This window comes from Tomitella biformata AHU 1821, from assembly GCF_000524475.1.
Lineage (GTDB): Bacteria > Actinomycetota > Actinomycetes > Mycobacteriales > Mycobacteriaceae > Tomitella > Tomitella biformata.
Map to the genome: position 1 here is coordinate 1 of NZ_BAVQ01000082.1, position 49,876 is coordinate 49,876.

A 49,876-nucleotide genomic window follows, 5' to 3' on the forward strand; every position below is an offset into this window, starting at 1 on the left:
CTCGGATGACGACTTGGGCCTGGCGACGGTGTTGGCGGAGCAGTGGGGCGGCTTCGTGTTCATCAACATGGACCACGAGGCGCAGCCGCTGCTGGAGTACCTGGACCCGATCGTGCGGATCTTCGCGCCATTCCAGCTGCAGAACTTCCGCATCCGCTGGGGCAAGGGCGTGATCGTCCCCTGCAACTGGAAGACCGCACTCGACGGCTTCCTCGAGGCCTACCACACTGCGGCGGTCCACCCGCAACTATTCCGTCTCGACCGGAGCAATGACAAGCTCGCGTCGCTTCAAGAACTGGACAGGCGGCTGTGGGCGCCGACGACGCTGTACGAGCGGCACTCGCATTATTCGGCGCTCGGCCCGAAGAAGTCGGCGACCGGCACCAAGGGTAAGGATCCGTCGGTGCGCAGCTCCGACGCATCCTCCGATGAGCGGTTGAACCTGGCGAACTCGGTGCAGTACCTGCACGAGGACATGCGGGGCCTGGAAAATGAGCGCAGCTGGCGCGCGGCGGAGACGCTGAAAACGGCGGAGTTGCCGGAGGGCATGTCCGCTGGCGAGTACTTCCTGCAGCTCTACCGCGAGTTGTCGGTAAACGAGGGCTTCGACTGGCCGCAGATCACGCCGGAGCAGTGGTCGGAGGCCGGCAGCTCGTGGAGTGTGTTCCCGAACTCCATCATCCTGCCCGGTCAGGGCTCGGCGTTCTGGTATCGGGCGCGGCCGGTGGACAACGATCCCGATAAGGCCCTGTTCGAGGTGTTCAGTCTGGATCAGATCCCGGTGGCGGACTACGACCTCAAGCGCGAGTTCACGCCGGAGTACTTCGACGATTGGCGCGACGCCGACATGGGCCAGGTGATCTCCCAGGACCTGGCCAACACCAGCGAGTTGACGGCGGGTATGCACTCGCCCAGCTTCGACGGGCACCGCTTGAGCGAGGAGCAGGAGATGACGATCTGGAACCACCACCGGGTCGCCGACCGCTACATCTTCGGCGACTAAGCCGACACCGGCCATACCTACGCATTTCCCCGGTTTTTCTAGCTATGAGGAGCACATGATGGGCAGAGTTGAAGGCAAGGTCGCATTCATTACTGGCGCGGCACGCGGGCAGGGCCGCAGCCATGCGGTCCGCCTCGCGGAGGAGGGCGCGGACATCATCGCGGTGGACCTGTGTCGCGATATCGAGACCAATAAGTACCCCCTCGCTCGTCCGGAGGACCTGAAGGAGACGGCTCGTCTGGTCGAGGCGACGGGCCGGCGGATCGTCACGGCCGAGGCCGATGTGCGGGAGATCGCGCAGATGTCCGCGGCCATCGATCAGGGCCTGGAGGCGTTCGGCAAGCTCGACATCGTCGTCGCGAACGCCGGGATCATGCCGATCCTGGGCGGCCCGAACATGCAGGGCTGGCTCGATGTGATTGGCGTGAACCTGATGGGCGCGCAGAACGCGATCCACGCGGCGCTGCCGCACCTGACCGCGGGGGCATCGATCATCGCGACGGGCTCGACGGCGGCGTTCATGCAGAACGACATTGTGGAGAACCCGGGCGCGGATCCCGGCGGCGCCGGCTACACGGTTGCGAAGATGATGATCTCGCAGTACATCCACGAGCTCGCCCGGGTGCTCTCGGCGCAGATGATCCGGGCGAATGTGGTGCATCCGACGAACTGCAACACCGCGATGCTGCAGTCCGACTCGATGTACCAGATTTTCCGGCCGGATCTGGAGAACCCGACGCTCGAGGACGCGAAGGGTGCGTTCGGTGTGCAGCAGGCGATGCCGATTCCGTGGGTGGAGCCGGTCGATGTCAGCAACGCGGTGTTGTACCTGGCCTCGGATGAGGCGCGGTATGTGACGGGTACGCAGATGCGGGTGGACGCGGGCGGCTACCTGAAGATGCAGTCCTTCCACGTCTAACCCTCCGCGGGTTCGACAGAGCAGCGGACACCAAGGGCCGCCTTCGAGAAGAAATTCTCGAAGGCGGCCCTTCGCGTTGTGCCTGGCCGCCCCCTCGCCACGGGGGATTTTGGGGCGGACCCAATAGTGGGGGTTGACATACAGCTCGATCAGTGTGACTCTCACTACATCGATAAAGGATACTTATTAGGCGTCAATCGGGCAGATCTGGCCAGTATCCTCGAAAATCAGCCCAAATAGGTCCCTATTAGGACTCTCCACCGAAAGGTGCCAGCCGTGACCGCGAGCCTGACCCACCGCACGTTCGATCTGCACATGGACACCGTCGATAGCCCACTGGACGGCGCATTGGACGATTTCGCGACATCGCTGGCCAACCAGCAGAGCGCCGAGGCCCGCCGCAAGCCGGAGCGCACTGTCATGGGCCGGGTCTCGTCCATCATGGATGCGTTCGACGGCAACCAACAGGTGCTCACACTCAGCGACCTCAACGAGTGCACGGGTCTGCCGAAGTCGACTCTCCACCGCCTAGCCGAGCAGCTCTGCCAGGTGGGCTGGATCCAGCGGGTGCCCGACGGCTACCGGATCGGCCTGCGCATGTTCGAGCTCGGGAGCCTGGCAATCGAGGGCAACCAACTCCATAAAGCCGCGTTCCCGCATCTGCAGGCTCTCGCGTCCCGGACCGGGATGTCCACGCAACTCGGCATCCTCGACGCGGCCGAGGTCGTCTACCTCGAACGCATCGCGGTTGGCCCTGTACGGCTCCCGATCCGGCGCGGCGGCCGCAACCCCGCCTATTGCACCGCGCTCGGCAAGGCCTTGGCCGCCTTCGACGATGCGGCCACCCGCACCGTCCTCTCCGCGCCAACACCTCGGAAGACGGCGAACACCATCACCACGTCCTCCGCGCTCCTGGCCGAGCTGAACAATGTGCGTCGGGCCGGCACCGCGTTCGACCGCGGCGAGGCGTACGACGATCTGGTGTGCGTGGCAGCGCCCATCCGCGGCGCCGGGCACACCATCGGGGCGGTCTCCGTCACCGGCCCAGCCAACCGGATGCGGTGGGGCTTGGCCACCGAGGCCGTGCGCAGCACCGCAACCGCCATTTGGAACGCGACCCACCGACTCGGCGGACCCCGGATCTGACCGCCGGGGCGATCAGTCCCACCGCACGGCGAGTTCCTGCAGATGGCGCCGCATGCGATGCTGGGCGAGGCCGTCATCGCCAGCCAAGACGGCCTCGAGGATATTGCCGTGGGCCTGCCGGACCTCAGCATCGGCCGCAATGGTCGACAAGTCCTTAGTCCGGCAATGCCGTGCCCACAGCTCCATGATGATCCGCAGGAACAAGGCCAGCACAGGGTTGTCCGCGACGGCGGCGAGCTCCGTGTGGAAGTTCGAGGCCGCACCAGCCCCGGTGCCGGAACCCAGCGACGCGCGCAGCCTCGCCGCCGCTTCGGGGTCCTGCGCGGCGGCACCGGTGGCGGCCTGGACGCAGCCCAATTCGATGGACTCGCGAACCACATGCAGATGGACAGGGCTCATCTCCTCGAAGTCGAGATAGAGCGCGATGGCACGGATACTCGCCGACGGATCGGGGGCCAGCACCACGAGTCCCCCACCCGCGCCCCGGCGCATCCGGGCCACGCTGTGGTGCTCGAGGATGCGGATGGATTCACGCAGGACCGCCCGACTAACCCCGTAGCGCGCCAACAGGTCTGGCTCCGAGCCGAACACCTCCCCGATCTGCCAGCCATCGCCGGTGATGTCGTTGTGGATGCGGCCCGCGATCACCTCGGCGAGCTTCCTCCCCACGCTTGTGTCGGGGGTGGGGTCGGTGGGCCGGGTGCGCATCCGCCCAGACCGCCGCCGGTCCGGGCTCGAGAGCATCCAGGCCCGCACCTCGTCGAGGTGTCGGCTCAACCTGATCTCCGCGGCGGCGGTGTCACCGGTGATGACGGCGTCCGCGATCTCCGCATGCCGGGTGGTGGCCGCCGACTGGGCCGGCGCGAGCACCGCCATCTCCGGGTAGTCCTCCGAGCGGACGTTACGGGCGGTCAACAAGGCGACGACCTCGATGAACAACTGCAGCACCGCGTTCCCCGACATCCGCCCCAGCGCCACGTGGAGATCGTCCTCAACCGCATTGGGCCCGCCGACCCACTCCTGCCCCAGCTCCTGGGCCTGTTCCTTACGCACGATCTCCCGCAGTGCGTCAATACCCTCCTCCGTGACCGCGCCAGCGGCCAACCGGGCGGCGAGGGGCTCGAGGAGGACCCGTGCCTGCAACAGATCGTCGGTGCTGATGCCGATGTACTGCAGATAGATCACGAGCGCGCGCGAGGACGACGACGCGCTCGGCGCGCACACCACGAGCCCGCCGCCCGGCCCGCTGCGCATTCTCGCCACCCCGAGATGCTCCAGCAGCCGGATCGCCTCTCGCAGCACAGACCGCGACACCCCGAACTGCTCCAGCAGCTCAGTTTCCGAGCCCAACACTTCGCCCACCGGCCAACGCCGGTCGATGATCTGGTCTTCGATTTTCCGGGCCACCTGCGACGCGAGCTTCTCCGATCCTGCCGACAACGGCCCTCTGCCTTCACGCTCATCAGCTCCCCAGCCGGCGATCCCCAGAAGTGGAGTTCCCTCGCGGCTGAGACGCATATTCGTCCTTCGCCCTACCGAGGCTCAGTCCTCGGCAAGACGCTTCCCTAACGTGGAGCTAAGTCCAACACACCGTGCGGCCGAGCGCCCCTCGCCGACAGCGCACGCCGCCCGCTCCGGCTCGAATCACCGCGACATTCTCGCCTCGATCCACTCCCCCACCTGCAGCAAGTAGTCCTGGTACCCGGCTGTCACCGCCGATACCACCGCGCCGACCTCAGCCGGATCTGTGTCCATGTACAACTGCACCTGCACGTGGTGCGGGCCGTCCACCGGCGCGAGCGCGGCCGCCAGTCTCACGTCGATCAGCCCCGCACGCCCCGCTGCGCCGAACGACTCGGCGAACGTGCGCGGAGCCTCCCCCGACACGACTCCCGCCACATGACTGTTGACGTCGAAGGCCAACTCCACCAGTAGGGCCAGCATCCTCTCGATGACAAGGCCCGCGGCCGGGTTGCTGTCCAACTGCTCCCGGCCGAGGTCGCCGAAGCCAACTAGTTGCGCGATCATTTTCTGCATCGTGATGACCCGGTGCTCTAGCGCCGCCAGATCCGGCCCGGACTCGCCCACCCGGCCGCCTCCGATGCGCGACGTCAGTTGGCCTCCGTTGGGATCCGCGCGGCGCGCGGGCGCGGCCATCGTGCGTGTCGATCCCTCATACTGGCTGGTCATTTCCCAATCATTCCACACACACAGGCTCATCCATAGCGCCTAAATTAATCTTACCCCGCATTCCGTTTGATGAAATGGACCGTTGACAGGCACCCCTGTTCATGTGGGAAGTTGTACCAAAATGAGTTCGTTGACCATACGCGAGAAAATTGCCTAAGGCACATTTCGCCGAACCACGGAGAATAAAATGCATTCCCTTAGCGACCTCTTCCGAAACTTCATGCAGGTGGGGTATGTGGCCGATGATATCGATGCTGCAGCACAATTCCTCGAGACCCGACTGGGGACCGTGTCCTGCGCCAAGCACTACAAGTCCTCGCTGGGCGGCGGCCGGCCGCAGGCCGGGCTCGACGGCCCCGCGACCTCTTTCGTCGTGGTGAACGGCGCGCTGGCCGACGAATGGGTCATCGACGTCGCGCTGGTCAACGCCGGCCCAACCAACCTCGAGATCATCCGGCCGGTCAGCGGCTCGGTGGACCTGTACCGGAACGCGATCCGGCCAGGTATCCCCGCCACACTGCATCACCTGGGCTTCCGGGTCGACGACTTCGACGCGGCGACCGCGGTCGTCAAGGCCAGCGGCCGGGAGTGGGCGCAGTTCGGCGTGAGCGGCGGCGTCCGGTTCGGCTACCTGGACATGACGGCCGAGATGGGGCATTTCGTCGAGGTGATGGAGCTCGACGAGGCGGGAGCCGAGGGCTTCGTCCGCCTCGAGGCCGCGTCGAACATCGCCCGCGCATAGGCACCCTCGACAGTCTCGATGCGGCATCCCCCAATCATCTGAGATGATTCACGCCGGGTGATCAATGCTGTCAGAAACCTGAGATATCCGCCTTTACAATAATTGAGAAAGTTGCAGAATTTAAAATGCCAGACGACCTCGGCGCGGGCGGATTGCGATTCGAACGGGAGGGCAGTATCGGCTGGTGCATCATTGACCGTCCGGCCGCCCGCAACGCCCTCACCGCGGCAATGTACTTCGGCATCAAACGGGCCGTCCGACTCGTCAACACCGATCCCGACCTGGCCGCGTTGATCATCACCGGGGTCGACGATGTGTTCGCCCCGGGTGGGGACCTCGGCAGACGGAAGGAGCCGGGCGACAGCCCGCTCGACGGACTGTCCAGCGTCGATATCGTGCCCTTTATGGCCGTCCGTGACAGCCGCGCCCCGGTGATCTCCGCAGTGAACGGCATCTGCCAGGCCGGCGGGCTGTTGATCGCGATGATGTCCGATATCGCCGTGGTCAGCGACCGTGCCACCTTCCGCGTGCCCGAGCTGCTGCGCGGTATCCCCGACGCCACGTTCGCCGCCACCCTCCCGGCCCATGTCGGCGTGGCGGTGGCCCGCGACCTCATGTTCTCCGGCCGTGTCTTCGACGCGGCGGAGGCCCTCCGCCTCGGCGTCATCTCCCGGGTGGTGCCGCACGAGCAGCTCCGGACCGCCGCGCTGGCGGCGGCCGGCCAAGTCCTGCACTCCGCGCCGCTGGCCCGTGCGCAGGTCAAGCGCATGCTCAACGAGCGCTATGGGCTGTTCGACTACGAGACCATGTGGGGCGCGCTCGACACGTCCCCGGAACCGCGCGAGGGGATGCTCGCGTTCATGGAGAAGCGCCCCCCAAACTGGGTGCCGTCGGACCTCCCAGTCTAATTTCCTCGAACACGAGATCCCTGCCGCTCAGCGTGACGCTGAGCGGCAGGGATCTCGTCTTCCGGTAGGGGCCAGCCGGATTACACCGTCGCCCGCTTCCCCGTGACCGGTTCCGCGAGCCCCTCCTCGTCGACGATCTGCTGCGCCCGCTCGATCGTCTCCTCCAAACTGGCGCCCAGCCGCTTTCCGGGCGTGAACGTGGCGGGCAGGCTAACCAGCCCGTTGATGATCGCGATGGACTCGTAGTGGACGGCGGTCTCCGGATCGCAGTAGAAATCGGGCAGGCGCTCGAGCACCGCGGCCATCATCCGCTTGTAGATCACTCGGGCGACATTCGAGCCGATGCACCGGTGGATGCCCAGGCCGAAGGACGTGTGCCGGTTCCCGTGGCGGTCGAAATCGATGGTGTCCGGATCGGGGAACACGCTCGGCGAGCGGTTGGCCATGGCCCACGAGAGCCAGAGCCGCTCGCCCTCCTTGAACTGCACGCCGTTGATCTCGACGTCCTTACTGAAGGTGCGGCCATCGCCCTGGGCCGGCGTGAAGTACCGGAGGAACTCCTCGGTCGCCGGGTCCAGGAGGGTGTCGATCTCATCGCACAGCCGGGCCCGCTGCGCCGGATTCTCAGACAGCCACAGCAGTGACTGGGCTGTGAGCGCCGTGGTGGTGTCGAAGCCACCGCCGACCAATAACGCCGCGGTGGCCCTGATCGAGTCGTCGTTCAGAGGCTGCCCGTTGACGGGCGACTGGATCAGCGCGTTCAGCAGGCCGGGGCGCGGATCCTTCCGGATCTCCTGCGCCGAGGCCATCAGGGCCATGGTGCTCTCCTGCATCAGCTTCCGGACCCGCTGGAAGTCGGGCGAGTGCGGCGGTGTGTAGACATAGGCGTGCGCCGGCTCGTTGTGGATCACCCAGTCCGCCAGCGGCAGACCAAGCAGTCCCATGGTGACGACGGCGGGCACGATGTTCGCCAAATCGTGGACGAAGTCGATCGAGCCGCTCTCGATCTTCTCGTCGATGCAGGCCCGCACCAGGTCGTCGATCACCGGGAACCACCGGGCCACGGCCGCGGGCGAGAGGTACGGGTTGAGGATCTTCCGGTAGTCCGTCTGCTCCGGCGGGTCCAACTCCAAGAAGGACGGGGCGGTGAAGGGCCCGGCCATCGGGATGTGCGGGATGCTGATGCCCTTGTATCCGTTCACGGAGCCATCGTGGTCCCGGAAGCTGGTGACGGCGTCGGACCGGCGGGCGATGGCGAAAAGCTCGTCGATGCCGCTGGCCACCCAGTGCCCGTCATAGGAGTCGCTCCAGGCCACCGGGCACTTGGCGTGGAGTTCGTGGGTCTTCTCCAGGAATTCGTCGCGAAAACCGGGACTGTGCCGCTCAAAGTTGATCGGGCACTTCTTCAAGTCTTCGACGTTGTAGGCATCGTCTTGGGTCATGATTTTCTCCGAGGTGCGTTGGGCGGCCGCTCTTGGGCGGTGCCAGCGGACAGGGTGGCAACGTCAAGCCGGGGCGTCGGCGCTCTCGCGGACTTCCACGATCGCGCGTTCCGGGCAGGATCCCAGCGCCTCGCGGGCCGAGGCCTCGAGCTCGGCGGGCACGTCGCCGCCGTTCATCGCGAAAGCGTGGCCGTCCTCGTCTCGCAATTCGAATACGCCCGGCGCGACCATCGAGCAGATGGTGTGGCCCTGGCACAGGCTCTGATCGACATGGACCTTCATCGTGTTATCTCCTTCACAGTGCCGCGAGCCGTCGTGCGGGCCGCGCGATGGTCTTGACCTCGAGGAACTCCTCGAGCCCCTCGACCCCCCACTCGCGGCCGATGCCGCTCTGCTTATAGCCGCCGAACGGCGCGGTCTGGTGGTTCCAGGTGGTGCCGTTGACGCCGATGGCCCCCGCCCGCATGCCGCGCACGATGCGCATTGCGCGGTCGAGGTCCGGGCTCCACACCCCGCCAGACAGGCCGTAGATGGTGCTGTTGGAGATCCGCACCGCCTCGGCGTCGTCCTCGAACGGCAGGATCGTCAGGAGCGGCCCGAAGATCTCCTCTTGCGGGATCGTGGACAGCGGGTCCACGTCCGTGAGCACGGTGGGCTCGACCCAATACCCCTTCTCGAATCGGTCACTCGCGTTGCCGCCGGTCACCACGCGGCCGGTCTGCTTGGCGATCTCGTAGTAGAGAAGCACCGACTCGTACTGGCGCTTGTTCGCCACCGGCCCCATGTAGTTCGCGGGGTCGTTGGGATCGCCCCACGGCAGATTCTCGGCCGCGCCGACCGCGATCTCCACCGCCTCGGCGAGGCGGGAGCGCGGGACCAGCAGCCGCGACGAGACCCCGCAGCCCTGGCCGGCGTGGCTGCAAGTCCCTGCGGTGACTCGAGGAATGATCGAGGCGAAATCGGCGTCCTCGAGCAAGATCGTGGCGGACTTGCCGCCGAGCTCCAAGCCGAGGCGTTTCACCGTCGGCGCGGCGGCCGCCATGATCCGCCGGCCGGTGACCGTGGAGCCGGTGAAGGTGATCGCATCGACCTCCGGGTGGGAGGTCAACAGCGCCGCGACGTCGTTGTCGTCGGTGGTGACGATGTTGACGACACCGGCCGGAATGTCGGTGTGGTCGAAAATCGCCCGGCCGATCTCCAGGGTGTTCCAGGGGGTGTCCGGCGCGGGCTTGAGCACCACGGTGCACCCCGCCGCGAGCGCCGCGGCGAGCTTGCCCAGCGCCAGGTAGAAGGGGTAGTTCCAGGGGGTGATCGCGGCGACGACGCCGGCCGCCTCCCGGCGAATGATTCGGTGCGCGCCCTCGTCCCCGGCGATCGGGGTGATGACGCTCTCGAACTCATAGGTCTCGAGCAGATCGATGTAGTGACTGACCATATCGATCGCACGGTCCAGCATCACGTCGTAGGTGAGGGCGATCGGCGAGCCCGCCTCGGCGATGAGCATCGGTCGGAGCACCTCCGAGTTTTTGCGCAGCGCGGTCTGCAGCTGGATCAGGCACCGGCGGCGCAGCTCCGTGTCGACGGACCACGAGGTGGTGTCGAACGCCCTGCGGGCCGCGCGGATCGCCTGCTCGACATCCGCCCGAGTCGCTCGAGGGACGACGCCGATGACCTGCTCGTTGGCGGGGTTGATGTTGTCATAGACGCCGCCGTCTCCAGCGGGGACGAGAGCTCCGTCGATCAGCATGCGGTGTTCAGAGTTGCTCATATGCGATTTCCCTTGAAGATTGGTTGTCTGCCACTGCTCTGCCCTCGCGCCCCACCGCAGAGCGCACTTGGACTGGGGTTCGTGACCGCGTCTGCGATGCCACGGATCTCCGCCGTAGGGCGACCGTGGCATCGCAGAGCGCAGTCCTGCTGGTGGGTTAGGCCCCGACGATGATCTGGGGACGCTTATGCGCGGTCGCCACCACACTGGTGTCCCAGTTGGGATCGCGGGCGCGGAGCGCGCCCACCGTCGCCTGTTCGCGCGAGATATGCGCGAACGGATCGTACTTGAAGTGCTTCATCGCGTTCAGGTGCGTGACCTTGTTGATCTGCTCGTCCGAGAGCTGCTTCATATAACGCATGACGCCCTCGGGGGACTCTGGCCACATCGTGTCGGAGTGCGGGTAATCGCACTCCCACGTGACGTTGTCGATATTGAGGCGGTGGAGGTTGTCGATACCGACCTCGTCGTCGATGAAGCAGGTGATGACGTTCGAGTTGAAGAGCTCGGACGGCAGGCGCCCCTGCAGGTCCATGCCCGACCAGTGCTGCGTGTGCTGGTACAGGTAGTCGAGGCGCTCCAGGAAGTACGGCACCCAGCCGATGCCACCCTCGGACAGTGCGACCTTGAGGTTGGGGAACTTCAGGAAGAGCCGGCTCCACACCAGGTCCGCCGCGGCCTCGAAGGAGCCGATCGGAGACAGCGAGTAGATCAGCTCCACCGGCGCGTCGGGCGAGGTCGTCGGCGCCTTCGAGTTGGAGCCGATGTGCATGCAGACAACGGTGCCCTCCTCCTCGCAGGCCCGCCAGAACGGATCCCAGTGCTCCTGGTAGATGCTGGGCAGGCCCAGGTCGTAGGGGTTGGAGGTGAAGGTGACCGCGTGGCAGCCCTTCCGCGCCATCCGGCGGATCTCCTCGGCGGCCAGTTCCGGATCCCACAGGATGGGGATCGCGAGCGGGATGAAGCGGCCCGGGTAGGTGCCGGCCCACTCGTCGACGTGCCAGTCGTTGTACGCGCGGACCATCGCCGCCGACTGGTCGCGGTCGCCGTTCTCCAGGAAGAGGGCTCCCGAGAAACGCACGAACGACGGGAAGCACATCGAGCCCAGCATGCCGTTGACGTCCATGTCCTTGACGCGCGAGTGGATGTCGTAGACGCCGGGTCGCATCTCCTCCCGGCAGACCGGGTCCATGCCCCACTCCGACTTGGGGCGGCCCACGACGGCCTGCACGGCCGGGTTAAGCACGACGGCGTCGCCGTATACCCACGCCATAGTGCCGTCATCCCGGGTGACGAAGCGCGGCGCCGCGTCAACGTATTTCTTGGGCAGTCGCCCCTCGAACAAGTGGGTCGGCTCGATCACGTGATCGTCCGTGCTCACCAGAATCAGGTCTTCAGTCCTCATCGGATACCTCTCCGTAGGCCAATTTCGGATGACTCGCATGAATTGGGAGTTAAGCAGCGCTTTCAAAGTCTCTTACCTCGATGCCACAGTAACTACCAGGCGATACGTCACAAATTAATCACTTCAGCTCACTTTGTCAATGGCTTGACGCGAACTGCTGCGAGAGGCCCTGGCCGAGCCGGGACGCCGCGGGCGCATTCCACAACCAACTCCCCCACCTCATGAAAATCACTGGAGCGCAAGGAAGTTGGTGACGCGCGGCCGCCGTCGGCCCTCGACACCGCCGCTGGCCCCGGCACCAGACATGCCTCTAGCCGGCCATGGCGGCGAGGCAGACTATCTCCTCAACACCATGACCGGCTGCGTCGCGGCCGCGCGACTACTTGACGGGGGGACCGCTCCGCTTGAGTTGGCTCGGCGTCTTCCGCTCGCCCAGCGAGGCCTTGATCGCCTCGGTCGCCGGCCCGATCGGCGCCACCAAGCCCGCGGTGTAGAACTGCACCATGTCCTCGAGCAGGATCTCGATCGGCAACGGCAATTTCTCGCCGGAGGCCAACACCGCCTGGTAGCGGGCCAGGGTGTGCACCGTGCCCGTGAGCATCTGCATGCAGCGCTCCTCCAAGATCTCGTCGGAGAGATCGGCCAGCAACCGCCTCAGCAGGCCCAGCACGGTGCTGGCGCTGGCAGAGGGGATGATGATGCTGCTACTCGGGTTCAGCCGCGAATAGCCGCCGTTCTCGAGGATGTAGTGGGACATGAAGGCCAGGTAATGATTGCCCTCCTCCAGGTGGCTCGCCAGCGGGGAGACGAAAAGGCGCACCAGGTCCGAGATGCTCGGCTGGCCACGCATCAGCAGGTCCGCCAGCATCTCGACGCGGCATTCCTCGCTGGCCTCGGCGCGATACGCGATGATCTCGTCGACGAGGGTCTCCCTGTCGCCGAAGTGGTACTGCACCACCGCGTGGTTCTTCTGGCCGGCGGCGATACCGATGTCCCGAAGCGCGACGGCGGCGATGCCGCGATGGGCGAACAACTCCTCGGCGGTGCTCATCAGGAGCAGTCGGGTGGCGTCGCCGCGGGTGTTCACCCGCTCCTTGCCTGCGGCCGACCGCCTGCCGCCATTGCCACTCGAGGTCGTCCTGTCAGCTGGTGTCACTGGCATATTTCACCTGAGGACAACGTCACTATGGAAAATTGTCCCCGCCTCCCTATCGTCCGAATTAGTCGATATCACCTGAGAAACCAACGGGCACAGAGAATTTCCCAGGGCCTCCTCGCGAACCCACCACCCGGTGCAACCCAACTCGACCGCCGTTGACGATACCGTAATTTCGCCAGACGAGCTTAATCACCGGGTGGTGGCCCGCCCCTAGGCCTGGGAATGTGTCATTCGGTGGGCTCCTCCCCGACCAGCGTGCAGCGGATCATCTCCCGCGCCGAGCCCTCCTCATAGGGCTGCACGCAGTGCAGCATGCCGGGGTTGTCCCAGATGACGGTGTCGCCCACCGACCACTCATGGCTGTACACGCGATCCGGGGTGGTCGCCCGCGCGACGAGGTCGTCCAGATACGCCCGCCCCTCCGCGACGTCCATCCCGGGGATGTGGTCCGTGGTGCCGCCGATGATCAGGGACGGCCGGCCCTCACGGTGTCGCCACACCAGCGGATGCTCGCGGCTCTGCATCTGCGCCCATGACGCCTCCTGCTCCGGCGTCGGGTTGGTGAAGACCCGGCGGCGCGACCCGGCGACCGAGTGCACCACCCGCAGCGCCGAGAGCCTCGCCTGCTCGTCCGCGTCGAGGCCTGCGAAGAACGCGCGGGTGCTGGCGAACGCCGTCTGGCCGCCGGTCTCCGACTTGACGGCGCAGGTCAGGATCGTCGCGGGCGAGGGGTTCAGGTGGATTGGCAGGGTGCAGCCGTCCATGTGCCAGTTGAAGGTGCCCGCGACGGTCTCTTGGCCGCCGTTCTTCTTCGGATCCATCGACACCCGCTGCACGCCGGGCTCGTTATACATCTCGCCGTTCGTGCGGTCCAGGGTGCCGAGGCGCTCGCTGAACTGGGTTTGGGTCTCCGGGGTGAACCCGACGCCGCGGAACAACAGCACGCCGTGCTCGCGCAGCGCCGCCCAGATCTGGGCGGGCACTGACTCGTCGCCCAGCAGCCGGTCGAGATCGACCCCGGTGATCTCCGCGCCCATCGACTCGGTGAGCCTGGTGGTGGTCAAGGTACTCATGAAACGCTTCCTCCCTAACGAGATGAACCGGGCACTGCGCCGGGCGCGGGCCCGAACTGGGCAGGCCATCCTCGGCCGGCCCAGTCCTAGAAATCTGGGTTGCGCTGGTGGGCCGGGGCGGACCCCGGCCCACCAGCGGTCATGCTAGTTCAGCCACACCTTCTCGAAGTCCCAGGCGGCGCCCGAGCCGGTGGACACGATGTGGACACCGTGGACGCTGGTGTCCGCGGTCAGGTAGGAGCCGATGTACTGCCAGTTCCGGACCGGCGCGTCACGGGAGACCTCGAAGTTGGCCACCTCGTAGGCGGCGTCGACCTCGGCCTTGTCATTCGAGGAGCGGGTCAGCTCAAGTGCCTCGTCCACCTTCGGGTTGGAGTAACCGGTGGCGTTCTGCGGACCATCCGTGTGGAACAGGTCATACATCAGGTCCCGTGACGGGGACATGTAGGTGGTGGTCAGCAACTGGTACTCCCCCTGGCGCTGCTTGCCCAGGAGCACGGGGGCGTCCAGCGGCTCGATCTTGACGGTCAGGCCCTTGATCTTCTGCAACTGCGCCTGGAGCATCTGCGAGGTCTGCTCCATGACCGGGAAGCCGGCATACGTCGTCAGGGTCAGGTTCTCGCTCGTCTTGCCCGAGCGGGTGAGGTAGTCGTCGAACTTCTTCTGCGCCTCGGTCAGGTCCAGCTTCGGGTACGCGGCTGCGGTGTCTGTGGGCAGGTACGCCTTGGCGGTCGTGGTCTGGGTGCCCAGCGCCGCCACCATCTGGTCGGCGTCGATCGCGGCCAGGAGCGCGCTCCGCAGTCCCTCGTCCTGCAGGCTCGCGTCCTTGTAGTTGAAGATCACGCCACTACCGCCGATGACCTCGGACTCATAGGAGTTGAATCCGTTGTCCTCCATCTTCTGGATGTCCAGGGCACTCGAGAGGGGCGTCATCAGGACCTCCCCGCTGATCACCGCGTTCATCTTCTGCTCCTCAGAGCTGATGAGCTTGACGGTGAGCGCGTCGAGATAGGGCAGGTTCTCCTCGAAGTAGGTGGGGTTGCGCACCAGCTGCATCTCGGAGTTGCGCACCCACTCCTTCATGATGAACGGGCCGGCGCCCACGGGCTTGCTGCCCACCTCGGCGCCCGCCGCCGCGATCGCGGTGGGCGAGCCGATGGCGCCCATCCCCCGCACCAGCTGCCAGGGCAGCTGGAAGTTGGCCTGCTCGACGGTCATGTTCACGGTCAGCGGGTCCACCGCCTCCCACGTCATGCCCTGGGTGACGCTCGCGACGGGCGAGAGCGTGGCGGGGTCCTTGATGCGGTCCCAGTTGAAGACCACGGCATCCGCGTCGAACGGGGTGCCATCGCTGAACTCCACGCCCGGACGCAGCTTCAGCGTCCAGTTCTTGCCATCCGAGCTCTCGAAGGACTCCGCCATATAGGGCGTGAACTTCCCGGCCTCGGCGTCATAGCGCATCAGCGTGCCGAAGACGGGCGCGCAGCGGTGATAGGCGACGAGGCCACAGTTCGCGGGGTCCATCGACTGCGTCTCGCCGGTCATCCCGTAGGCCAGCGTGCCGCCGGACTGGGGCTCGCCGCCCGACTCCCCGCCGGTGGCGCCGGACGACGAGCAACTCGCCAGGGTCACACCCGCCACGATCACTGCCGCGAGGGATCCCAGGACCCGTCGCGATCTCGTACCTGTTTTCTTGTGCAAGTCGAACTCCTTCATCGGTGTCGCCCGTGCCGTCCGTTCACACGGGCCGGAGCAGGTCGTTGGGAATAGTGCGCGCCGCAGGGTGTCCGGGCACTTCGCCGGCTGCGGAAGTGGTGCGCCCGCTACACGAGCGCGGGCTCATCGATCGGAAAGTGGCAGGCCACAAACCGGCCCGGCCGCACCTCGCGGATCGCCGGCTCCTCCGCGGCGCAGCGATCCTGCGCCATCGGGCATCGGGTGCGAAAACGGCAGCCGCTGGGCGGGTTCAGCGGCGAGGGCAGATCGCCGGTCAGGGCCGCCTTGAGGATCGGGGCCTCCGGGTCCGGCTCGGGGATCGATTGGGCCAGGGCCCGCGTGTAGGGGTGGGCCGGTGCGGAGAACAGCCCGTCCGACGTGCCGATCTCGCAGATCTTGCCCAGGTACATCACGACGATCCGGTCGCTGAGGTTCTTGACCACCGCCAGGTCGTGGGCGATGAAGACCATCGTGATCTGATAGCGCTCCTTCATATCGTGCAGGAGGTTCATGATCTGGGCCTGCACCGAGACGTCGAGCGCCGACACCGGCTCGTCGCAGACGATCACCTCCGGGTCCAGCACCATGGCGCGCGCGATCGAGATGCGCTGGCACTGCCCGCCCGAGAACTCGTGCGGGCGGCGGTCCGGCGCGGTGTGGGGGTCCAGGCCGACCCGCTCGATCATCTCCTGCGTCCGCGCCGCCACCTCCTCCTTGCTCCGCCCGTCGTGGATGCGAAGCCCCTCGGCGATGATGTCCTTGACTTTGCGCAGCGGGTTCAGCGAGGAGATCGGGTCCTGGAAGATCATCTGCATCTTGCGCCGCTGCCGGCGTAACGCCTTGCCCTTGAGGCCGACGACGTTGACGCCCTCGAACTCGACGCTGCCGGAGGTCGGCGCGGGCAGCTGCATGATGGCCTTGGCCACGCTGGACTTGCCGCAGCCCGACTCGCCGACCAGTCCGATCGTCTCCCCGCGCACGGCGTCGAAGCTGACGTCCGAGACCGCGTAGACGCGCTGGCCGGCCGGGCCGGGGTATTCCACCACCAGGTTGCGCACGGACAGGACCACGTTCTCGTCGTGGTCGCGAAGGTGCGCCGTTCCGCTACCCGCCATCAGACCATCACCTCATCCTCAACCGGAGTGCCCGCCGCGGTGACTCCGGCGGCGATATTTCGGGACCGGGCCGCGTCGCCGTCGGCGGTGCCCAGCGGGAAGAAGCACGCCACCGCGTGCTCCGTGTCGAAGGAGTCTGCGCGCAGCATCGGGGTCTCCTCCAGGCAGCGCGGCTGCGCCGAGGCGCAGCGCGCGGCGAACGCGCAGGCGTCGGGCGGGTCGATAACGGTGGGCGGCCGCCCCGGGATCGACGGGAGCCGAGTGTGACTCGCGTGCGAGACCTTGGGGATCGCGTCGATCAGCGCCTTGGTGTACGGATGCCGCATATTGGCGAACAATTCCCTGGTGGGCGCGTTCTCCACGACTCGGCCCGCATACATCACCGCGATGTTGTCGGCCCGGCCGGCGACCACGCCCAGGTCGTGCGTGATGAGGATCATCGCCATGCCGGACTCCTCCTGCAGCTCCTGCAGGAGGTTCAGGATCTGGTGTTGGACCGTCACGTCCAGGGCGGTGGTGGGCTCGTCCGCGATCAGCAGCTTGGGCGAGCAGGCGATGGCCAGCGCGATGGTCACCCGCTGGCGCATGCCACCGGACAGGTTGTGCGGGTACTGCAAGAACCGCTTCTCCGGCTCCGGGATGCCGACAATCTTCAGCAGCCGGATCGCTTCCTCCTTGGCCTCCTTCTTGTCGAGGCCGAGGTGGAACCGCAGCGTCTCCGTGAGCTGCTTCCCGATCGTGTTGACCGGCGTGAGGGAGGTCATCGGGTCCTGAAACACCATGGAGAGGTCCACGCCCCACAGGTGTGGGTTGTCCTTGCCGGTCACCGTCGCCAGATCCACGCCGTTGAGCAGGATCTCGCTGCCCGGCAGCACGTGGGCGTTCGGGGCCAGGATCTTCATGATGGCGCGGGAGAGCACCGACTTGCCGGAGCCCGACTCGCCCACGATCCCCAGCGTCTTTCCGCGGCGCAGGCCCAGGCTCACGCCCTCCACGGCCCGGACCAGGCCATGCGGTGTCTGGAACCAAACCCGCAGGTCCTGGACTCGCAGCACCTCGTCCGAGTCGACCTCCCGCGACGGTGCCGCGGGGGTGGCCGTCTTGATCGCCTGACTCATATCGCCGATTCCTTTCCGACGCGGCCACTGGCCCAGTCGCCAATCCTGTTGAAGGAGAAGACCGTCACGAAGAAGAACACCGCGGGGATCAACACCAGCTGCGGATGCCGGCTCATCTGCTCACGCCCGGCGGCGAGCATCCCGCCCCAGCTGGGCGTGGGCGGCGGCACGCCCACGCCGAGGAAGCTCAGGGAGCCCTCGGCGATGACCAGCGTCGCCATCACCACCAGCGCGAGGGACAGGATGGGGAGCATGACGTTCGCCAGCAGTTCTCGGAGCAGGATCCGCCAGGGTGATGCGCCCAAAGATTTTGCGGCCGTGACGAACTCCCGCTCGGAGAACGCCAGTGTGTTGGCCCGCGCGACGCGCGCGAAGTTGGAGATGCCCATGAAGGCCAGCGCCAGCACCAGCGTGGTCAGGCTCGGCTCGAGCACCGCCACCAAGGCGATGAGGAAGATCAGGGGAGGGAAGGACAGCGAGAAGTTGATGAACATCGAGATCACCCTGTCGACGAACCCGCCGAAATAGCCCGCGAGCATGCCCAGTGCGACGCCCAGCACCAGCGCGATGGTCGTGGCCCCGATGGCCACCGCCATCGAGACCCGGGCGCCGTAGACCAGCCTCGAGAAGACGTCGCGGCCAAGCGAGTCCGTCCCCAGCAGGTGACCGTCGGCCCCCGGCATCGCGTTGAAGACGGAGGAGACGTCGTCCGGATCCGGCAGCGGCAACAGGCCCGCGAAGAGCGCCGCGAGACCGACCGCCGCGATCCAGACGACCCCGATGAACGCCCCGATGTCCCGCTTCCGGCGAATCGGCTTGATGACCACATCGGGCAACCGGTCCTGCTCCACCCGGCCTGCCAGTGCGACCGAGCCGGTGACTTCCAATACCGCTTCAGTTTCCAATGCTGCCTCAGTCATGATGCCTTTACCTTCCTGACCCTCGGGTCCAGCAACGGATAGGAGAGGTCGACCAGCGCGTTGACGAATATGTATCCGACGGCGCAGACCATCACTACCGCCTGCACCACGAGATAGTCGCGGGAATAGATGCCGTTGATCGCCATGGTCCCGAGCCCCGGCAGCGAGAAGATCGATTCGATCAGGACTGTGCCGCCGATGAGCCGGCCGATCACGATGCCGGACACGGTCACCAGAGAAAAGGAGGATTGCTTCAAGGAGTGGAACGACAGGATCCGCCAGGTCGGCAATCCGCGGGCGCGGGCCGACAGCACATGGTCCTGCTGCAGGGTCGTCATCATGTCGCCCTTGAGGATCCGCATGAACAGCACGACCTCGCCCGCCGCGAGGGTGATCACGGGGAGGATGATCCGCTCGATGTGCTTGCCGGGGTCTTCCGAGAATGGCACCCAGCCCATCGGCGGCACGAGCTTCAGCGTCATCGCGAAGACCACGACCAAGATGAGCCCCAGGACGAAGGATGGGGTGGCCAGCATCGCCGATCCGATGATGTTCGCCACCCGGTCGATCACGCCGCCCGGACGGTACGCGGACCAGATCGCCACCGGGATGGCGATGAGAAGCGCCAGGAGCACCGATAGCAACGCGATCTCAGCCGTGACCGGGAATCGCTTCCAGATCATCTCCCCCACGGGCTCACCCGTCTGGTACGAGTTGCCGAAATCGCCCTGGAGCACACCGCCGAGCCAGCTGAAGTACCGCTGGAACAATGGATCGTCGAGCCCGTAGGCCGAGCGCGCCGCCGCGATCTGTTCCGGGGTGGCGTCGGGCGGGAGAAGCGCGTCCACTGGCCCGCCGGGCACCAGCTCCATCAGCAAGAACACCGCGACCGAGACCAGGAACAACAGCAGCAGAAACTGGAATAGCGAACCCGCTCGTCGTTTCAACTCCCACGATCTCACTTCCTCACCATCCCTTTTCGTCCGAACCTCTCAAACTGCACGGGCCATCCTTTTTGAGAATCGATCGCGAGCCCCTCCGAATCGAGCGGGGTGAATCACCGCGATATCAGATCTAATGCTCACGCTGGGGGAAGTACACCAAGCTCCCATTTAGGTGCGCAGACGAATTACGTGCTGCCGGCCTGGCCTCGTATCGACGAGCCAAGATGAAGAACCGCGAGACTGAGCCGACTCCGAAATAGAAATCATTGTTCTCACCTGCTGTCTGGTCTGGACCTCGCATAGGAGCCGTATTCACGCCTGCGCCCTAGGTGCCGTTCCAGACTGCGGAACAGTTGTTCCGTGGTCCGACTAAGCTTGGCAGCTGAAGTCACTTGCCGTCAAGGGGTTTAGCCAGGCATCTTTTTTCGAGTCGCGGTAAGCACTCATCGCGATGCCCAATTTTCCCCATGGGAGCACACGCCACCGCACTGCGAGGCACCGACCCACCCGCGCCGGGCCGGCCCGCGGCCCATGGTGCCAGCTCCGTGTCGGCGGCGTCCGCGTAATCGCGAATGTCCCCTCACCACGGTCGAAAACTCGGCGCTTGCGGCCGGATAACCGCGCGTCCGCGCCCATCCCCGACACCCCGGGAAAGCGAGCTGCGGGAGAGACGACTCCACTGGACCTGCACTTACCTCCAGAAGTCCTACGGCGGCAGGACCCCGCGCGCCGCGCGGCCGCAGGACCCCCGCAGCCGCGGCGGCCCGCCCCGCCAAGGCTAGGAGGACACCCCCGTGCCGGCGCGGCAAACGCCACGCACCCCGACCCGACGCGCCACCCGATTGCGCGAAACCGGCCTCCGTCTCGCGCAATCCGGCTTGCACCGGAGGCCGCCCCGACGCCCGGCCGCGCCGAATGCCCGCGCCCACGGGCCCAGGCCCCGCCCGGATATCGACCCCATTTATCAGTAAGTCGGCTTAACCCCGACCAGACTGTCGGTGAGGATCTGGGCCGAGCGCATGACCTGCTCCGCCAGCACCGCCTCCGCCTCCTCGTCGAACCGGCTCTCGGGGATCGTCAGGCCCACGTCGCCGTACACCCGCCCCTCGGGCGCGAAGACCGGCGCGGCCACGGCGACCGCTCCGACGATGCGCTCCGACCGTGAGCTGGCGTAGCCCCGGCGGCGGATCTGCGCCAGCCGGTCGGTGAGCTGACCTGCGTCGACCATCGTGTGCTGGGTCAACACGGCCAGGCTGCCCTGCAGCACATCCCGCCGGTCCGCCGCCGGCAGGAACGCGAGGATGGCCAGGCCGCTCGCACCGGAGTGGACCGGCAGCCATCGATTCAGCTGCAGCACATAGCGGAGCGGGGTGGGAGGACTCCACCGACATCGAGAACATCATCTGCTGGCGTTAGCTGCTGTAGACACCGAGGAACGAGGTCTCCCCGCTCGCCTGGGTCAACTCACTGAGCACGTCATTTGCCTTGTGCTGCAACGGGAACTGGGCCGACGCAGTGCGCGCGACGCGGAGGAACTCCAACCCCACGCGGTATGAGCCGCGAGGTGTCCGGTCCACCATGCCGAGCTGCTCGAGCTCTGTCAGCAGCCGATGCGCAGTGCTCGCGCTGAGGCCCAACCGCGCGCCCAAATCTCGCACGCCATAGGCGTCCTTGCCGCTGTCGACCATGTGGACCAGCACTTGGATCGCCCGCCCCAGGGGGTCGCGTCGGCGTTGTGCGCCGGCCTGGGCGGCAGGCCCGTCTGGGCTCTCAATCATCAGGTTCATCTCCTCTGATCAGCCCGCCCGCCTCCGCAGGCCGACCAGCCGCCTGCCCCACGTTCGACGAGCGTCCGCGTGCGCGCAGGATTCAAAAAAATGCCGGCGAGCCCCGTCTTCACACGCTGATCTTTAAGTCAGCATTGCGATTGCGACGCGCCGACGATGCTCAAGCCGAATGCTAGCGCCCTTCCAGTTCCCGCATGACAGCCCTCGCCACATGCGCGAATACCGGAATCGTCCGGACCAGGTTCCCGCCGCCCCACGCGCCCAAGCCAATGGTTGACACAATCAAAGCTAATGTGCTTAATTATCACCACCCGGTTGGCGCAACCTTTAGCTGACCGGCCCCTGATCTGATCCCGAGTTGAGCATGGCACCCGAGCTCGCACGGGAGCACCGCGATGGCCGCCGCGGGTCCCTCCGGCAAGCCCTGGCAGCTGTCTCAAACGTTGGCGACCAACCACCTCCGCTCGTGCACACCGATAGCCACCGCACCACCGCGTAGAGCACGTCGTCGCCTCGACCCGACCGGAGGAGCACACATCCCGCCGGGTCCCGGACCCCACTCCTCATCGCCCCACAGAGTAGGAAAACCATGAATTCTCAGAGAACCGACTCGAACAAGCCCGACGTCGACGTGTTGGTCATCGGCGCTGGCGTGATGGGCATCTATCAGCTCTACCGTGCCCGCGAGGCCGGGTTCGACGCCACACTGGTCGAGGCCGGCGCGGACGTCGGCGGGGTCTGGTTCTGGAACCGCTACCCGCAGGCCCGCTTCGACTCCGAGAGCTACACCTACGGCTACATTTTCTCCGAGGAGCTGTTCAAGGACTGGAAATGGTCCGAGCACTTCGCCGGCCAGCCCGAGATCGAGGCCTACCTCAACCACACTGTGGACCGCTTCGACCTACGCAAGGACATGCAGTTCAACACGAGGATCACGTCGGCCGTCTATGACGAGGTGAACGGCTCCTGGGTCGTAGGCACCGCGGCCGGCGGCCAGATCCGGGCGCGGGTGGTCATCGCTGCGACGGGCGGGCTCTCCGTGCCCCACTTCCCCGAGATCCCCGGCCTCGAGGACTTCCGCGGCCAGAGTCACCACACCGGGCTGTGGCCGAGCGAGCCCGTCGACTTCAAGGGCAAAAAGGTCGCCGTGGTCGGCAGCGGCCCGAGCGGCATCCAAATCTTCCCCATCATCGCCCAGGAGGCCGCGGAGCTGACCCTCTTCCAACGGACCGCGAACTGGGCCACCCCCCTGAACAACCGGCCGATCACCGACGCGGAGTGGGCCGAGCTGCAGGCGAGTTTCCCGTCGATCCAGGAGACCCTGCTCAACTCGCCGCACGGCTTCCTGCACGAGCTGAACCTGACCGTGTCCACCGACTTCACCAAGGACGAGCGGGCGGCCTTCTTCGAACAGATGTGGAACAGCCCCGGATTCTCGAAGCTCACGTGCAACTACATGGACATGACCACCAACAAGGACGTGAACCGCGAGTGGTGCGAGTTCATCGCCGAGAAGATCCGCAGCATCGTCGAGGATCCTGCGACCGCCGACAACCTGATCCCGAAGGACCACCTCTACGGCGGCAAGCGCGCGCCGTTCGAGAATGGCTTCTACGAGACCATGAACCAGCCGCACGTGTCCCTCGTGAACCTGAAGAAGACGCCGATGACGCGTCTGACCGAGACTGGCATCGAGACCACCGCGGGCTCGCTCGACGTCGACATCATCGTCTGGGCCACCGGATTCGACTTCGGCACCGGCGCCCTGAGCCGGATGAACGTCGTGGGCCGCGACGGCCTGCGACTCGAGGAGCACTGGGACGCCGGGCCCACCACGTACCTCGGCTTCACCGTGCACGGTTTCCCGAACCTGTTCTTCCCCGGCGGCCCGCACGGCGCCGGCGGCGGCAACTACCCACGCTATGGCAGCGACCAGGTCGACTTCATCACCGACTCACTTGTGCACCTGCGTGACTCCGGTGAGACCGTCTTCGAGGCGCCGCTCGAGGCGGAGGCGCAGTGGATGGACATGGTAAACACCCTGGCCCCGCACAGCATGTTCTCGAAGGACCACAGTCACTACTACGGCGCGAACATCCCCGGCAAGCCCCGCCGCTTCCTCCTCAACCCCGGTGGCCGCGGCAAGCTCCACGAGATGATGGCCGCGGTCGTCGACAGCGACTACCGGGGCTTCCTCTCCACCCCCGCCAACAGCCTCGAGCCCGCGACCGCCGGGTAACTGGCCCGCCCCAACTCGCAGAGGGTTTGGCAATCACATCAGAGAGGACGACGATGCCCGAACGCTCCATCCATGCCGCGGCCCAGCTCGACAAGCGCGATTTCCGTGTGCTGATGATGCACCGACCCATCATCCACGTCGTCGATCTCGACGAGGCCGCGGACTTCTACGCCCGAGTCTTCGGCCGGCCCAGCACTCCCCTCGCCTCGGTGCGCAAACCGCCGCGGCCGAACCACGCCATCGACTATTCGACGTTCACCGCGGTCAGCGACGTGCTCATCGATAACCTCGCCCCCCACAAATATGTCGTCGATGGGGTCCAACGCCTGCCGTCCGTCGAGCAGGGTCACCCGCGCGCCCTCGGTTGGCAGGTCGAGGGCATGCCCGGGCTCTACCGCGAGCTCAAGCGGCGGGGCAGCCGTGTCACCGACAGCCAGGGCCTCGTGGCGGCGGGCGACGAGGCGCCGATGGCGGGTCCCGTCCACCACTTCAAGGCTCTGCCGGCCGACGCGGGCCTGAGCTACAGCTTCTTCCCGCCGCTGCCGTTCGGGCCCGACCCACGGCGGGCGCCCGGCTGGTCCATCCCGCCGGTGACCGCGGACGACCCACTCGGCATCGAGCGCTGCTCGCACCACACGGTGTTGACCAGCGACATCGAGCGGGCACGGGCCCTCGTCGTCGACGTGCTCGGCGGATCCGTCGTCCACCGCGGCCACGACCCGGCCAGGTCCGTGACCGGAGACCACTTCCACCTGGCCGATGCGGTGGTGCAGTACGCGACGCCGACGGCCGGCTCGGCGGCGGCCGCCGATCTCACGGCGAATGGACCCGACGACGTCTACCACGCGATCACGTGGAAGGTCGTCGACCTCGAACGTGTGGAGCGCCATCTGACCGCCGAGGGCGTCCGCGTCCAGACCCGCACCGACGACACCATCATCACCGACCCCACCTCGAGCCTCGGGGTCCCCTGGGGTTTCACCACCGCGCGCATCCCCGGCGATCCGCGTTGAGCTCAGGAGGACAGCCCATGAGTAGACACCGCTTCGACGATCGCGTGGCGATCGTGACGGGCGCGGGCCGCGGAATCGGCCGGGCCCACGCGTCTCTGCTGGCAGAACTCGGCGCGAAGGTGGTTGTCAACGACCTCGGCGGCAGCAAGGAGGGCTTCGGGGCAGACTCGACGCCGGCGCAGGAGGCCGTGGAGGAGATCCGCGCGGCCGGCGGCGTCGCGGTGGCCGACTTCAACAACGTCGGTACCCCGGAAGGCTGCCAGGCGCTCGTCCAGACCGCCATCGAGGAGTTCGGCCGGATCGATATCGTCGTTAACAACGCCGGCATCTCCGAGTTCAAGGGCCCCCTCGACGCCGACGCCGCCAACCTCGATCGCACCCTGGCGGTGCACATCGGCGGGTCCTACTTCACCACCCTGGCCGCCTGGCCGCACATGGTGGCGCAGGGCTACGGACGCATCGTGATGACCGCCTCCCACGGCATGCTCGGGTTGGCCGACAACCTCGCCTATGCCACGGCTAAGGGCGGAATCGTGGGGATGGCCCGCAGCCTTACCGTCGCCGCGGCGGACCAGGACATCAAGATCAACGTCCTCGCGCCGGCCGCGTCCACCCGACGGGGAGAGGGCAAAGCGAGCATCGAGGCCCTGGGCCAGCAGACCTCGGGTCCACTCGACAGCGAACTCGTCGGGCCGATGATGGCCTACCTCGCGCATGAGGATTGTCCCGTTCGCGGCGGAATCTTCGGCGCCGGCGCCGGCCGGTTCACCCGCCTGTTCATCGCCGAGACCCCCGGCTACCTGCACACGGGCGACGCCCGGCCCACCGTCGAGGACGTCGCCGCGAATTGGGACCAGATCAACGATGAGGCGGGCTATATCGTGCCGACCTCGCTGGTCGACTGGTCCGCCCACTTCATGGCGCACCTGCGCACGAACCCACAGCAATCCCAAGATGGAGGTGTCCGATGAGCATCCAACCCCCGGCGATTCCGTTCGCCGACCTCGCCCCCGGCCGGGAGGTCATAGCTTCCGCGCCGGACGGCACGGCCCGGCTGATCGGCGCACGGTGCGCCAAGTGCGACACCGCGTGGTTCCCGCGCAGCGAGGTGTGCCCCGCCTGCGCGACCGCGGAGCCGGCGCGCCACCCGATCGGCCCCGGCGGGACCCTCTACTCGTACAGCACGGTGCACGTCTCGTCCGCCCGAGAGACCCCCTACACAATCGGCTTCGTCGACTTCGACGAGGGCGTGCGAGTCCTCGGCACGATCGACGTGACAGCCGGCCTGCCCGAGCTCGACACCCGCTGCGAGCTGCGGGTCGACGCTGACAATCACTGGTGGTTCACTCCGGAGGAGAAGAAATGAGCGGCAACGCACATGTGATCGGCGCCGGGATGATCGCCTTCGGGCGCTACCCCGAGTCGTCCTATTCCGGCCTCGCGGTCCCCGCGGTCCTGGCCGCACTGAAGCAGGCGGGCATCGCCCCCGGCGAAATCAACGCCATGTGGGCCGGCCACGCGTTCGGCGGCATGCTCACCGGGCAGCGGATCGCCAAGGAGATCGGGATCAACGGCGTGCCGGTGATCAACGTCGACAACGCCTGCTCCGGCGGCGCCACCGCGCTCCATGAGGCGCAGCGCGCGATCCGGGACGGGCACTGCGATATCGCGCTCGTGGTCGGCGTCGACAAGCTCACCCAGTTCGGCGGCGGCACCCTCCCCCTGGTGGCGGAGGACTGGGAGGTCCAGCAGGGCATGGTCATGCCGGCCATGTACGCGATGCGCGCACGGCGCTACCTCCATGACCGCGGGGCCACCACCTCGGACCTCGCCGAGGTCACCATCAAGGCCCGCAAGCACGCGGCGGACAACCCCTACGCGCAGTACCGCAAGCCCGTGACGGTCGAGGAGGTGCTGGCGTCCCGGATGATCGCGGACCCCCTCACCATGCTCCAGTGCTGCCCCACCGGGGACGGCGCGGCGGCGGTCGTCGTGGTGTCCGACGCGGTCCTGCGGCGGATGGGCGTCCCGGCGATGACCGTCCGGGCCTCCGTGGTGCACTCGGGGACCTACGCGCCCGGGCACCGGGACATGCTGCGCCCGGAGATCACCTACGACTCGGCCCGCGACGCGTACGCAGAGGCGGGCATTGGGCCCCAAAACCTCGACGTCATCGAACTGCACGACGCCTTCTCGGTGGCCGAGCTGGTGTACTACGAGGCCCTCGGGCTCTGCGAGCCCGGCGAGGGCGTGCAGATGCTCCGCGCCGGGGAGACCACCTACGGCGGCGCGGTCGTCGTGAACCCCAGCGGCGGCCTGCTCTGCAAGGGCCATCCGGTGGGCGCCAGCGGGGTCGCGCAGGTCGCCGAGGTGTTCTGGCAGCTCACCGGGTCCGCCGGCGATCGCCAGGTCGAGAATCCCGTGCACGCCATGACCCACGTGACGGGCGGCGGCATCTCCGGTCTGGACCACGGCGCCTGCGCAATCCACATTTTCGAGCGGAAAATGCCATGACCGCCACTCGCTCCGGCGCCTTCGCGGGCCTCCGCGTCGTCGACCTGACCACCTTCCTCTCTGGGCCGTTCTGCACGCAGATGCTCGCGGACCTCGGCGCCGAGGTGGTCAAGGTCGAGCATCCTGGCGGAGACAGCAGCCGCGCCATCCCCCCGCACTTCGTCGGGGCCGACAGCGCCTATTTCCTGTCCACCAACCGCAATAAGCGCAGCATCGCCGTGGACATGAAGTCCCCGCGCGGCATCGACGTCGTGCGCCGGCTCATCGCGTCCGCGGACGTCGTGGTGGAGAACTTCCGCCCCGGCGTGTGCGCCCGGCTGGGGATCGACCCCGCCGAGATCCGCGCGGCGCAGCCGGACCTCGTGTGGGCGTCGATCACCGGGTTCGGGCACGAGGGCCCGTGGCGTGACCGCGGCGCCTACGACATGATCGTGCAGGCCGCATCCGGGGTGATGAGCCTGACCGGTGAGCCCGAGGGCCCGCCGGTACGCCTCGGCATCCCGGCGGGTGATCTGGTCGCGGGCCTCTACGCAGGGGTCGGCATCGGGGCCGCGCTCCACGAGCGCGCGCGGACCGGACTGGGCCAGATGGTCGACGTCGCCATGTTCGACAGCCAGCTGGCGATGCTCTCCTACCAATCCGCCTACGCGCTGATCGCGGGCGTGACCCCGCCCCCGCAGGGCAGTGCCCACGACTCCATTCCGACCTATCGGACCTTCACCGCCGGTGATGATCGGATGATCGCGATCACGGCGAACACCGACGGGATGTGGCGCGGCGCGTGCGAGGTGCTCGGGCTGCCGGACCTCCCCGCCGACCCGCGTTTCCTGGACCCCGGGGCCCGGCTGGAGAATCGGCACGCGCTGTGGCGGCTCTGGGAGACGGCCTTCGCCACCCGGCCCGCCGCCGAATGGGCCGAGCTGATGACCGCGCGCGGGGTCCCCGCCGCGACGATCCGCTCAGTCCCCGAAGCCCTCGAGGAGTCGGAGGCCGCGGGTCGGCAGATGGTCCTCGACCTGGACGGGGCGGACGAGTCCATCCGGGTGGTCGGCAACCCCATGCGGATGAGTGGATCCACAGGCGGGACGCACCAATACCCACCCAGCCTCGGAGCCGACACCGACCAGATCCTCCTCGAGGAACTCGGTCTGAGCAGCGGCGAGATCTCGGCCCTGCGCGCGGACAAGGTCGTCCTTTAGGCCGGCCCCGGCCCGCACCCAGCCTCGACCCGCCCACCTCAATCAGCGCTAGGAGCCCCATGAGCATGTCCCATCTGACGCAGACCGACGTCACCGTCGGCGTCCAGGCCACCCAGGCCGCGTACACCCAGGCCCTCGACGCGGGCCGCGTCGACGAGGTCCTCGCCACCTTCCGTGACGACGCGACCTTTGAGATCCCGCAGTTCGAGGTGTCAGCCCAGGGCCACGCCGCACTACGCGACTACTACACCGCCTCCACTGCGGAGCTCAACCTGCGCCACGTCCTGGCCAACACCATGGTCTCGAAGCCGGCCGCCGACACTGTCGAGTCCAGCAGCGACGTCTTGGTCCTGATGAACGGCGAGTCTGGTTGGGCCCTGAAGATGGTCGGCAAGTATCGGGACGCGCTGCGACTGGTGGACGGCGAGTGGCTCTTCGAGCGTCGGACCCTGTCCTTCGCCATGTGAGGCCCTCTCGTGCCGCGCCGGGCCGGGGACAATCCCACTCCATCCCATTTCCGCCCCGGCGCGGCCCGGGCTCCGCGCGAATGCACAAGTATCGATCCAGTGGAGCCACAGAGCCCAGTGAATGTGAAAGGTAGAAAATGATGAGCATTCCCCATTCCACCTCGAATCGGGCGGCGACGGCGCGCGTGGCCGTCGTCACCGGCGGCGGCTCCGGGATCGGCAGCGCGATCTCCCAGCGTCTCGGCGCGGACGGCTACACAGTGGCCGTGCTCGACCTCAACGGCGAGGGCGCGGAGCAGACCGTGAAGGAGATCGTCGCGGCCGGCGGCCAGGCGAAGGCCTATCAACTCGACGTGAGCGATCGAGCGCAGGTCGACCAGGCGATTGCCGCGGTGCGGGCCGACGCGGGCCCGGTGGGCTTCCTCGTCACCAGCGCCGCCGTCGCGATCCAGGAGCCTTTCGCCGAGATCAGCGTGGAGTCCTGGAATCGCATCCTGGCGATCAACCTGACGGGCACCTTCCACTGCGCGCAGGCGGTGCTGCCCGACATGGTCGAGGCGGGCACAGGGCGGGTGGTGTTCATCTCCTCCTCGAGCGCGCAGCGCGGCGGTCCGAGGATGGCGCATTACGCCGCGTCCAAGGGCGGGGTGATCGCACTGACGAAGACCCTGGCGCTGGAGTACTCGCCGCTGGGCATCACCGTCAACAACATCGCCCCCTCCTCGATCGACACCCCCAGCGTCCGGAAGAAGCAGGAGGCCGGCATCGTCCCGTCGAGCGAGCAGATGGGCAAGTTCATCCCCGCCGGCCGCATGGGCACCGGGGACGACATCGCCGGCGCCTGCGCGTACCTGTGCTCGGCCGACGCGAGCTTCGTCACGGGGCAGACCCTCAGCGTCAACGGCGGCTCCTACCTCGGCTGATCCATCCACCACACCCCACGGAGTTGACGACATGAACGCACCACGAATCGCCCCCCGACCGCCAGCAGACTGGGATGCCGCAGTGCTGGACGCGCTGTCCGTGCTCAACCCGGGCAAGGCCAGCGGCGCCACCCCGCCGCCGCCGAAGACGGTGCCGAACGTCATCGCCATCTACGCCTGGCATCCCGAGCTGACCCGCAGCTGGCTGACGTTCTCCAACCACCTCCGCGACTCGACCCTGGCGGCGCGCGAACGCGAACTCCTGACTCTGCGGACAGCCTGGCTGCGCCGCGGCGAGTACGAGTGGGCCCAGCACACGGGCATGGGCCTCGCCGCAGGTCTGACCGACGACCACATCGAGGCGATCAAGGAGGGCTCCACGGCCGCCATCTGGGAGGCGACGGACGCCGCCCTCCTCCGCGCGGTCGAGGAGGTGTGCCAGGACCGGTACATCTCTGACGGCACGTGGGCGGAGCTGTCCACGCATTTCGACCGCAAACAGATGATGGACGTGGTCTTCCTCATCGGCGCCTACGACATGCACTGCATGGTCTTCAACACGTTCGGCCTGCAACTGGAGGCGGGTATGCGGGGGTTCTAGGACTCGCGATCCCGCCGACCACTCTGGTCGGCGGGACCCTGGCCGGAGGCGCATCGCCGCCGAGTACCTATCTGAGCAGCTTTGCCCCTAGTGCCGCAATCGTCTGGGGGCTTTGGCCGAGACCTGCCTTCAGGTAGTCCCGCTCCGCCATGTTGGCCGGCCGGAAGATCTCGGCTATCGCCGGCGGGTAGGAGGCCAAGGTCGCTTCCCGATTTTCACGCGAGTACTCATTGGTCAGCAGATAGTCGGCGTAGATTGTCTCCCGGTCGATACCGGCGAGGGATAGCAGCATCGCCGCAGTCGAGGCCCCCGGTCCTTGCCCTGGGTGCAGTAGAACAGTTGCGGTCCGTCGGTGGCCGCGAACTCAGTGAACATCGCGCCGAACTCGGCCCGGATAGCTGAGTGGGTGACGAATGCCCGGTTGGTGTCCCCCATGGCCGCATACCACCCGCGTTATTTCTCCAGTTGCAACTCTGATTTTCCTGAGCAGATCGACTCCTCCCCTCTACGAGTGTTACTAATATTACTTAGTGCACCTATATTTAGTTGTACGCTTCGCCCAAGGCCGCACTCACGCCTATTGGGACGCAAGGGAGGTCCAGAATGCATCAGCTAAGAATCGGATTCATCGGCGCGGGCAGGATGGGCGCGCCGATCATCGAGCGCCTGGTCGCCGCCGGCCACGACGTCACCGTCCTGACCCGACGCCCCGAGGCCCGCGCCGCCGCAGAGGCAAAGGGATGGCACACCGCCGACACCGTCGGGCAGACGGTCCGGTCCGCGGAGCTGGTCATCAGCATCGTGCTCGACGACGCGCAGGTGCGCGCGGCGCTCCTGGGCCCGGACGGCGTGATCGCGGCCATGCCGCCCGGCGCCGTCCTGGTGCAGCACACCACATGCGATCCGGACACCGCGGTCGCGGTGGCGGATGCCGGGGCCACGCGGGGCGTGCGCGTGCTCGACGCCGCCGTCTCCGGCAATCCGCGGGACACCGCGGCCGGCGCACTCACAATCTGGGTCGGAGGCGATGAGGCCGTCCTCGACACCGTCCGCCTGGCGCTCGAGTCCTATGGCTCCTCAGTGCTGCACGTCGGGCCGATTGGCCACGGCCAGCGCGTCAAGCTGGTCAACAACGCCCTCTTCGTCGCGCAGGTCGGGCTCGCGGTCGACGCCGTCCGGCTCGCCGAGTCCATCGGCATCGGTGAGGCCGAGATCCTCGCCGCGGTCCAGCACGGCAGCGGCGACAGCCGGGCCCTGGGCAGCGTCGCATGGATCGGGGTGGACGCCGTCGGCATTCGCCTCGCGGAGCTCATGCTCAAGGACGTGGTGGTGGTCCGCGAGATCGCGGAGCGCGCCGGCGCAGACCTGGGGCTCCTCGGCGACGTCCTCTCCTCCGAGCTGGTTGAGAAGAGGGTGCTGTGCTCAGGTGCCCCGCCGGACCGCGCGCTCATCGAGCGCACACCGCTGACACCAGGCTCGATGAAGCACACTGTCTCGGAAGGATCCTCATGACCGAACTAGGTATCGAGTACCAGACCGTGCTCGGCCTGCCGCCAGTGGAATTCGTCCACCTCGCGGCCGATCTTGACTGCCACCACATCTCCATGAAGGTCGCCGGCGGCGGCGGGCCGTACAACCCGTACGACCACCCGGTCTACTCCATGCTCGACGACGTGGCTCTCCGCGCGCGGTTCATCGCCGCGCTGCGGGATCGCGACGTGTCGATCTCCCTCGGCGAGGGCTTCGTCGTCCAGCCCGCCCATGACCTGCGCGACGAGGCCGCGAACCTGGACGTCATGGCCGAGATGGGGGTCACCCGGGTCAACGCCGTGACGATGGACCCCGACCTCCCGCGCAGCTTCGACCAGTTGGCCACGTTCGCGGAGATGGCGGCCAGCCGCGGCATGACCACGACGATGGAGTTCGCGAAATCCCTCACCGTGGCTGACCTGCCAACCGCGCTGCAGGCCGTCGGACACGTTGACCGCCCGGACTTCAGCCTGCTCGTCGACACGATGCACGCCGCCCGCGCCGGCCACGGTCCGGAGGACCTGATAATGCTCGACCCCGAGTTCGTCGGCTATATCCAGCTCAGCGACCACTCGCTCGCACAGCGCAACCCGGTCTATCGGGACGACTCGAGCGACCGCCGCGTCCCCGGCGAGGGCGAGCTTCCGCTGGTTCAGATGCTCGCCGCGCTGCCGCCCGTCCCCGTCGTCGGGGTGGAGTCGCCGATGCGGTCCCTGGCCGAGGCGGGCACTACGCCGAGCGAGTGTGCCCGCCGTGCCGTCGCCGGCGCGCGGGCGGTCGTCGAGGCCGCCGACGAGATCCGGCGCGTGCGCGCCCTCGGCTGCCACACCTGAGTACCGATCCCCGTTCCACGAGCCGGGCCCGCCCGGCGACCACTGGAGGTAACGAGAGTGAACCCGAACCTAGCTGACAACGCCGTCGCGGCGACTCCGGCACACCCGCGTGTGGCGGTGAGCGGCCTGTGCTTCCCCACGCTGTCCGCGGTGGACGCCATCGCGACCATCGGCGGGCTAGGCGTCGCGGGCACGTCGATGACGTCGACGAAGATCCGCGAGTCCGGGGCCGACGCCGTCGCCCAGGCCTGCCGCCAGCACGGCGTCGGAATGGCCACGACCACCGCGCTACTGCGCTTCGAACTCGCGCCCGGCGCCGATATCGAGGAGCAGCTCGCCCTGGCGCGCGCGGACATCGACCAGGCGGAGACCGTCGGCGCCCGCTCCGTCTATACCCTGACGGGGCGCCGGCACTTCCCCGATTGGGAGGCCAACGCCTCCCGCTACGCCCAGATCACCGCCGGCCTCGTCGAGTACGCCGCCGGCAAGGGCATCGCGGTGGCGGTGGAGCCGACCAACTGGCTCTACGCCGACCTCAACTTCGTGCACAGCCTGCACGACGCGCTCCTGCTGGGCGCTCGCACCGGCATGGGCACGTGCCTCGACCTCTTCCACGTGTGGACCGAGGCCGAGCTGCTCGACGACATCCGCAAGAACATCGAGCTGATCTCCCACGTCCAGCTCAGCGACATGACCCCCGGGATGCGGTCCCTGCCCTGCCGGGATGTCCTGGGTGCCGGCGACGTCCCCAGTCGGCACCTGATCGAGGAGTTGCTGGCCGCCGGTTATACCGGCGTCTTCGACCTCGAGCTCAGCGGCCCTGCCATCGACGATCGTGGCCACCACGCGGCGGCTGCCGAGTCGGTCGCCTGGCTCAGCGAGTTGCTGACCGAGCTGGGAGCCTAACCGGCAGAGCCCGGACAAATAGAGCGGGGCCGGTGCACTTTGCACCGGCCCCCGCTCTACTTCATCTTCTGGTGAGCGTTGCTACTTCTGGATCCACAGCGTTTCCGCCAGCACCGAGCCCATGCCGTACTGCTTGATCCCGCCCACCTCGGGGCTAGCGATGATGCCCGCCGCGGGGCGCGTGTAGAAGATCGTCGGGTTAAGCTCGGCGATGCGCTTCTGCACCACCTCGTATGCCGCATCGCGCTCCGCGAAGTCCTCGGAGATACGTCCCTTCTCCAGGGCCGCGTCGAGCTCCGGATCGGCGATGCCGCTGTAGTTGCCGATCGAGGTGCTGTGCAGTCCGATCAACAGCCGCGGCTCCGGCTCCCCGAACATGATCGCGTTGATGACAACCTCATAGTCCTTCTGGCCCATAATCCGGCCGAACTCGGCGATGTCGATGAGCTTGATGTTGGTCTCGACATTGTTGAATACGCTGAGCTGGGTCTGCACCGCCTCGCCCACATCCTTGATGTTCGCGAACAGCGACATCGTGAAGTCCAACGGCTTGCCCTCGGCAGCCAACTCGTCGAGCAACTCCTGCGCCCGCACCGGGTCGTGTTTGCCCAGCGGAATGTCCTTGTAGAACGGCGAGGACTCGTCGAAGAGCGTCAGCGGTACCTCACCCGTCCCCTCATAGAGCGAGGTGTTGATCGCCTCGACGTCCAAAGCCAGTGCCAGCGCCTCACGCGCACGCGGATCATCGAACGGCGCCTTGGTCATGTTCAGCACCAGACCCGTACCACCGTTAAAGGAGAGTTCCGGGCTCTGCAGGCCGGCCGTGGCGGCTCGGTCCAGGTTCTGCCAGCGGTTCTCGGTGGCCAAGTCCGCGCCGCCGCTCAGGACGGTGTTGTAGCGCTGGTCGGGATCCGCGATAGTGCGAATTTCTAGCTTGTCCAGGTATGGCCGCGGCGCGTCGTAGTAGTTGTCGTTCTTCGTCAGCACGATCACGTCCTGACGCGACCACCGCTCGAGCGTGAACGGCCCGGCGCCAATCGGATTGGAGTCCATCACCGACTGGTCTGCCGCCAGCGTCGCCGGCGAGGCGATCCAGTTCAGTGACGTCTGCAGCACCGCCTGGGCGAAGCCCGGCACCGGCTCGACCAGGGTAACCGTCAAAGTCCGAGCATCCACCACCTCCGTGGATTCCAGCATTGCCGCCTGCGCAAGGTCCGCTACGACGACACCCGGGTCCTTCATCCGGTCCCAGGCAAACTTCACCGCCGATGCGTCCAACGGGGTGCCGTCCGAGAACTCCACGCCGTCGCGCAGCACCAACGTGAACGTCTTGCCGCCGTCCGCGGTCGAGAGGTCCTCCGCGATCTTGTACTCGATCTCCCCCGTCTCCACGTTCTCCACCCACAGCGTTCCGTACAGGGCGTTGAACAACAGCGGTGAGTTCGACCAGGCATTTTGTACGGCCACCGGATCCAACGTCCGCGGCTCCGCGAGCTGGATTGCCGTGGCCGTACCCCCGAACACCGCCTCCCCCGATGGGCCGGAGACTCCCCCGACCTGAGCGGAATCACCACCGCCGCTGCCGCAGGCCCCGGCGAAGAGCACCGCGGCAACTCCCAGCGCCACCAACACACGCTTCTTGATGGTCATCTACACACCTTTCCTCGGTTAGTTTGGCCGATCAATGACCTTGTGACGGCAGGAGGCCGTGGCGGGGTTGAACCCCGGCACGGCCTCCTGCTCACACAGTCCGCCTATCAGTTATCGATGCGGAGACGCTCCAGACGCAGCAACTGGACTCGCCAGTCCCCGTCGTGGCGTTCGTAACGCTCCACGTAATGCCCGTACCCGGTCATCACCGTGGGCCCCTGGGCAGAGGCGCGCTCGAGGCTGTCCGACATCGCCCAGATACCCGTCGCCGAGTCTGGGCCGGTGATCGTAATCTCCGGCGCGTGCAGGTGATGCACGCTCCGCACACCGTCCATGCCGGCGCTGACTAGTTTCACGATTTCCGTCCGACTCACGCACCGCAGGCCCGCCTCGGGCGCTTCCAGCACCGCGTCGGCCGTGAAGCGGTCGCCGAACTCCTCCCACCGCTTCGTGTCCAGGAGCCGCGAAACGCTGGCGCGCATTCGCTTGATGGACTCGACGTCCCATAGCTCCTGCAGCTGAGCCTCAGCGTTCATCGGATCCGCACTCACTTAGCCGGAACAGACTGTCGCGCACCAGTTTCCGCCGCACGCTCAATGGCGTCGAGCAGCAGGTGCCGCTGGCGAGCGTGTGCGAAGTCCGGTGCCTGCGCTGCGTCCCCGGTGAGGTCTTCCCGGATGCGGTCGTAGGCGTGGGCCATGGCGTGCGCGGGCGAACCGGTCAGGTCGGCGTGGCTGTCATAGCTGGCCGGCACCGGCATCTCGCTCATCGCGTCGTCCCCACGTGCACCCTGGATCTTCATCGGGTTGGCCAACGTGGCCCCGCTCCCGTCGATGCGCAGATGCCCCTGGGTGCCGTTGATCTCCCAGACCATCTTGCTGGAGTGCGCGTTCGCGCCCCGGAGGTGGAGGGAGGCAATCGCGCCGCTGGCGAGGGTGCCGGTCACGGCGATATCGTCCTCCGCCGTGGCGGGCACGAGCTCACCGGAATCGGTGTTGAGCACCATCGGGTTGCGCACCGCCGTGGTGGCGTTCACCTCAACCAGATCACCGACGATGTAGCTGAAGGCGTCCACGAGATGGCCAAAGATGATGGTCATCATGGTGGCACCATGGGTCTTGTCCAGCAGGTATTCCGTGCGGTTGCCCACCGGGCCGCCCCACGGGCCGCCGGTCGCGATCAGACTGGTCGAGGTCACCTCGCCGACGAAACCGTCGGCGATCAGGTCCCGCAGGTAACGCACGGCGGGTGCCGCGGTGCTCTGGAAACCCACGTAGACGCGCTTACCCTCGGCGGCACTGGCCAATTCTTCTGCCTCGGCGACGCCGTTGGCGAGGGGCCACTCGCACAGCACCGGCTTGTCCGCCGCCAGGGCCTTGAGGACGATCTCTCGATGGTCGGGCACCTTGACGGCCACCACCACGAGGTCCACCTCCTCGGAGCGAGCCAGCTCCTCGACGCTCGAGAATGCCAGCGGCACCCCGTATGCCTCGGCCGCGGCCTTCGCCGACTCGGGGGAACTTGTCGCCAACGCGCGGACCTCGAAGCCCTCCGCGGCTCGCAATGCGGGCAGGTGCGCAAACGACGCCCAACTTCCGCCCGCACTCAACCCGACAACGCCTACTCGTACTGTCATGTTTCCTCTACCCACCTGTTCACTGAAGTTGGAAAGAACTATTCGAAGACGCCGATCATGTGCGCGGACTCGCCGCCCACGTGGAAGCGTCCGCCGTCGACGCGAAGCATGGTGCCGTTGACCCAGCGCGCATGCGGGCCGAGCAGATAGAGCACCGCGCTCGCGATATCTGCGGGCAAGCCGAGTCGCTGCATTGGAACCAGCCGGGTCTCCGCGGCCCCACGCTCGCCGTTCCAGATGGTTCCGGCCATATCGGTCCGGATGATGCCGGGCTCGATGGCGTTGACCGTGACTCCCCGCGGCCCGAGCTCGCGCGACAACGTAAAGGTGAGGCTCTCCAGCGCCAACTTTCCCGCGGTATAGACGCCGGCCAACTCGTGGACGCGCCGCGCCCCGGCCGAGGAGATGTTGACGATGGCGGAACCTTCCGCCAGTCCAGCCGCCGCAGCCGCTTGGGTGATTGCCACCGCCGGCCACGAGTTGGCCAGGATTGTGTCGCGGAAGGCGTCCGGACCACAATCTAGGACCCGCCCCGAATGGGAGGAGGCCGCAGCGTTGTTGACCAGGAAGTCGATCCTTCCGAACTCCTCCTGGCAGGCACCGACCACCCGATCGGGAAACTCCGGGTCAAGGAAATCGCCCTGGACGCCGATTGCCGAGCCGCCCGCGTCCCGAAGCTCCTGCACGGCGAGATCCAGCACCGCCTGGTCCCGCCCATTGAGCACCACCGACGCGCCCCGCACCGCGAGTTCGCCAGCCACCGCGCGCCCAATCCCGCGAGATCCACCGGTGACAATCGCGGCCTTACCGCTGAACCAGTCGTCAGTGTCTTTGTTTGCCTGTCCCATCAGCCCTGCCCATCTGTGTTTTTTGTGCCCGGATGTGCCAGCCGCCGCAACGCGGCACTACCTGTTGGTGCGTCCCAAGTCCACGGGAAGTTGAATGCCCGTGACATGCCGAGCCTCATCTGAGGCGATCCAGGCCACCGCGGCCGCGATATCGTCGGAGGTGCTGACCGGGGTGGGCAGGCTGCCCATGTACAGGGGTCCCAGTTCCGGGCGATGCTCCAGCTGCGGAAACAGCTCGGGCGTTGTCAGGTCCGTGGACACGCCATGCGGATGCACCGTGTTGACGCGAATCCGGTATTCCGCCAGCTCATTGGCCAGGGTCTTGGCCAGCCCGACCACCCCGTGCTTCGCCGCGGCGTAGTCGGCCAGGAGCGGCAGCCCGCGCAGGCCGGCCACGGAGCTGATGAACACGATGGCGCCGCCCGTGCCCTGTGCCAGGAGCACCGGCACCGTGGCCTTGGCCGTCAAGAACGCGCCCGTGAGGTTGATACCGATGGTCGCCTCCCAGTGCTCCTCGTCGATCTCCCACGTCGGCGCCGCGGTCGTCATTCCGGCGTTCGCGATGACGACGTCCAGCCGGCCCAGCTGCGCGACCCCGTCGTCGACCGCCGCCTTCAGCGCCGCGAAGTCGCGGACGTCCACCTCTCGGGCGATGATGCGGCGGCCTTTCTCCTCCACCAGCCGCACCGTCTCGCGGAGATCCTCCGGGGTCGCCCCGGGGTACTGGGTGGTCGGCAGGTCCTGGCAGATGTCGAGGGCGATGATGTCCGCGCCCTCCGCGGCGAGGCGCACCGCCTCGGCGCGGCCCTGGCCGCGGGCGGCACCGGTGATCAACGCGACCTTGCCGACAAACCTCTGCGCAATCGGGTCGTGCGGGGCGGAGGGCTCTGGGACCGCGTCTCCAGCTTGGAAATCAACCATTGTTCACTCCTTCTCACGCGCGCGAGGCGCGTCTGTTGTTCTTGACGGGCACTACACTTTTGGGTCAGTTCTCGGGCGGCTCAGGCCAGCGGGAAGTGGCAGGCCGCGAACTGGCCCGGCCGGACCTCCCGCATCACCGGCTCCTCGGCGGCGCACTGGCCTTGCGCCTGCGGGCAGCGACTCCGGAACCGGCAGCCCGCGGGCGGGCTCAGCGGGGAGGGGATATCGCCCTTGAGCGCCGGGCCCGCGAACCCCCTCTCGGGGTCGGTGAGGGGGACGGAGTCGAGCAGGGCCCGGGTGTAGGGGTGCGCCGGCCTGTCGTAGACCTCGACCGAGTCCCCGAACTCGCAGACCTTGCCGAGGTACATCACCAGCACGTTGTCGCTGACCGCGCGCACCACCCCCAGGTCGTGCGCGATGAACACGATCGTCAGCCCGAATTCCCGCTTGAGCTCCTCGAGAAGGTTCAGGATCTGCGCCTGCACCGACACGTCCAGGGCCGAGACCGGCTCGTCGCAGATCAGCAGCCGGGGATTGAGCGCAATGGCGCGGCCGATCGCCACGCGCTGCGCTTGCCCGCCCGAGAGTTGACGCGGCGACATCTCCGCAAAGCGGTCACCGGGCAGCCCCACCTGCTCGAGCACCTTGCGCGAGGCGCTCTTTTGCTCCGCCTCGGCGACCCCGTCAATCGCGAGGCCCTCGACAACGATCTCCTTGACCTGGCGGCGGGGGTTCAGGGACCCGACGGGGTCCTGGAAGATCATCTGCATCTCGCGACGCAACTGGCGCATCCGCTTCTCAGGCACCCGCTCGATCCACTCGTCCCCATACCGGATCTGCCCGCCCGCGATCGGGTCCAGCCGCAGCACGGCCCGCCCGGTCGTGGACTTCCCACAGCCGGACTCGCCAACGATCCCGAGCGTCTCGCCCTGCCGGACATCGAAGCTGATGCCCGCGACCGCCTTGAACTTCCCGCCCTTCACGCGATACTCGACCTCTAGGTCTCGCACACTGAGGAGCGTGTCATCACCGCGCAGATGCGCGGTCCCGCTACCGGCCAACGAGCTCACCTCCAACGACATCGTCCGCGCCCACGGGGACGCTGTTAATACACGCGACCGCGTGGTCGGGGCCGACCAGTTCCATCACTGGGCCCGGATCCGTGCAGGCGGCCTCCACGAAGCCGCACCGCGGCGCGAAGCGGCATCCCGGAGGGGGATCGGTCGGCGTTGGCAGCGAGCCCGCGATCAGGTTCAGGGGCGTGTGCCGCTCGTGATCAAGGGTGGGCGTCGCGCCCAGCAGCGCGTGCGTATAACGATGCCGGGGCGCGTCGAATACCGCCCTCGTTGCGCCGATCTCCGCCAACTTGCCGGAGTACATCACCGCCACTCGGTCCGTCCGCCCCGCCACCACCGCCAGGTCATGGCTGATCAGCATCAGGGCCATGCCGCGCTTGCGTTGCACGTCCCGCAGCAGATCGAGGATCTGCCGCTGGATGGTCACATCGAGCGCGGTCGTCGGCTCGTCAGCGATGAGCAGATCCGGCTCGCAGGCCAGCGCGATGGCCAGCATGACCCGCTGGCGCATGCCGCCCGACAGCTCGTGGGGGTAGTTGCGCAGCCTGCGCTCCGGATCCGGCACGCCGACTTCTTCGAGTAGGCTCAACGCGCGGGCCCGCGCCTCCGAGGATGAGACGCCGAGATGGCGCCTCATCCCCTCGGTCAACTGCCGCTCCACGCGGACCACGGGGTTGAGCGATCGCCCCGGGTCCTGGAACACCATCGCGATCTGCTTGCCCCAGATCGCCTCGCGCTCTTTCTGTTTCAGCGCGAGGAGGTCCCGCCCCTGGAAGTAAACCTCCCCGGTCTGCGCCGAATGCGCCGGCATCAAGCCCATGATCGCCCGGGCCATCACCGACTTTCCGGATCCGGACTCGCCCACCACGCCCAGCGCCGCCGACGACGCCAGCTTGAATGACACGTCGTCCACAGCGCGGACCACGCCCCGGTCGGAGCCGATGTAGGCGTGCAGGTTCCGAACATGGAGGAGAGGGGTATCGGTCATGGCTACTTCTGGATCCACAACGAGTCGGGCAGCATCGACCCGATGCCGTACTGCTGGACCCCGCCGACGTTCGCACCGGCAATCACGCCCGGTGCCGCCCGGGTGTAGAAGACCGTCGGGTTGAGCTCCGACACCCGCTCCTGCACCACCTGGTACGCGGCATCGCGCTCGGCGAAGTCCTCCGAGAGGCGCCCCTTCTCCAGTGCCGCGTCGAGCTCCGGATCGGCGATGCCACTGAAGTTTCCACTCGAGGTGCTGTGCAGCCCGATCCAGATGCGCGGCTCCGGCTCCCCGAAGATCACCGCGTTGGAGACGACGTCATAGTCCCGTGCACCCATGATGCCGTTGTATTCACTGAAGTCGATGATCTTGACGTGTGCCTCGACGTTGTTGAACACGCTGAGCTGGGTCTGCACAGCCTCGCCCACGTCCTTGATGTTCGCGAACAGGGACATCGTGAAGTCCAGCGGCTTGCCCTCTGCGGCTAGCTCGTCGAAGAGCTCCTGCGCCCGCACCGGGTCGTGCTCACTCAGCGGAATGTCCTTGAAGAACGGCGAGGACTCGTCGAAGAACGTCTCCGGGACCACGCCCGTGCCCTCGTAGAGCGCGGTGTCGATCGTGTCCACGTCCAAAGCCAGCGACAGCGCCTCACGCGCACGCGGGTCATCGAACGGGGCCCTGGTCATGTTCAGCACCAGGCCTACGCCACCGTTGAGCGGAATCACTGAGCTCTGCAGACCGGCCGTCGCGGCCCGGTCCAGGTTCTGCCAGCGGTTCTCGGCCGCGAGGTCCGCGCCGCCGCTCAGGACGGTGTTGTAGCGCTGGTCCGGATCACCCATCGTGCGGACCTCCAGCGTGTCCAGGTATGGCCGCGGGGCGTCGTAGTAGTTCTCGTTCTTCGTCAGCACGATCACGTCCTGACGCGACCATCGCTCGAGCGTGAACGGCCCGGCCCCAATCGGATTGGAGTCGACCACCGACTGGTCCGCCGCCAGGGTCGCCGGCGAGGCGATCCAGTTCATCGAGCTCTGCAGCACCGCCTGCGGGAAGGCCGGCAGGGGCTCGACGAGCGTGACCTTCAGGGTCTGCGCGTCCACCACCTCGGTGCCCTCGAGCATCGAGGCCTGGGGCAGGTCAACCGATGCGACCGCGGGGTCCCTCATGCGGTCCCACGCGATCTTCACCGCCGCCGCATCCAGCGGGGTGCCGTCGGAGAACTCCACGCCGTCGCGCAGCACCAGCGTGAAGGTCTTGCCACCGTCCGTGGTCGACATGTCCTCGGCGATCCTGTACTCGACCTCGCCGGTCACCTCATTGTTGATCATCAACGTGCCGTAGAGGGCGTTGAACACTAGCGGCGAGTTCGACCAGAAATTCAGGTTGGCCGCCGGATCCAGGGTCCGGGGCTCCGCGAGTTGGAGCGCGCGGCCGACGCCACCGGCAACCGCCTCGCCCGACGGGCCGGCCACACCCTCCACGATCGTGGAGTCGCTACTGCCACTGCCGCCACCACTGCCGCAGGCACCGACAAAGAGCACCGCGGCGGCAGCGCCCAGTGCCACCAGCGCCCGTTTCTTGATGGACATGTCCACACCTTTCATGGTTTCTACTTTGCCGATCAGTCCTGCAGAGCACGGTCGAACCGCGCGCGGAGGTGATCGCCGATCTGATTAAGCGCGAAAACGGTAAGGAAGATAGTGGTCGCCGGCACGAGCACCATGTGCGGCGACGTGGCGATAGCGGATTTGCCGTCGCTGATCATCCCGCCCCAACTCGGTTGCGGCGGAGGTATACCCAGGCCGAGGAAGCTCAGGGAGCCCTCTGCGACGATGAGCATCGCGATGACGATCGGGAAGAACGCGCCGAGGGTGGGCACGACATTCGGGAAGATCTCCTTCACCAGGATGCGTCTGTGCCCGGCTCCGAGATTCTTCGCGGCGCGGACAAACTCGCGAGAGGACCACGCCATGGTGTTCGCGCGGGCCAACCGCATAAAGGCGGGCACCGTGACCAGAGCAAGCCCGATGAGGATCGTGGTGACGCTCGGCGTCAGGATCGAGGTCAGCGCAAGTAGCAGGATCAGGGGCGGGAAGGCCAGCATGGCGTCCGTCAAGACGGACAGGACCCAGTCGACGCGCCCGCCGAAGTACCCCGCGGTCATCCCCAGGAGGGTGCCGACGGTCAGGCCCGCCACCCCGGCGACCACCCCGACCAGGAGCGAGACCCGCGCGCCATAGACGCACCGGGACAGGATCGAGCGGCCGAAGCTGTCCGTCCCGAGCAGCAGGTCGATCGAGCCCCACTGCGGGCCCAACCGCGCGCCTCCAACGGGCACAGCGTAGTTCGCCAATGGCAGGAGGTTCGCGAAGATCGCTAAGAGGATGACGGCCCCGATGAAGAGGTAGCACCCGCGGACGATGATCGAGCGTCGCCTCTTTCGCGGCGGCACCACCGGCACCTGCACCGAGGGGCCTTCGTCCTGGAGCTTCTTATCTGCGCTGGTGATCGTCATACGGAGACCGCCTTCCGAATTCGCGGGTCAAGCAAGCCATAGCTTGTGTCCACGACCATGTTGATCACCACGTAGACCAGCGCAATGAAGACGACGATGCCCTGCACGGTCACCACATCGCGGAGGGTGATGGAGGAGGAGACGAGCTGGCCCAGGCCGGGCAACCCGAACAGCACCTCGACCACCACCGTGCCGCCGATCAGCCGGCCGAGGCTGATGCCGGCCAGGGTGATCATCGACAGCGATGAGGGCCGCAGAGCATGCCGGAACAGCACATAGGCGCGCGGCATTCCCTTAGCACGGGCAGCCGCCACGTAATCCTCTCGCAGGGTGCTGACCAGGTCTGTGCGGAGTAGCCGCTGGAAAGTCGCGACTTCAACCAGCGCGATGGCGACGACCGGCAAGAAGGCGTGCTTGAGGTTCTCGCCGATCCCATCACTCATCCGCGACCAGCCGGAGACCGGGAATAGGCCCAGCTTGACCGAGAGAAAGTAGATCAGGACCGGGCCTGCGATGAACGCCGGCACCGCCAAGAAGGCCGAGGACAACGCGCTGATGCCTCGGTCCAGGGCCGAGTCCTCGGTTGCCGCGGCCACGACCGCCAACACCACTGCCAACACCAGGGCCAGCAGCAGCCCCATGACCGCCAACTGGATGGTCACCGGCAGACGATCCAAGATTGCCTGGGTGACGTCCTGGCCGGTCAACGGCGAGCGGCCCAGGTCGCCGTGCAGCGCGCCGCCGAGCCAGTCGAGATACTGGCGCCACAGTGGCTGATCGAGGCCCATCTCCGCGTTCATCTTGGCAACAGCCTCGGGCGACGCGTTCTCGCCGAGGACGACGTCGGCGGCAGAGCCCGGGGCGAGGCTGAGCAGCCCCACCACCGCAAGTGTCACCAGGAAAAGCACGAGCAGGCTCCGGCCTATCCGCTTCGAGAATGTGAGCACCATAGTGTCCGCCGTCGACCCTTTCCCTCGTGGAGTGTTGTCCACACCACCTGCCGGGGCGACTCCATACGATCCGCCGCCCGAACTCCACACCCGCGATCTCTATGATCTACATCACCGTTAACCTAGCTCACTAAGTGAGTGTGCTGCAAGCTGCGTCACATAGTCGCGACTGCACCCCCGATAAAGCGCCGCTCAAGCCGAGGTCGATCGTCCGTCAGGAACCCTTCGAGGACTCCGCGCCCTCGAGGGCGTCCCGCAGTCCGTCGCCAAATGTGGAGAAGGCCAACACCGTCAGCACGATCATGATCGCCGGCGCAGCGATAAGCCCCGGTGCCGAGTGGACGTTGTCGAAGGCCTCACGGACCATCGACCCCCAGGAGGTCTCCGGGGCCTGGACGCCGAGACCCAGGAAGCTCAGGCTCGCCTCCGCGACGATCGCGACGCCCGCTGAGAAGGACAGCTGTACGAGCAGCGGCGACGCCGCGTTAGGCAGCACGTGGCTCCACAGCAGTCGGCCCTTGCCGCAGCCCAGAGCCCGGGCGGCCTCAATATAGGTCTCTGTGGCCACCGACTCCGCGGCCCCACGCGCCAACCGGAATAGTGCCGGTGCCATGACCAAGCCGATGGCCAGCATCGCGTTGGTAAGTCCGGGGCCGAAGATCGCAATGATCGCGATGGCCAGGATGAGCGGGGGCAGCGACTGCAAGGCATCCGAGAAGCGGCTAATCAGACCCCCCAGACGGCCCCCGACCAGGCCCGCGAACAGACCGGTGGGGATGCCGAGCACGGCCGCCACACCCACCGCCTGGAAGACGGCGAGCATCGTGACGCTGGCGGATGTGAGCAGTCGGCTAAACACATCGCGGCCATAGATGTCCGTGCCCAGCCAGTGCTCGCCCGAGGCGCCGGCCAGGCTGTTATTCAGGTTCTGCGCATGAGGCGGGTGGGGCCCGAGCGCCGACCCGAACACCGCCAGCAGGACCACCAGGACCAAGAATCCCAGCGCAATCATTGCCGGAATATTCTTGCGCAGCAAGCGAAGCGGGCGGGAAGTCTGCAGTTTATGCAGCAGCTGCCCACGTCGAGGCCGCTGCGGAGCCTTGCGATCATCGGCCGGCTTCGCGGCGGTGATGTCCGGGGTGGCCGGGGTCTCACTCATAGGAAGTCCTCTCGAGGGCATTCGGGTCAAGCCCGGACTCGGGGGTGGAAGTATCCATAGGCCATATCGACGATCAGATTGATCAGCACAATCGCTACCGCCATCACCATCACGATGCCGAGGATCACGGGGATGTCGCGGCTGAACACGGAGTTCACGGCCAACGTGCCGAGGCCGGGCAGCGCGAAGACAAACTCCACGGTGACCGCGCCTGCGAAGATCCGGCTGATCTGCAAGCCGAGCACAGTGACAATCGGGACGCCCGCCACCTTCAGCGCGTGCTTCGTCACGATCGTCCGGGTCCGCAGGCCCTTCGCCCGCGTGGTCCGGATGAAGTCCTTGGCCAGGGTGTCGACCATCGCGGCGCGCGTCTGACGCGCCACCTCCGCGGTGGAGATGGCCGCGATCGCCAGCGCCGGGAGAATCAGGTGCTGCAGCCACAGTCCGAAGCCATCGCTGAGCGGGGCATACCCCGTCGCCGGGAAGATTGGGGACGAGATCGCCAGCGTGATCACCAGGACCAGGCCGATGATGAACGGCGGCACTGCCATCGCGACCGACGACACCGTGGTCAAGGCCCTGTCGAGCAGCGAGTTGGCGCGCATCGCGGCGATGATCCCGAGCGGTACGCCGACGAGGATCACGATCACCATTGTCACCACGGTCAGGGACAGCGTTGTCGGAATCCGGTCCGCCAGAATCTGGCTGACGGATTGCGAGCTGTATAGCGAGGTTCCGAAATCACCCGTCAGCACGTTCCCCAGCCATTCGACGTAACGCACGAATAGCGGCCGGTCCAGGCCCATCTGCGTTTGCACCGCGGCGATCTCGGCCGCCGTCGCATTGTCACCGGCGAGGCCCGCCGCGGCGTCACCCGGCATGAAGTCGACCAGGACGTAGACGAAGAAGCTCAGGAACAGCAGCAGCGGGATCGCCGACAGCAAGCGCTTAGCGAGCAAAGTGGCCATCATGCCTCCAACGGGGGTTGAGTCAGATTGCGGCGCCGGGCCCGCGGGTCCGGGACAGCGGAAAGCAACGACTTGGTGTAGGCATGCTGCGGATTCTCGAACAGCTCCTCGGTGGGTCCGGTCTCCACCACTTCCCCGTCGTACATCACCATGACCCGATGCGCGAGGAAGCGCACGAGCGATAGATCGTGCGAGATGAACACGTACGACAGCCCGCGCTCGGCCTGCAGATCCAGCAGGAGATTCAGGACCTGCGCCTGGATCGAAACGTCCAGCGCGGCAACGGGCTCATCGCACACGATGAAGTCCGGGTCGAGCGTGAGGGCCCGCGCGATGGCGATGCGCTGTAGCTGGCCGCCGGAGAACTCGCGCGGATACTTGTCGAGTTGGTCCGCGCGCATCCCGACCCGCTCCAGGATCTCCACCACCCGGCGATCGCGCTCCGCCCCGGAGAGGCCGAAGTGGATCGCCAGCGGCTCCCCCACCGCGTTTCGGATCGTCATGTGTGGGTCGAGGGAGCTGAACGGGTCTTGGAAGATCATCTGTGCGCGCCGCCTGAAGGCCAGCAACTCTTTGCCGCGCAGCTTCCGCACGTCTTGCCCATCGAAGCGGATCTCGCCGGCGTCCGGCTCGATCAGCCGGAGGATCTGGCGACCGATCGTCGACTTCCCCGCCCCGGACTCCCCGACGATGCCGAGGGTCTCGCCACGATCGACCGTGAAGCTCACGTCGTTGGTCACCAGGCTCCGCTCGGTGACGCGCCCGAGGAGATTCCTCTTGGCCGGGAACGACTTGGATAGCCCGGCCACCTCCAGCAGATGGCTCATGCGCCCAGTCCCCTCAGCTCGAGCTCGCCGTCCCGGACACAGCGCACCGCCCGCCCTGCGGCGAGGCGCTCGAGCCCCACCGGACCGGCGTCGCAGACGCCTGCCACCGCGTGCCGGCAGCGCTCTTGGAAGCGGCAGGTCTCCGGCCAATCCCACGGGGCGGGCACGGCGCCGGGGATCGAGGACAATCGCGTCCCACGGGCCCTGGGGTCCGGGATCGCGGCGAGCAGGCCCTCGGAGTAGGGATGCCGCGGATCGTCGAAGAGATCGTCGATCCGCGTGGACTCGACGATCTGTCCCGCGTACATCACCGCCACGCTGTCGCACATCTCGGCGACGACGCCCAGATCGTGCGTGATGAACAGGATCGACACGTCGTACTCGGCCTGCAGATCCTTCATCAGCCGCAGCATCTCCCGCTGCACCGTCACGTCCAGAGCCGTGGTGGGTTCGTCCGCGATCAATAACTTGGGCCGGCAGACCATGGCGATCGCCAGCATCACGCGCTGGCACATGCCGCCCGAGAACTCGTGGGGATAGGCCTGCGACCGACGCGCAGCGTCCGGGATACCCACCGCATCGAGCATCTCAATTGCCCGGGCCACCGAGCTCTTCTTGGACGCCCCCTCATGCCGACGGACCACCTCGGCGATCTGGTCGCCAACGGTGAACGCCGGGGACAGGCTGCGCCGCGGCTCCTGGAAGACCATCGACACGTCCGTGCCGCGGATATCAGACATCTCCCGCTCCGACAGGCCAACGGTCTCGCGGCCGGCGATGCGGATGGACCCGCTCACCCGCGAACCACGCGGGGGCAGCAAGCCCATCGCCGCCAGCGAGGTCACAGTCTTCCCCGACCCCGACTCCCCCACCAGCCCCACCGCGGAACCCGCCGGGACCCGCAAGGAGACGTCGTCGACGACCTGCGTCCAACCCCGCTCTGTCGGGAACTCGACCGAGAGGTTCTCGATCCTCAACACGTCAGTAGTCATGAAACAAGATCTCCTCAGACCGCGTCCTGGACGGCGGCGGCGATGGGGCCACGAGCTACTTCGTGACGCCCAGGTAGCGCACATCCATCACGCCGGTGTAGTGCGAGACGCCCATGTTGGCCGAACCAATCACGTTGTCCGAGAAGGCAACCTGAGTGCTGAGCCCGCAGATGAAGACGTCAAACGCCTGGTCCACCGCGACCGCCGCCGTCGCCTCCACCGCAGCGGTGCGATCAGCCTCCGACATATTGGGATCGAAGGCGGGAGCCAGCGACTCGCGGAACTCCACGGGCAGCGTGCCGGGGAACAGCCGCGGAACGGTGTAGTTGCGGTTGAGGAACTGCGCGGCGCTCGGATCGCCCACCCGCACGTTGACCAGTGCCGGCTCCGTCTTGGCCGCGAACTGCGCGGTCATATCGACTAGGTCGACCGGCTTGATGTTCATCTCCACCCCGACGTCGGCAAACTGCGCCTGCAGTGCGGCAGCGATCTCATCCTGCGGCGATAGACCCGCGCCCACGAGGGACGTGAACGTCAGGTTCTCGGCTCCGGCCTCCGCGAGCAGCGCCCGCGCGTGCTCGGGGTCGAAGGAGTAGTCGATCGCCGGCTCGGCGAGGTGCCCCTCAACGCCCTCGGTCAGAGGCTGCCCCGACGGCATGCACTGCCCGTTAAGCAGGGAGGTGTTGATGCCCTCCCGATCCACGGCGAAGTTCAGGGCTTGCCGAACCCGGACGTCCGAGAATTCCGGGCTGTCGGTGTTCATCGTCATCGTGTAGAGCTGCATCGCCGGGTAGGCGAAGAAACCGAAGCCATCGCCGAGCGTGGAGGCCTGCGGGTACTGGCCGATCTTGGAGAGGATCAGGTCGAGCTGGCCCGAGCGGAGCGCGTTGAGCCGTGCGTTGTCGTCGACCATGCCGGTAATCGTGATCGTCTTCGCCAATTGCGCGTCAGTATCCCAATAGCCCTCGCGGCGCTCATACGCGGCGGAGTCGCCCACCTTGACAGAGGTCGCGACGTACGGCCCCGACCCGACCGGGTTAACGTCCAGATCGGGATTGTCGAGCGCGTTCGGGCTGATCAGGGAGGCTTCCACCCCGGACATGACGTACGGCAGGTCCGCGGCGGGCCGGTTCGCGATGATCCGCACGTGGCTGGGGTCGACGACCTCCACTGAGTCGATCATCGAGAATGTCGTGGCGACCGTGGACCCGGGCGTGTTCTTCGCGTGGTCCAACGTGGACTTGACCGCCGCGGCGTCGAGGACTGCGCCGTCGGTGAAGGTCATTCCGTCGCGCAGAGTGAAGACGACCTCGCTGCCGTCCGCCGAGAACTCCCACTCGGTCGCCGCCATCGGCGCGATCTCGAGCGCCCCATCCACGTCGACCATCTGCGTCAGGCGGTCATACACCGGGGTCAGGTACGAGAATGCGGCGGGTGCCGATGGCATCTTGTGCGGGTTCAGTGCTGGGGCCGGGACCGTGGAGCCCACCCGGAGGTGGCCGTTCGGGTCGGCGTCTGCCGCGTCAGCGCCGACGGAGCCGCCGGACGCCGGGCCGGCGCCGTTGTTGCTGGTTCCGCCGCAGGCGGCTAGCACCAGGCTGAGCGCGGCGACTGCGATGCCCGCGCGTAGAAGTGGACGTGTGTTGGCCATTGCTAGGTACCTCTCGGTGGGGTGTCTGAGTGCGACCGTGCGGCCGGGTTTAGGTGCGGGGGAAGTTCAACAACGCCCGCGCGTTGAGCTCGACCATCTGATGCACCTCGTCATCGGG

Annotated in this window: 48 protein-coding genes and 1 pseudogene; 17 read left to right on the top strand and 32 right to left on the bottom strand. The window is 67.0% G+C overall.

Features of this window, described 5'->3' with window-relative positions; translation table 11 throughout:
- From TBIF_RS19960 to TBIF_RS24060, 3 genes are all read left to right on the top strand, one after another.
- On the top strand, positions 1-1,003 hold a 1,003-nt coding region (locus TBIF_RS19960), incomplete at its 5' end, for an SRPBCC family protein (protein ID WP_024796510.1).
- A gap of 58 nt (positions 1,004-1,061) precedes the next feature.
- Complete coding sequence (locus TBIF_RS19965) at positions 1,062-1,922, top strand: mycofactocin-coupled SDR family oxidoreductase (RefSeq protein WP_024796511.1); 861 nt, start codon at positions 1,062-1,064, stop codon at positions 1,920-1,922.
- Between the two features lie 276 nt (positions 1,923-2,198).
- Entirely contained in the window at positions 2,199-3,068 is an 870-nt protein-coding gene (locus TBIF_RS24060) for an IclR family transcriptional regulator (protein WP_024796512.1), read from the top strand.
- Positions 3,069-3,080: 12 nt separating this feature from the next.
- Here the strand turns inward: TBIF_RS24060 and TBIF_RS19975 are convergent, their stop codons facing one another.
- Together TBIF_RS19975 and TBIF_RS19980 are read right to left on the bottom strand one after the other, a co-directional pair.
- Positions 3,081-4,508, bottom strand: coding sequence for a FadR/GntR family transcriptional regulator (locus TBIF_RS19975; protein WP_024796513.1), 1,428 nt, complete (start codon positions 4,506-4,508; stop codon positions 3,081-3,083).
- Positions 4,509-4,712: 204 nt separating this feature from the next.
- Positions 4,713-5,258 carry a HepT-like ribonuclease domain-containing protein gene (locus TBIF_RS19980; protein WP_024796514.1) on the bottom strand — a complete coding sequence of 182 codons (546 nt, stop codon included), beginning with the start codon at positions 5,256-5,258 and terminating at the stop codon, positions 4,713-4,715.
- Between the two features lie 187 nt (positions 5,259-5,445).
- Between TBIF_RS19980 and TBIF_RS19985 the strand changes: the two genes are divergently transcribed.
- Both TBIF_RS19985 and TBIF_RS19990 read left to right on the top strand, forming a co-directional pair.
- A complete protein-coding gene (locus tag TBIF_RS19985; protein ID WP_024796515.1) occupies positions 5,446-6,000 on the top strand; it encodes a VOC family protein in 555 nt (184 codons plus the stop codon).
- Positions 6,001-6,125: 125 nt separating this feature from the next.
- Complete coding sequence (locus tag TBIF_RS19990; RefSeq protein ID WP_024796516.1) at positions 6,126-6,908, top strand: enoyl-CoA hydratase/isomerase family protein; 783 nt, start codon at positions 6,126-6,128, stop codon at positions 6,906-6,908.
- 80 nt (positions 6,909-6,988) lie between these two features.
- Here TBIF_RS19990 and TBIF_RS19995 read toward each other — a convergent pair whose 3' ends face one another.
- From TBIF_RS19995 to TBIF_RS20055, 13 genes and pseudogenes are all read right to left on the bottom strand, one after another.
- On the bottom strand, positions 6,989-8,350 hold the full coding sequence (locus TBIF_RS19995) for a cytochrome P450 (protein WP_024796517.1): 1,362 nt from the start codon (positions 8,348-8,350) through the stop codon (positions 6,989-6,991).
- Positions 8,351-8,413: 63 nt separating this feature from the next.
- Positions 8,414-8,632, bottom strand: a complete 219-nt coding sequence (locus TBIF_RS20000) for a ferredoxin (RefSeq protein WP_024796518.1) — start codon at positions 8,630-8,632, stop codon at positions 8,414-8,416.
- Positions 8,633-8,645: 13 nt separating this feature from the next.
- On the bottom strand, positions 8,646-10,118 hold the full coding sequence (locus TBIF_RS20005) for an aldehyde dehydrogenase family protein (protein WP_024796519.1): 1,473 nt from the start codon (positions 10,116-10,118) through the stop codon (positions 8,646-8,648).
- 157 nt (positions 10,119-10,275) lie between these two features.
- On the bottom strand, positions 10,276-11,523 hold the full coding sequence (locus TBIF_RS20010; RefSeq protein WP_024796520.1) for an amidohydrolase family protein: 1,248 nt from the start codon (positions 11,521-11,523) through the stop codon (positions 10,276-10,278).
- Between the two features lie 379 nt (positions 11,524-11,902).
- Positions 11,903-12,610, bottom strand: a complete 708-nt coding sequence (locus TBIF_RS24645; RefSeq protein WP_235174897.1) for a TetR/AcrR family transcriptional regulator — start codon at positions 12,608-12,610, stop codon at positions 11,903-11,905.
- Positions 12,611-12,909: 299 nt separating this feature from the next.
- Positions 12,910-13,755 carry a TauD/TfdA dioxygenase family protein gene (locus tag TBIF_RS20020; RefSeq protein WP_024796522.1) on the bottom strand — a complete coding sequence of 282 codons (846 nt, stop codon included), beginning with the start codon at positions 13,753-13,755 and terminating at the stop codon, positions 12,910-12,912.
- A 144-nt stretch (positions 13,756-13,899) separates the two neighbouring features.
- A complete protein-coding gene (locus TBIF_RS20025) occupies positions 13,900-15,387 on the bottom strand; it encodes an ABC transporter substrate-binding protein (RefSeq protein ID WP_158506376.1) in 1,488 nt (495 codons plus the stop codon).
- 191 nt (positions 15,388-15,578) lie between these two features.
- A complete protein-coding gene (locus tag TBIF_RS20030) occupies positions 15,579-16,586 on the bottom strand; it encodes an ABC transporter ATP-binding protein (protein ID WP_024796524.1) in 1,008 nt (335 codons plus the stop codon).
- Positions 16,586-17,704 (bottom strand): ABC transporter ATP-binding protein, encoded by a 1,119-nt coding sequence (locus tag TBIF_RS20035; protein ID WP_024796525.1) that lies wholly within the window; start codon positions 17,702-17,704, stop codon positions 16,586-16,588. The genes TBIF_RS20030 and TBIF_RS20035 overlap by 1 nt, the downstream gene beginning before the upstream one ends.
- A complete protein-coding gene (locus TBIF_RS20040) occupies positions 17,701-18,624 on the bottom strand; it encodes an ABC transporter permease (protein WP_084611813.1) in 924 nt (307 codons plus the stop codon). Before TBIF_RS20040 ends, TBIF_RS20035 begins: the two co-directional genes overlap by 4 nt.
- Entirely contained in the window at positions 18,621-19,586 is a 966-nt protein-coding gene (locus TBIF_RS20045) for an ABC transporter permease (RefSeq protein ID WP_235174899.1), read from the bottom strand. The genes TBIF_RS20040 and TBIF_RS20045 overlap by 4 nt, the downstream gene beginning before the upstream one ends.
- 946 nt (positions 19,587-20,532) lie before the next feature.
- Positions 20,533-20,931, bottom strand: a pseudogene (locus TBIF_RS24070) (IclR family transcriptional regulator domain-containing protein); the annotation flags it as partial.
- Positions 20,932-20,980: 49 nt separating this feature from the next.
- Positions 20,981-21,346, bottom strand: coding sequence for a helix-turn-helix domain-containing protein (locus TBIF_RS20055; protein WP_038172127.1), 366 nt, complete (start codon positions 21,344-21,346; stop codon positions 20,981-20,983).
- A gap of 598 nt (positions 21,347-21,944) precedes the next feature.
- Here TBIF_RS20055 and TBIF_RS20060 point away from each other — a divergent pair.
- The 9 genes from TBIF_RS20060 to TBIF_RS24085 all read left to right on the top strand — a co-directional run bounded on the left by TBIF_RS20060 (position 21,945) and on the right by TBIF_RS24085 (position 30,311).
- A complete protein-coding gene (locus TBIF_RS20060; RefSeq protein WP_024796530.1) occupies positions 21,945-23,594 on the top strand; it encodes a flavin-containing monooxygenase in 1,650 nt (549 codons plus the stop codon).
- Between the two features lie 53 nt (positions 23,595-23,647).
- A complete protein-coding gene (locus TBIF_RS24075; protein ID WP_084611814.1) occupies positions 23,648-24,607 on the top strand; it encodes a VOC family protein in 960 nt (319 codons plus the stop codon).
- A gap of 17 nt (positions 24,608-24,624) precedes the next feature.
- Positions 24,625-25,578: an SDR family NAD(P)-dependent oxidoreductase gene (locus TBIF_RS20070; protein WP_024796531.1), complete on the top strand. Its 954-nt coding sequence runs from the start codon at positions 24,625-24,627 to the stop codon at positions 25,576-25,578.
- Positions 25,575-25,973, top strand: coding sequence for a Zn-ribbon domain-containing OB-fold protein (locus TBIF_RS24650; protein ID WP_024796532.1), 399 nt, complete (start codon positions 25,575-25,577; stop codon positions 25,971-25,973). Before TBIF_RS20070 ends, TBIF_RS24650 begins: the two co-directional genes overlap by 4 nt.
- Positions 25,970-27,121 carry a thiolase family protein gene (locus tag TBIF_RS20080; protein ID WP_024796533.1) on the top strand — a complete coding sequence of 384 codons (1,152 nt, stop codon included), beginning with the start codon at positions 25,970-25,972 and terminating at the stop codon, positions 27,119-27,121. The genes TBIF_RS24650 and TBIF_RS20080 overlap by 4 nt, the downstream gene beginning before the upstream one ends.
- The gene (locus tag TBIF_RS20085; RefSeq protein WP_024796534.1) at positions 27,118-28,320 is read left to right on the top strand and encodes a CaiB/BaiF CoA transferase family protein; all 1,203 of its coding nucleotides are present in this window, start codon (positions 27,118-27,120) and stop codon (positions 28,318-28,320) included. Before TBIF_RS20080 ends, TBIF_RS20085 begins: the two co-directional genes overlap by 4 nt.
- A gap of 59 nt (positions 28,321-28,379) precedes the next feature.
- Positions 28,380-28,787: a nuclear transport factor 2 family protein gene (locus tag TBIF_RS20090; RefSeq protein ID WP_024796535.1), complete on the top strand. Its 408-nt coding sequence runs from the start codon at positions 28,380-28,382 to the stop codon at positions 28,785-28,787.
- Between the two features lie 140 nt (positions 28,788-28,927).
- Positions 28,928-29,710 (top strand): SDR family NAD(P)-dependent oxidoreductase, encoded by a 783-nt coding sequence (locus TBIF_RS20095; protein WP_051461678.1) that lies wholly within the window; start codon positions 28,928-28,930, stop codon positions 29,708-29,710.
- Between the two features lie 31 nt (positions 29,711-29,741).
- On the top strand, positions 29,742-30,311 hold the full coding sequence (locus tag TBIF_RS24085) for a carboxymuconolactone decarboxylase family protein (protein WP_024796537.1): 570 nt from the start codon (positions 29,742-29,744) through the stop codon (positions 30,309-30,311).
- 67 nt (positions 30,312-30,378) lie between these two features.
- Here TBIF_RS24085 and TBIF_RS24655 read toward each other — a convergent pair whose 3' ends face one another.
- Together TBIF_RS24655 and TBIF_RS26655 are read right to left on the bottom strand one after the other, a co-directional pair.
- Positions 30,379-30,603, bottom strand: coding sequence for a tyrosine-protein phosphatase (locus tag TBIF_RS24655; RefSeq protein WP_024796538.1), 225 nt, complete (start codon positions 30,601-30,603; stop codon positions 30,379-30,381).
- Positions 30,546-30,746 (bottom strand): tyrosine-protein phosphatase, encoded by a 201-nt coding sequence (locus TBIF_RS26655; RefSeq protein WP_148302347.1) that lies wholly within the window; start codon positions 30,744-30,746, stop codon positions 30,546-30,548. Before TBIF_RS26655 ends, TBIF_RS24655 begins: the two co-directional genes overlap by 58 nt.
- A gap of 168 nt (positions 30,747-30,914) precedes the next feature.
- On the opposite strand from TBIF_RS26655, the gene TBIF_RS20110 reads away from it, so the two are divergent.
- Genes TBIF_RS20110 through TBIF_RS24095 form a run of 3 tightly spaced genes read left to right on the top strand, consistent with a single transcriptional unit; the run spans position 30,915 to position 33,580 of the window.
- On the top strand, positions 30,915-31,823 hold the full coding sequence (locus TBIF_RS20110) for an NAD(P)-dependent oxidoreductase (protein ID WP_084611815.1): 909 nt from the start codon (positions 30,915-30,917) through the stop codon (positions 31,821-31,823).
- Complete coding sequence (locus TBIF_RS20115) at positions 31,820-32,674, top strand: sugar phosphate isomerase/epimerase family protein (RefSeq protein WP_024796540.1); 855 nt, start codon at positions 31,820-31,822, stop codon at positions 32,672-32,674. Before TBIF_RS20110 ends, TBIF_RS20115 begins: the two co-directional genes overlap by 4 nt.
- 57 nt (positions 32,675-32,731) lie before the next feature.
- On the top strand, positions 32,732-33,580 hold the full coding sequence (locus TBIF_RS24095; protein ID WP_024796541.1) for a sugar phosphate isomerase/epimerase family protein: 849 nt from the start codon (positions 32,732-32,734) through the stop codon (positions 33,578-33,580).
- 81 nt (positions 33,581-33,661) lie between these two features.
- Here the strand turns inward: TBIF_RS24095 and TBIF_RS20125 are convergent, their stop codons facing one another.
- The 15 genes from TBIF_RS20125 to TBIF_RS20195 form a co-directional block, all read right to left on the bottom strand.
- Complete coding sequence (locus TBIF_RS20125; protein ID WP_024796542.1) at positions 33,662-35,230, bottom strand: ABC transporter substrate-binding protein; 1,569 nt, start codon at positions 35,228-35,230, stop codon at positions 33,662-33,664.
- 107 nt (positions 35,231-35,337) lie between these two features.
- Positions 35,338-35,766: a nuclear transport factor 2 family protein gene (locus TBIF_RS20130; protein WP_024796543.1), complete on the bottom strand. Its 429-nt coding sequence runs from the start codon at positions 35,764-35,766 to the stop codon at positions 35,338-35,340.
- Between the two features lie 11 nt (positions 35,767-35,777).
- Positions 35,778-36,866: a Gfo/Idh/MocA family protein gene (locus tag TBIF_RS20135; protein WP_024796544.1), complete on the bottom strand. Its 1,089-nt coding sequence runs from the start codon at positions 36,864-36,866 to the stop codon at positions 35,778-35,780.
- A 38-nt stretch (positions 36,867-36,904) separates the two neighbouring features.
- The gene (locus TBIF_RS20140) at positions 36,905-37,714 is read right to left on the bottom strand and encodes an SDR family NAD(P)-dependent oxidoreductase (RefSeq protein ID WP_024796545.1); all 810 of its coding nucleotides are present in this window, start codon (positions 37,712-37,714) and stop codon (positions 36,905-36,907) included.
- Positions 37,715-37,771: 57 nt separating this feature from the next.
- Positions 37,772-38,635 carry a mycofactocin-coupled SDR family oxidoreductase gene (locus TBIF_RS20145; RefSeq protein WP_051461675.1) on the bottom strand — a complete coding sequence of 288 codons (864 nt, stop codon included), beginning with the start codon at positions 38,633-38,635 and terminating at the stop codon, positions 37,772-37,774.
- Between the two features lie 80 nt (positions 38,636-38,715).
- Complete coding sequence (locus TBIF_RS20150; protein WP_024796547.1) at positions 38,716-39,696, bottom strand: ABC transporter ATP-binding protein; 981 nt, start codon at positions 39,694-39,696, stop codon at positions 38,716-38,718.
- A complete protein-coding gene (locus TBIF_RS20155) occupies positions 39,686-40,699 on the bottom strand; it encodes an ABC transporter ATP-binding protein (RefSeq protein ID WP_024796548.1) in 1,014 nt (337 codons plus the stop codon). Before TBIF_RS20155 ends, TBIF_RS20150 begins: the two co-directional genes overlap by 11 nt.
- Positions 40,700-40,701: 2 nt before the next feature.
- Positions 40,702-42,285, bottom strand: coding sequence for an ABC transporter substrate-binding protein (locus TBIF_RS20160; protein ID WP_024796549.1), 1,584 nt, complete (start codon positions 42,283-42,285; stop codon positions 40,702-40,704).
- 32 nt (positions 42,286-42,317) lie between these two features.
- Positions 42,318-43,211 (bottom strand): ABC transporter permease, encoded by an 894-nt coding sequence (locus tag TBIF_RS20165; RefSeq protein ID WP_024796550.1) that lies wholly within the window; start codon positions 43,209-43,211, stop codon positions 42,318-42,320.
- The gene (locus TBIF_RS20170) at positions 43,208-44,161 is read right to left on the bottom strand and encodes an ABC transporter permease (protein ID WP_024796551.1); all 954 of its coding nucleotides are present in this window, start codon (positions 44,159-44,161) and stop codon (positions 43,208-43,210) included. The genes TBIF_RS20165 and TBIF_RS20170 overlap by 4 nt, the downstream gene beginning before the upstream one ends.
- Before the next feature lie 214 nt (positions 44,162-44,375).
- Entirely contained in the window at positions 44,376-45,320 is a 945-nt protein-coding gene (locus TBIF_RS20175) for an ABC transporter permease (RefSeq protein WP_024796552.1), read from the bottom strand.
- A gap of 26 nt (positions 45,321-45,346) precedes the next feature.
- Positions 45,347-46,291, bottom strand: a complete 945-nt coding sequence (locus TBIF_RS20180) for an ABC transporter permease (RefSeq protein ID WP_235174901.1) — start codon at positions 46,289-46,291, stop codon at positions 45,347-45,349.
- Complete coding sequence (locus tag TBIF_RS20185; RefSeq protein ID WP_024796554.1) at positions 46,288-47,115, bottom strand: ABC transporter ATP-binding protein; 828 nt, start codon at positions 47,113-47,115, stop codon at positions 46,288-46,290. The genes TBIF_RS20180 and TBIF_RS20185 overlap by 4 nt, the downstream gene beginning before the upstream one ends.
- A complete protein-coding gene (locus TBIF_RS20190; RefSeq protein WP_024796555.1) occupies positions 47,112-48,107 on the bottom strand; it encodes an ABC transporter ATP-binding protein in 996 nt (331 codons plus the stop codon). Before TBIF_RS20190 ends, TBIF_RS20185 begins: the two co-directional genes overlap by 4 nt.
- A 55-nt stretch (positions 48,108-48,162) precedes the next feature.
- Complete coding sequence (locus TBIF_RS20195; RefSeq protein ID WP_024796556.1) at positions 48,163-49,758, bottom strand: ABC transporter substrate-binding protein; 1,596 nt, start codon at positions 49,756-49,758, stop codon at positions 48,163-48,165.
- Positions 49,759-49,876: the final 118 nt, after the last annotated feature.

What these genes read in the sequence shown, in the direction of transcription:
- TBIF_RS19965 (WP_024796511.1), top strand. Translation starts at nt 1,062, where the DNA reads ATGGGCAGAGTTGAAGGCAAGGTCGCATTCATTACTGGCGCGGCACGC.
- TBIF_RS19980 (WP_024796514.1), bottom strand. Translation starts at nt 5,258, where the DNA reads ATGACCAGCCAGTATGAGGGATCGACACGCACGATGGCCGCGCCCGCG.
- TBIF_RS19985 (WP_024796515.1), top strand. Translation starts at nt 5,446, where the DNA reads ATGCATTCCCTTAGCGACCTCTTCCGAAACTTCATGCAGGTGGGGTAT.
- TBIF_RS19990 (WP_024796516.1), top strand. Translation starts at nt 6,126, where the DNA reads ATGCCAGACGACCTCGGCGCGGGCGGATTGCGATTCGAACGGGAGGGC.
- TBIF_RS19995 (WP_024796517.1), bottom strand. Translation starts at nt 8,350, where the DNA reads ATGACCCAAGACGATGCCTACAACGTCGAAGACTTGAAGAAGTGCCCG.
- TBIF_RS20000 (WP_024796518.1), bottom strand. Translation starts at nt 8,632, where the DNA reads ATGAAGGTCCATGTCGATCAGAGCCTGTGCCAGGGCCACACCATCTGC.
- TBIF_RS20005 (WP_024796519.1), bottom strand. Translation starts at nt 10,118, where the DNA reads ATGAGCAACTCTGAACACCGCATGCTGATCGACGGAGCTCTCGTCCCC.
- TBIF_RS20010 (WP_024796520.1), bottom strand. Translation starts at nt 11,523, where the DNA reads ATGAGGACTGAAGACCTGATTCTGGTGAGCACGGACGATCACGTGATC.
- TBIF_RS20020 (WP_024796522.1), bottom strand. Translation starts at nt 13,755, where the DNA reads ATGAGTACCTTGACCACCACCAGGCTCACCGAGTCGATGGGCGCGGAG.
- TBIF_RS20030 (WP_024796524.1), bottom strand. Translation starts at nt 16,586, where the DNA reads ATGGCGGGTAGCGGAACGGCGCACCTTCGCGACCACGACGAGAACGTG.
- TBIF_RS20035 (WP_024796525.1), bottom strand. Translation starts at nt 17,704, where the DNA reads ATGAGTCAGGCGATCAAGACGGCCACCCCCGCGGCACCGTCGCGGGAG.
- TBIF_RS20040 (WP_084611813.1), bottom strand. Translation starts at nt 18,624, where the DNA reads ATGACTGAGGCAGCATTGGAAACTGAAGCGGTATTGGAAGTCACCGGC.
- TBIF_RS20055 (WP_038172127.1), bottom strand. Translation starts at nt 21,346, where the DNA reads ATGATTGAGAGCCCAGACGGGCCTGCCGCCCAGGCCGGCGCACAACGC.
- TBIF_RS20060 (WP_024796530.1), top strand. Translation starts at nt 21,945, where the DNA reads ATGAATTCTCAGAGAACCGACTCGAACAAGCCCGACGTCGACGTGTTG.
- TBIF_RS24075 (WP_084611814.1), top strand. Translation starts at nt 23,648, where the DNA reads ATGCCCGAACGCTCCATCCATGCCGCGGCCCAGCTCGACAAGCGCGAT.
- TBIF_RS20070 (WP_024796531.1), top strand. Translation starts at nt 24,625, where the DNA reads ATGAGTAGACACCGCTTCGACGATCGCGTGGCGATCGTGACGGGCGCG.
- TBIF_RS24650 (WP_024796532.1), top strand. Translation starts at nt 25,575, where the DNA reads ATGAGCATCCAACCCCCGGCGATTCCGTTCGCCGACCTCGCCCCCGGC.
- TBIF_RS20080 (WP_024796533.1), top strand. Translation starts at nt 25,970, where the DNA reads ATGAGCGGCAACGCACATGTGATCGGCGCCGGGATGATCGCCTTCGGG.
- TBIF_RS20085 (WP_024796534.1), top strand. Translation starts at nt 27,118, where the DNA reads ATGACCGCCACTCGCTCCGGCGCCTTCGCGGGCCTCCGCGTCGTCGAC.
- TBIF_RS20090 (WP_024796535.1), top strand. Translation starts at nt 28,380, where the DNA reads ATGAGCATGTCCCATCTGACGCAGACCGACGTCACCGTCGGCGTCCAG.
- TBIF_RS20095 (WP_051461678.1), top strand. Translation starts at nt 28,928, where the DNA reads ATGAGCATTCCCCATTCCACCTCGAATCGGGCGGCGACGGCGCGCGTG.
- TBIF_RS24085 (WP_024796537.1), top strand. Translation starts at nt 29,742, where the DNA reads ATGAACGCACCACGAATCGCCCCCCGACCGCCAGCAGACTGGGATGCC.
- TBIF_RS24655 (WP_024796538.1), bottom strand. Translation starts at nt 30,603, where the DNA reads ATGCTGCTATCCCTCGCCGGTATCGACCGGGAGACAATCTACGCCGAC.
- TBIF_RS26655 (WP_148302347.1), bottom strand. Translation starts at nt 30,746, where the DNA reads ATGGGGGACACCAACCGGGCATTCGTCACCCACTCAGCTATCCGGGCC.
- TBIF_RS20110 (WP_084611815.1), top strand. Translation starts at nt 30,915, where the DNA reads ATGCATCAGCTAAGAATCGGATTCATCGGCGCGGGCAGGATGGGCGCG.
- TBIF_RS20115 (WP_024796540.1), top strand. Translation starts at nt 31,820, where the DNA reads ATGACCGAACTAGGTATCGAGTACCAGACCGTGCTCGGCCTGCCGCCA.
- TBIF_RS20125 (WP_024796542.1), bottom strand. Translation starts at nt 35,230, where the DNA reads ATGACCATCAAGAAGCGTGTGTTGGTGGCGCTGGGAGTTGCCGCGGTG.
- TBIF_RS20130 (WP_024796543.1), bottom strand. Translation starts at nt 35,766, where the DNA reads ATGAACGCTGAGGCTCAGCTGCAGGAGCTATGGGACGTCGAGTCCATC.
- TBIF_RS20135 (WP_024796544.1), bottom strand. Translation starts at nt 36,866, where the DNA reads ATGACAGTACGAGTAGGCGTTGTCGGGTTGAGTGCGGGCGGAAGTTGG.
- TBIF_RS20140 (WP_024796545.1), bottom strand. Translation starts at nt 37,714, where the DNA reads ATGGGACAGGCAAACAAAGACACTGACGACTGGTTCAGCGGTAAGGCC.
- TBIF_RS20145 (WP_051461675.1), bottom strand. Translation starts at nt 38,635, where the DNA reads ATGGTTGATTTCCAAGCTGGAGACGCGGTCCCAGAGCCCTCCGCCCCG.
- TBIF_RS20155 (WP_024796548.1), bottom strand. Translation starts at nt 40,699, where the DNA reads ATGACCGATACCCCTCTCCTCCATGTTCGGAACCTGCACGCCTACATC.
- TBIF_RS20160 (WP_024796549.1), bottom strand. Translation starts at nt 42,285, where the DNA reads ATGTCCATCAAGAAACGGGCGCTGGTGGCACTGGGCGCTGCCGCCGCG.
- TBIF_RS20165 (WP_024796550.1), bottom strand. Translation starts at nt 43,211, where the DNA reads ATGACGATCACCAGCGCAGATAAGAAGCTCCAGGACGAAGGCCCCTCG.
- TBIF_RS20170 (WP_024796551.1), bottom strand. Translation starts at nt 44,161, where the DNA reads ATGGTGCTCACATTCTCGAAGCGGATAGGCCGGAGCCTGCTCGTGCTT.
- TBIF_RS20175 (WP_024796552.1), bottom strand. Translation starts at nt 45,320, where the DNA reads ATGAGTGAGACCCCGGCCACCCCGGACATCACCGCCGCGAAGCCGGCC.
- TBIF_RS20180 (WP_235174901.1), bottom strand. Translation starts at nt 46,291, where the DNA reads ATGATGGCCACTTTGCTCGCTAAGCGCTTGCTGTCGGCGATCCCGCTG.
- TBIF_RS20185 (WP_024796554.1), bottom strand. Translation starts at nt 47,115, where the DNA reads ATGAGCCATCTGCTGGAGGTGGCCGGGCTATCCAAGTCGTTCCCGGCC.
- TBIF_RS20190 (WP_024796555.1), bottom strand. Translation starts at nt 48,107, where the DNA reads ATGACTACTGACGTGTTGAGGATCGAGAACCTCTCGGTCGAGTTCCCG.
- TBIF_RS20195 (WP_024796556.1), bottom strand. Translation starts at nt 49,758, where the DNA reads ATGGCCAACACACGTCCACTTCTACGCGCGGGCATCGCAGTCGCCGCG.